The 57,671-nt window shown below is 64.5% G+C and carries 43 protein-coding genes and 2 pseudogenes (1 of these 45 running past the window's edge); 26 read left to right on the top strand and 19 right to left on the bottom strand.

Annotated features, from left to right (window positions below):
- From glgB to H7828_RS09655, 7 genes are all read left to right on the top strand, one after another.
- A protein-coding gene (glgB, locus tag H7828_RS09685; RefSeq protein ID WP_226781114.1) for a 1,4-alpha-glucan branching protein GlgB crosses the window boundary here: on the top strand, positions 1–1,578 show its 3' portion. Its footprint begins 582 nt before the window's first position; the window shows 1,578 of its 2,160 coding nt (coding positions 583–2,160); the start codon falls outside the window, past its left edge; the stop codon is at positions 1,576–1,578.
- A gap of 131 nt (positions 1,579–1,709) precedes the next feature.
- On the top strand, positions 1,710–2,975 hold the full coding sequence (gene glgC / locus H7828_RS09680; protein WP_226780829.1) for a glucose-1-phosphate adenylyltransferase: 1,266 nt from the start codon (positions 1,710–1,712) through the stop codon (positions 2,973–2,975).
- A complete protein-coding gene (gene glgA, locus H7828_RS09675; RefSeq protein WP_226780828.1) occupies positions 2,972–4,402 on the top strand; it encodes a glycogen synthase GlgA in 1,431 nt (476 codons plus the stop codon). Before glgC ends, glgA begins: the two co-directional genes overlap by 4 nt.
- A complete protein-coding gene (gene glgX / locus H7828_RS09670; RefSeq protein WP_226780827.1) occupies positions 4,399–6,486 on the top strand; it encodes a glycogen debranching protein GlgX in 2,088 nt (695 codons plus the stop codon). Before glgA ends, glgX begins: the two co-directional genes overlap by 4 nt.
- Complete coding sequence (gene malQ, locus H7828_RS09665; protein ID WP_226780826.1) at positions 6,483–8,351, top strand: 4-alpha-glucanotransferase; 1,869 nt, start codon at positions 6,483–6,485, stop codon at positions 8,349–8,351. The genes glgX and malQ overlap by 4 nt, the downstream gene beginning before the upstream one ends.
- An 8-nt stretch (positions 8,352–8,359) precedes the next feature.
- Positions 8,360–9,991, top strand: coding sequence for an alpha-D-glucose phosphate-specific phosphoglucomutase (locus H7828_RS09660; RefSeq protein ID WP_226780825.1), 1,632 nt, complete (start codon positions 8,360–8,362; stop codon positions 9,989–9,991).
- Between the two features lie 24 nt (positions 9,992–10,015).
- Positions 10,016–11,635: an FMN-binding glutamate synthase family protein gene (locus H7828_RS09655; protein WP_226780824.1), complete on the top strand. Its 1,620-nt coding sequence runs from the start codon at positions 10,016–10,018 to the stop codon at positions 11,633–11,635.
- 13 nt (positions 11,636–11,648) lie between these two features.
- On the opposite strand, the gene H7828_RS09650 is transcribed toward H7828_RS09655, so the two are convergent.
- From H7828_RS09650 to H7828_RS09640, 3 genes are read right to left on the bottom strand one after another with little or no spacing between them, the layout of a single operon-like run.
- Positions 11,649–12,623, bottom strand: coding sequence for a glucokinase (locus tag H7828_RS09650; protein ID WP_226780823.1), 975 nt, complete (start codon positions 12,621–12,623; stop codon positions 11,649–11,651).
- Between the two features lie 14 nt (positions 12,624–12,637).
- Positions 12,638–13,960, bottom strand: a complete 1,323-nt coding sequence (locus tag H7828_RS09645; protein ID WP_226780822.1) for a GH1 family beta-glucosidase — start codon at positions 13,958–13,960, stop codon at positions 12,638–12,640.
- 4 nt (positions 13,961–13,964) lie between these two features.
- The gene (locus H7828_RS09640; protein ID WP_226780821.1) at positions 13,965–15,014 is read right to left on the bottom strand and encodes a LacI family DNA-binding transcriptional regulator; all 1,050 of its coding nucleotides are present in this window, start codon (positions 15,012–15,014) and stop codon (positions 13,965–13,967) included.
- A gap of 256 nt (positions 15,015–15,270) precedes the next feature.
- Between H7828_RS09640 and H7828_RS09635 the strand changes: the two genes are divergently transcribed.
- The 6 genes from H7828_RS09635 to H7828_RS09610 all read left to right on the top strand — a co-directional run bounded on the left by H7828_RS09635 (position 15,271) and on the right by H7828_RS09610 (position 22,263).
- Positions 15,271–16,623 (top strand): ABC transporter substrate-binding protein, encoded by a 1,353-nt coding sequence (locus H7828_RS09635; protein WP_226780820.1) that lies wholly within the window; start codon positions 15,271–15,273, stop codon positions 16,621–16,623.
- 112 nt (positions 16,624–16,735) lie between these two features.
- Positions 16,736–17,737 (top strand): carbohydrate ABC transporter permease, encoded by a 1,002-nt coding sequence (locus H7828_RS09630; RefSeq protein ID WP_226780819.1) that lies wholly within the window; start codon positions 16,736–16,738, stop codon positions 17,735–17,737.
- Between the two features lies 1 nt (position 17,738).
- On the top strand, positions 17,739–18,899 hold the full coding sequence (locus H7828_RS09625) for a carbohydrate ABC transporter permease (protein WP_226780818.1): 1,161 nt from the start codon (positions 17,739–17,741) through the stop codon (positions 18,897–18,899).
- Positions 18,900–18,908: 9 nt separating this feature from the next.
- Positions 18,909–20,588: an alpha-glucosidase gene (locus H7828_RS09620; protein ID WP_226780817.1), complete on the top strand. Its 1,680-nt coding sequence runs from the start codon at positions 18,909–18,911 to the stop codon at positions 20,586–20,588.
- 12 nt (positions 20,589–20,600) lie between these two features.
- Positions 20,601–21,749, top strand: a complete 1,149-nt coding sequence (locus H7828_RS09615) for an ABC transporter ATP-binding protein (protein WP_226780816.1) — start codon at positions 20,601–20,603, stop codon at positions 21,747–21,749.
- Between the two features lie 151 nt (positions 21,750–21,900).
- Positions 21,901–22,263 (top strand): YajG family lipoprotein, encoded by a 363-nt coding sequence (locus H7828_RS09610; RefSeq protein ID WP_226780815.1) that lies wholly within the window; start codon positions 21,901–21,903, stop codon positions 22,261–22,263.
- Between the two features lie 20 nt (positions 22,264–22,283).
- Here the strand turns inward: H7828_RS09610 and H7828_RS09605 are convergent, their stop codons facing one another.
- The 5 genes from H7828_RS09605 to H7828_RS09585 form a co-directional block, all read right to left on the bottom strand.
- Positions 22,284–23,684, bottom strand: coding sequence for a TRAP transporter large permease (locus H7828_RS09605; RefSeq protein WP_226780814.1), 1,401 nt, complete (start codon positions 23,682–23,684; stop codon positions 22,284–22,286).
- Positions 23,684–24,325 carry a TRAP transporter small permease subunit gene (locus H7828_RS09600; RefSeq protein ID WP_226780813.1) on the bottom strand — a complete coding sequence of 214 codons (642 nt, stop codon included), beginning with the start codon at positions 24,323–24,325 and terminating at the stop codon, positions 23,684–23,686. Before H7828_RS09600 ends, H7828_RS09605 begins: the two co-directional genes overlap by 1 nt.
- A 75-nt stretch (positions 24,326–24,400) precedes the next feature.
- Positions 24,401–25,411, bottom strand: a complete 1,011-nt coding sequence (locus H7828_RS09595) for a C4-dicarboxylate TRAP transporter substrate-binding protein (protein WP_226780812.1) — start codon at positions 25,409–25,411, stop codon at positions 24,401–24,403.
- 122 nt (positions 25,412–25,533) lie between these two features.
- Positions 25,534–26,862: a sigma-54-dependent transcriptional regulator gene (locus H7828_RS09590; RefSeq protein WP_226780811.1), complete on the bottom strand. Its 1,329-nt coding sequence runs from the start codon at positions 26,860–26,862 to the stop codon at positions 25,534–25,536.
- Positions 26,859–28,607: a sensor histidine kinase gene (locus H7828_RS09585; RefSeq protein WP_226780810.1), complete on the bottom strand. Its 1,749-nt coding sequence runs from the start codon at positions 28,605–28,607 to the stop codon at positions 26,859–26,861. Before H7828_RS09585 ends, H7828_RS09590 begins: the two co-directional genes overlap by 4 nt.
- An 86-nt stretch (positions 28,608–28,693) precedes the next feature.
- Between H7828_RS09585 and H7828_RS09580 the strand changes: the two genes are divergently transcribed.
- The 6 genes and pseudogenes from H7828_RS09580 to H7828_RS09555 form a co-directional block, all read left to right on the top strand.
- The gene (locus tag H7828_RS09580; protein WP_226780809.1) at positions 28,694–29,470 is read left to right on the top strand and encodes an HpcH/HpaI aldolase family protein; all 777 of its coding nucleotides are present in this window, start codon (positions 28,694–28,696) and stop codon (positions 29,468–29,470) included.
- Between the two features lie 162 nt (positions 29,471–29,632).
- On the top strand, positions 29,633–31,081 hold the full coding sequence (gene guaB, locus H7828_RS09575) for an IMP dehydrogenase (RefSeq protein WP_226780808.1): 1,449 nt from the start codon (positions 29,633–29,635) through the stop codon (positions 31,079–31,081).
- A 45-nt stretch (positions 31,082–31,126) separates the two neighbouring features.
- Positions 31,127–32,293, top strand: a complete 1,167-nt coding sequence (locus tag H7828_RS09570) for an RsmB/NOP family class I SAM-dependent RNA methyltransferase (RefSeq protein ID WP_226780807.1) — start codon at positions 31,127–31,129, stop codon at positions 32,291–32,293.
- A gap of 117 nt (positions 32,294–32,410) precedes the next feature.
- Positions 32,411–34,507 carry a hybrid sensor histidine kinase/response regulator gene (locus H7828_RS09565; protein ID WP_226780806.1) on the top strand — a complete coding sequence of 699 codons (2,097 nt, stop codon included), beginning with the start codon at positions 32,411–32,413 and terminating at the stop codon, positions 34,505–34,507.
- A 172-nt stretch (positions 34,508–34,679) separates the two neighbouring features.
- On the top strand, positions 34,680–35,750 hold the full coding sequence (gene recA / locus H7828_RS09560; RefSeq protein ID WP_226780805.1) for a recombinase RecA: 1,071 nt from the start codon (positions 34,680–34,682) through the stop codon (positions 35,748–35,750).
- A 470-nt stretch (positions 35,751–36,220) separates the two neighbouring features.
- Positions 36,221–37,244 (top strand): annotated as a pseudogene (locus H7828_RS09555) (transposase); the annotation flags it as partial.
- 307 nt (positions 37,245–37,551) lie between these two features.
- Here the strand turns inward: H7828_RS09555 and H7828_RS09550 are convergent.
- The 9 genes and pseudogenes from H7828_RS09550 to H7828_RS09510 form a co-directional block, all read right to left on the bottom strand.
- Positions 37,552–38,047: pseudogene (locus H7828_RS09550) on the bottom strand (transposase).
- Positions 38,048–38,182: 135 nt separating this feature from the next.
- A complete protein-coding gene (locus H7828_RS09545) occupies positions 38,183–40,672 on the bottom strand; it encodes a calcium-binding protein (protein ID WP_226780804.1) in 2,490 nt (829 codons plus the stop codon).
- Between the two features lie 307 nt (positions 40,673–40,979).
- Complete coding sequence (locus H7828_RS22980) at positions 40,980–41,222, bottom strand: GFA family protein (protein ID WP_226781113.1); 243 nt, start codon at positions 41,220–41,222, stop codon at positions 40,980–40,982.
- 265 nt (positions 41,223–41,487) lie between these two features.
- On the bottom strand, positions 41,488–42,057 hold the full coding sequence (gene ilvN / locus H7828_RS09535) for an acetolactate synthase small subunit (RefSeq protein WP_226780803.1): 570 nt from the start codon (positions 42,055–42,057) through the stop codon (positions 41,488–41,490).
- A 136-nt stretch (positions 42,058–42,193) separates the two neighbouring features.
- The gene (locus H7828_RS09530; RefSeq protein WP_226780802.1) at positions 42,194–43,948 is read right to left on the bottom strand and encodes an acetolactate synthase 3 large subunit; all 1,755 of its coding nucleotides are present in this window, start codon (positions 43,946–43,948) and stop codon (positions 42,194–42,196) included.
- Positions 43,949–44,389: 441 nt separating this feature from the next.
- Positions 44,390–45,226 (bottom strand): arginyltransferase, encoded by an 837-nt coding sequence (locus tag H7828_RS09525; RefSeq protein ID WP_226780801.1) that lies wholly within the window; start codon positions 45,224–45,226, stop codon positions 44,390–44,392.
- A 60-nt stretch (positions 45,227–45,286) separates the two neighbouring features.
- Positions 45,287–45,757, bottom strand: a complete 471-nt coding sequence (locus H7828_RS09520; RefSeq protein WP_226780800.1) for an RDD family protein — start codon at positions 45,755–45,757, stop codon at positions 45,287–45,289.
- Positions 45,758–45,817: 60 nt separating this feature from the next.
- Positions 45,818–46,237, bottom strand: a complete 420-nt coding sequence (locus H7828_RS09515) for a DUF2852 domain-containing protein (RefSeq protein WP_226780799.1) — start codon at positions 46,235–46,237, stop codon at positions 45,818–45,820.
- 110 nt (positions 46,238–46,347) lie between these two features.
- Complete coding sequence (locus tag H7828_RS09510; protein WP_226780798.1) at positions 46,348–46,818, bottom strand: YbaK/EbsC family protein; 471 nt, start codon at positions 46,816–46,818, stop codon at positions 46,348–46,350.
- A gap of 80 nt (positions 46,819–46,898) precedes the next feature.
- On the opposite strand from H7828_RS09510, the gene H7828_RS09505 reads away from it, so the two are divergent.
- Positions 46,899–49,691, top strand: coding sequence for a bifunctional [glutamate--ammonia ligase]-adenylyl-L-tyrosine phosphorylase/[glutamate--ammonia-ligase] adenylyltransferase (locus H7828_RS09505; RefSeq protein WP_226780797.1), 2,793 nt, complete (start codon positions 46,899–46,901; stop codon positions 49,689–49,691).
- A gap of 33 nt (positions 49,692–49,724) precedes the next feature.
- The gene (locus H7828_RS09500; protein WP_226780796.1) at positions 49,725–49,997 is read left to right on the top strand and encodes a hypothetical protein; all 273 of its coding nucleotides are present in this window, start codon (positions 49,725–49,727) and stop codon (positions 49,995–49,997) included.
- A gap of 230 nt (positions 49,998–50,227) precedes the next feature.
- On the opposite strand, the gene eda is transcribed toward H7828_RS09500, so the two are convergent.
- The gene (gene eda / locus H7828_RS09495) at positions 50,228–50,872 is read right to left on the bottom strand and encodes a bifunctional 4-hydroxy-2-oxoglutarate aldolase/2-dehydro-3-deoxy-phosphogluconate aldolase (protein ID WP_226780795.1); all 645 of its coding nucleotides are present in this window, start codon (positions 50,870–50,872) and stop codon (positions 50,228–50,230) included.
- Positions 50,873–51,197: 325 nt separating this feature from the next.
- Between eda and H7828_RS09490 the strand changes: the two genes are divergently transcribed.
- Complete coding sequence (locus H7828_RS09490) at positions 51,198–51,872, top strand: hypothetical protein (RefSeq protein ID WP_226780794.1); 675 nt, start codon at positions 51,198–51,200, stop codon at positions 51,870–51,872.
- A gap of 67 nt (positions 51,873–51,939) precedes the next feature.
- The gene (locus H7828_RS09485; RefSeq protein WP_226780793.1) at positions 51,940–53,265 is read left to right on the top strand and encodes a surface lipoprotein assembly modifier; all 1,326 of its coding nucleotides are present in this window, start codon (positions 51,940–51,942) and stop codon (positions 53,263–53,265) included.
- A gap of 13 nt (positions 53,266–53,278) precedes the next feature.
- On the opposite strand, the gene edd is transcribed toward H7828_RS09485, so the two are convergent.
- Positions 53,279–55,084, bottom strand: coding sequence for a phosphogluconate dehydratase (edd, locus tag H7828_RS09480; protein WP_226780792.1), 1,806 nt, complete (start codon positions 55,082–55,084; stop codon positions 53,279–53,281).
- A gap of 236 nt (positions 55,085–55,320) precedes the next feature.
- On the opposite strand from edd, the gene H7828_RS09475 reads away from it, so the two are divergent.
- From H7828_RS09475 to H7828_RS09465, 3 genes are read left to right on the top strand one after another with little or no spacing between them, the layout of a single operon-like run.
- On the top strand, positions 55,321–55,467 hold the full coding sequence (locus H7828_RS09475; protein WP_226780791.1) for an RSP_7527 family protein: 147 nt from the start codon (positions 55,321–55,323) through the stop codon (positions 55,465–55,467).
- A 41-nt stretch (positions 55,468–55,508) separates the two neighbouring features.
- Entirely contained in the window at positions 55,509–56,714 is a 1,206-nt protein-coding gene (locus H7828_RS09470) for an RSP_2647 family RNA methyltransferase (RefSeq protein ID WP_226780790.1), read from the top strand.
- Positions 56,711–57,250 (top strand): RSP_2648 family PIN domain-containing protein, encoded by a 540-nt coding sequence (locus H7828_RS09465; protein ID WP_226780789.1) that lies wholly within the window; start codon positions 56,711–56,713, stop codon positions 57,248–57,250. Before H7828_RS09470 ends, H7828_RS09465 begins: the two co-directional genes overlap by 4 nt.
- Positions 57,251–57,671 lie beyond the last annotated feature (421 nt).

Raw genomic sequence — 57,671 nt, 5'->3', positions numbered from 1 at the left:
GTGGGCTTTGGCAGCCAGCATCCGCCGGAAAACGCATCCGTGGTGCGCGACATTCGTGGTTACGGCTGGCAGGATGCCCGGTGGATGAACAACCGCCAGGCCCACAATGCCCGCGACGCCGCGATCAGTGTCTACGAGGTGCACCTAAGCTCATGGCGCCGCCATGCCGACGACAACAACCGCCCGCTGTCCTACGTCGAGGCCGCGAAAGAGCTGATCGATTATGTGGCCGACATGGGGTTCACCCATATCGAGCTGATGCCGATCAGCGAATATCCCTTCGACGGGTCCTGGGGGTATCAGCCAGTGGGCCTTTTCGCACCCACGGTGCGCCACGGCCCGCCCCATGAATTCCGCAACCTGGTCGAGGCGGCGCATGAAAAGGGCATCGGCGTGATTCTTGACTGGGTGCCGGGGCATTTCCCGGCCGACCCGCACGGATTGGGCCGCTTCGACGGCACGCCACTTTACGAACACGCCGACCCGCGCGAGGGGTTTCATCAGGACTGGAACACCCTCATCTACAACTACGGTCGCACCGAGGTGGCCAATTTCCTTGTCTCCAACGCCTTGTACTGGCTTGAGGAATACCACGTCGACGGGCTGCGCGTGGATGCCGTGGCCTCGATGCTGTACCGCGATTACAGCCGCCAGCCGGGTGAATGGGTGCCCAACAAGGACGGCGGGCGCGAGAATTACGAAGCCATCGCCATGCTGCGCAACACCAACACCATCGCCTACGGCCAGCAGCCGGGCATCATGACGGTGGCCGAGGAAAGCACCTCGTTTCCCGGGGTGTCTCAGCCTGTCGATGCCGGGGGGCTTGGCTTTGGGTACAAGTGGAACATGGGCTGGATGAACGACACCCTGTCGTTCATGGAGAAAGACCCGCTTTACCGCAGGCACCACCACAACCAGATGACATTCGGCATCCACTATGCCTTTTCCGAGAATTTCATCCTGCCGATTTCCCATGACGAGGTGGTGCATGGCAAAGGGTCGATGCTGGCCAAGATGCCCGGCAACACCTGGGAAAAATTCGCCAACCTGCGCGCTTACTACGGTTTCATGTGGGGGCATCCGGGCAAGAAGCTGTTGTTCATGGGCCAGGAATTTGCCCAGCCGGGCGAATGGAACCACGACACCGAGCTGACCTGGGGCGTTCTGGACGATCCGGCGCACCGGGGCATTCAGGCGCTGGTGCGTGACCTGAACACCCTTTACCGCGCACAACCCGCGCTGCATGTGAAAGATTGCGATCCCGCCGGCTTTCAATGGATCGAGGTGAACGATGCCGAGAATTCGGTGCTTTCATGGATCAGGCGTGGCAAGGCGGGCGATCCCGAGGTCGTGGTGATCTGCAACTTCACCCCGGTCGAGCGTACCGATTACCATGTCGGCCTGCCGCAGGTCGGCACATGGCGCGAGGTTCTGAACACCGATGCCGCGCTTTATGGCGGGGACAACCGGGGCAACATGGGTGCCATCAAGGGCAAGGATGTGGCCCACCAGGGGCAACCGGCCTCGGCCAGGGTGGTTCTGCCGCCGCTTTCGACCCTGATCTTCGTCAAGGTTTAGGGCCGACGCGATCTGGCGCCGCCCCCGGGCAAGGGCGGTACGCAACCGATGCACGAGGGGTGCATCGCAAGAAACGGCGGACAATCCGCCGAAGGCAAACGGACCAACGAGTCCTGTTAGGGAGGGAAAAGATGCCGACACCAAACGCGAGACTGTCCAGCAGAAGCATGGCGTTCGTACTGGCGGGGGGGCGGGGCAGCCGCCTGAAGGAACTGACCGACAGCCGCGCGAAACCGGCGGTCTTCTTTGGTGGCAAGACGCGCATCATCGATTTCGCGCTGTCCAACGCCCTGAATTCCGGCATCAAGAAGATGGCCATCGCCACGCAATACAAGGCGCATTCGCTGATCCGCCATTGTCAGCGCGGCTGGTCGTTCTTTCGGGCCGAGCGGAACGAATACCTTGATATCCTGCCCGCCTCGCAACGGGTATCGGAAAACAAGTGGTATCTGGGCACCGCCGATGCCGTGACCCAGAACATCGACATCATCGACAGCTATGGCATCGAATATGTCCTGATCCTTGCGGGTGATCACATCTACAAGATGGATTACGAGATGATGCTGCAACAGCACGTCGATACCGGCGCGGACGTGACCATCGGCTGCCTGACCGTCCCGCGGGAAGAGGCCAGCGCATTCGGCGTCATGGATATCGACGCGCAGGACCGCATCACCAGCTTTCTGGAAAAACCCGCCGATCCGCCGGGCACGCCCGATGATCCCAAGGTCACGCTGGCCTCGATGGGGATCTATGTCTTCCGGTGGAGCTTTCTGCGCGAACTGCTGATCCGCGATGCCGAGGACAGCAATTCATCCCACGACTTCGGCGGCGACATCATTCCGGAGATCGTGAAGAACGGCAAGGCGATGGCGCACCGGTTTGAAAACAGCTGTGTCAAACACGATGCCTCGGCCCCGGCCTATTGGCGTGATGTGGGCACCATCGACGCCTTCTGGAAGGCCAATATCGATCTGACCGGTTTCACCCCCGACCTTGACCTGTGGGACAAGCAGTGGCCGATCTGGACCTATTCCGAGTCCGTGCCCCCGGCCAAGTTCGTTCACGACGCACCCGACCGGCGGGGCATGGCGATTTCATCTCTGGTTGCGGGGGGCTGCGTGATTTCCGGCACCGAGATCCGGGAAAGCCTGCTGTTCACCCAGGTGCACACGAATTCCTATTCCAGCCTCGAACAGGCGGTGGTGCTGCCCTATGTGACGATCGGGCGGAACGCCAAGCTGCGCAAGGTGGTGATCGACCGGGGCGTGCAGATTCCCGAGGGGCTGCACGTGGGGATCGACCCGGACGAGGACAACAAGTGGTTCCGCGTTTCCGAGGGCGGCGTGACGCTGATCACGCAGGACATGCTGAACGCGCGGGCCGCCTCGAAATGATGCAGGTGTTGTCGGTTGCGTCGGAATGCGCCCCGCTGGTGAAGACCGGCGGGTTGGCCGATGTGGTCGGCGCGCTGCCGGGCGCGATGGCCGGGCAGGGCGTGGCGATGCGCAGCCTGATCCCCGGCTATCCTTCCGTTCTGGCAAGGGCCGACCTCGGCAAGGTGGTTCTGGCCGAGGATGATCTGTTCGGTGGCCGGGGCGAGGTGGTGGAGGCCAGGGCCGGTACGCTTGACCTGCTGATCCTGCGCGCCCCCCACCTTTATGATCGCCCCGGTTCGATCTATCTGAACGCCGCCGGCCAGGATTGGAGCGACAACCCCGAACGTTTCGCCGCCCTGTCGTGGATGGCCGCCCGCATCGCCCGCGAGGGGGCGGAGGGCTGGCGTCCGCGGATCCTGCACTGTCACGATTGGCAGGCGGGTCTGGCGCCGGCCTATCTGCGCGGCCTTGGCATCCACGATGTGCAGTCGATCCTGACCATTCACAACGTCGCCTTCCATGGCCTGGCACCTGCCGCCAAGCTGGATGGATTGCGCCTGGCGCACTGGATGTTCACCCCCGAGGGGCTGGAGTTCTGGGGGCAGATTTCGGCGTTGAAGGCCGGGCTTGTCTATGCCGACAAGCTGACCACGGTCAGCCCGACCTATGCGCGCGAACTGCTGACCCCCGATTTCGGCATGGGGCTGGATGGCGTGTTGCGGGCGCGGGCGGGCGATCTTTCCGGCATCCTGAACGGCATCGACCTTGAGGTCTGGAACCCGGCCACCGATCCCGAAATCGCGCCCTACCGATCGCTTGAGGGCAAGGCGGAAAACAAGGCGCGCCTTCTGGACGAATTCGGCCTTCCCGAAGGCGACGGGCCGCTTGCCGTTCTGATTTCGCGCCTCAGCGAACAGAAGGGGCTGGACCTGCTGATCGACGCCTTGCCCGGTTTCCTGGCGCGGGGCGGGCGGCTGGCACTTCTGGGCAGTGGTGACAAGGGGCTGGAACGCGCCTTCAGCGATCTGGCCAATCACTACGACAACCTTGCCGTGCGCATCGGCTATGACGAGGCGCTAAGCCATCGGATGATGGCGGGCGGCGATGCGATCCTCGTGCCATCGCGGTTCGAACCCTGCGGGCTGACCCAGCTTTACGGGCTGCGCTATGGCACCGTGCCGCTGGTGGCGCTGACCGGCGGGCTGGCCGATACGGTGATCCCGGCCAATGACGCGGCCCTGCGCGCGGGTGTGGCAACGGGCATTCAGTTTGCCCCCGTGACCGCACAGGCGCTGTCGGCTGCGCTTGACCAGCTTTGCGCCCTTTACGCCCAGCCCGAAACATGGAACCGCATCCAACGCAATGCCATGGCCCATCCCGTGGGCTGGGAAACCTCGGCGGCGGATTACGCCGCGCTTTACCGGACAGTGACAGCCACCCCATGACAAGCCCCTTCGTGATGACAGCCGGACGCGCCGCGCCCCTTGGTGCGACCTTCGATGGCGATGGCGTGAATTTCGCCGTCTTTTCCGAACATGCGACACGCATGGTTCTGTGCCTCTTCTCCGAGGACGGCAAGCACGAGGTCGCCCGCCTGGACCTGCCCGAACGCGATGGCGACGTCTGGCACGGCTATGTCTCGGGGATGCGCCCCGGTCAGAAATACGGCCTGCGCGCCCATGGCCGCTATGCCCCCGAGGAAGGCCACCGGTTCAACGCCAACAAACTGTTGATCGACCCCTATGCCAAGCGCCTGACCGGCCACCCCGACTGGCACGATTCCCTCATGGGCTATACGCTGGGCGCGCCCAATGGCGACCTCAGCTTCGACAAACGGGACAGCGCGCCGCACATGCCCCGCTGCGTGGTCGAAGACCCGGCTTTTTCCTGGGGGCGGGACAAGGCGCCGCAAACGCCGATCCAGAATTCCGTGATCTACGAGGCGCATGTGAAGGGGCTGACGGCACTGCATCCCTCGGTCGATCTGCCCGGCACCTTCCTTGGCATGGCCAGCGATCCGATGCTGGATTACCTCACCGACCTTGGCATCACCGCGATCGAATTGCTGCCTGCCCAGGCCTTTCTGAACGACCGTTTCCTGGTGGAAAAGAACCTCACCAATTACTGGGGCTACCAGACCCTGGGCTTCTTCGCGCCCGAGCCGCGCTATCTGCATCGCGGCCAGATCGCCGAGTTTCAGCAGATGGTCGCGCGGTTCCATTCCGCCGGGATCGAGGTGATCATGGACGTGGTCTATAACCACACCGGCGAGGGGAGCGAGCTGGGCCCGACCCTGGCCTTTCGCGGTCTCGACAACGCCAGCTATTACCGCCTGGCCGATAGTCCGCGCCACTATATCAACGACACCGGCACCGGAAACACCCTGAACGTCGATCACCCCATGGTGCTGCGCATGGTGATGGATTCCCTGCGCTACTGGGTCGAGGTGATGCATGTCGACGGCTTCCGCTTCGATCTCTGTTCGACCTTGGGGCGCACCGATACCGGGTTCGACCGGGGGGCGGCCTTCTTCGATGCGATCCGGCAAGACCCGGTCCTGACCGGCACAAAACTGATCGCCGAGCCATGGGATATCGGGCCCGGCGGCTATCAACTGGGGGCCTTCCCGCCGCCTTTCATGGAGTGGAACGACAAGTACCGCGATTCCGTGCGCCGGTTCTGGCGGATGGACCAGGGCATGGCGCCCGCGCTGGCCGACCGCCTGACCGGTTCGGCCCTGCAGTTCGATCATTCCGGGCGCCCGGCCACCAGTTCGGTGAACCTCCTGACGGCCCATGACGGGTTCACCCTGAACGACGTGGTGTCCTACAACGAAAAGCACAACATGGCGAACGGCGAAGACGGGCAGGACGGCCACGGCGAGAATTTCTCGGACAACATGGGGGTCGAGGGCGAAACCCAGAAACCCGCCGTCCTGTCGGCCCGCGCGCAGCGTCGGCGCAACCTGATGGCGACGCTGCTGCTGTCGCAGGGCACCCCGATGATCCTGGCGGGCGACGAGGTGGGCCATTCCCAGGGCGGCAACAACAACGCCTATTGCCAGGACAACGCCATAAGCTGGATCGACTGGTCGAAGGCCGACAGCGATTTCCACGCCTTCACGCGGCGGATGATCGCCCTGCGCCGCGATCATCCGATCCTGCGCCAGAAGCTGTTCCTGCATGCCCACGAACGGGCCATCGACGGCAAGGCCGACGTGTTCTGGCGGATGCCCGATGGCGCGCCGATTTCCGATGAACAATGGCAGGACCCGGCGCTGAACTGCATCTGCACCGAATTGCGCACCGCCTCGGGGACGCCCTTCTATGGCGCCACGGAAACGGCGATCTTTGCCGTCTTCAACTCGGGCGATGCGGTTTCGGTCACGCTGCCCGAAGCGGCGCAGGGGCGCGCCTGGCGGTGCGAAATCGACACGGCCCGCCCCGCGTCGCCCGCCCGGCCCGAGGCGGGGCAGATCGACTGTGCCGCCCACAGCGTGCTGGTTCTGGTGCTGGAGCAGGCGGCATGACATCGGCGCTCGCGCAACTGGCGGCCCGCCTGGGCGTGATGCCGCGTTATCGCGACCAGACCGGCGAATGGCACGACACCGGCCCCGATACCCTGTCGGCCGTGGTCGGGGCCATGGGGTTCGACACGTCATCCGACAAGGCCATGTCCGACGCCCTTGCCGCCCTGACGGAAGAGGACGAGGCGCGCAAGCTGCCGCAATGGTTGGTGCTTGAGGCCGAATGTCCCGGCCCCATGGTGGATGATGCATGGCAACTGACCCTGGAAAGCGGCGAGTTGCGCGAAGGGCGCGGCCCGCTTCCGGCCCTGCCGCTGGGCATCCACCGCCTTTCGCTGACCGGGCATGACACCTGGCTTCTGGCCGCGCCCTGCCGTCTGCCGGCCCCGGCGGCGCATTGGGGCCTGACGCTGCCGCTTTACGGATTGCGCACCGCCGCGCAGGGCGGCGTGGGCAGCTATCGCGACCTGGCCGAAGTGGCACGGGGGCTGGCCGGGCAGGGCGCGGCCTTCGTGGGGGTCAACCCGATTCACGCGGGCTTTCCCGACGATCCCATGGCCTTCAGCCCCTATTCGCCCTCAAGCCGGCGGCGGTTTTCCACCCTGCATATCGACGCGGGCGCAAGGCCCGACGATCACGGCGACCTGATTGACTACGCCAGTGTGCTGGGCGCCCAGAAACAAGCGCTTGAGGACCAATGGGCCGCCTTCGGGGGCGATGCCGACTTCGATGCCTTCGTTTCGGGCGAGGGGCCGGCGCTGCACCGGTTTGCGCTGCACCAGGCGCTTTCGGCCCGCCACGGCCCCTATTGGACGGATTGGCCCGAGGCGCTGCGCGATCCGCTGTCGTCCGAGGTCTCGGAATTCGCCGAGGCCCATGGCGATGCGATCCGGTTTCACAGCTGGCTGCAATGGCGCGCCGAGATGCAGTTGGCCCAGGTGCGCCACGCCGCCGATGACATGGCGCTGGGGCTTTACCTTGATCTTGCGGTGGGCACCCACCCCCAGGGGGCCGAAACCTGGGGCGACCCCGATCTTTTCGCGCCCGGCTGTTCGCTGGGGGCGCCGCCCGATGCCTTTTCGCGCGATGGACAGCGCTGGAACCTGGCGCCCATGCGCCCGCTGCACCTGGCGCGCAGCGGCTTCAGGGCGCTGGCGGAAATCCTGCGCGCCCAGCTTCGCTTTGCGCGGGTGCTGCGGATCGACCATATCCTGGGGTTCGAACGCGCCTTCTGGGTGCCCGAGAATGCCCCCGGCGCATATGTGACCATGCCCAAGGCGGCGCTGCTGGCCGTCGCCCGGATCGAGGCGGCGCGCGTCGGGGCCGTCATCATCGGCGAGGATCTGGGCAACATCCCCGAGGGCCTGCATGCCGATCTGGCCGCCTCGGGAATTCTGGGCTGCCGGGTCGCCATGTTCGAACAGGATTGGAATGCCGCGCAGCCCACCTTCAAGCCCGCCGCGGCCTATGACGCCGATGTACTGACGTCCTTCGCCACCCACGACCTGGCCACCTATCGCGGCTGGCGGCGGGCGCGGGATATCGAATGGCGCGAAGCCCTGGGCAGCCTCGACGCCGAGGTCGCCGCGCGCGCCCGCACCCAGCGCGAGGGCGAGGTTTCCGCGCTGGCCCGGCGGATCGGCGGCACCAACATCGGGCGGCTGAACGGGTTTCTGGCCGGCACGCCATCGCGGCTGGTGGCGGTGCAGGCCGAGGATGCGCTGGCCCATATCGAACAGCCAAACCTGCCCGGAACCGTCTACGATCACCCCAACTGGCGGCGCCGCCTTGGCGTGGCGCCCCAGGACCTGGCCCGCCATCCGGGGGTGGCCGAGGCCGCAAAGATCATGAAAACATCAGGAAGATGAGGACCGAGATGAGCGTTATCACCGTCAAGACCGCCCCGATCGAGGGCCAGAAACCCGGCACCAGCGGGCTGCGCAAGAAAACCCGCGTGTTCATGCAGCCCCATTACCTTGAGAATTTCGTCGCCGCGATCTGGGACGCCATCGGCGGCGTTGCGGGCAAGACACTGGTTCTGGGTGGCGACGGGCGCTATTTCAACGACCGCGCGGCGCAGGTGATCCTGCGCATGGCGGCGGCGGGGGGCGCGGCGAAGGTGATCGTCGGGCAGGGGGCGCTGTTGTCCACTCCGGCGGCCAGCAATCTGATCCGCCAACGCGCCACGGATGGTGGCATCATCATGTCGGCCAGCCACAACCCCGGCGGCCCGGACGAGGATTTCGGCGTCAAGTTCAACATGCCAAACGGCGGCCCGGCCCCCGAAGAGGTGACAAACCGCATGGTGGCCGCGACGCAATCCATCAGCGAATACCGGATCTACGAGGCACAGGATGCCGATCTGTCGACCCTGGGCACCAGCGGGATGGGCGACATGAAGATCGAGGTTGTCGATCCTGTGGCCGATTATGCCGCGCTGATGGAAAAGCTGTTCGATTTCGACGCCATCCGCACCCTGTTCCAATCCGGCTTCCGGCTGCGTTTCGATGCCATGCACGCGATCACCGGCCCCTATGCGACGGCGATTCTGGAAGACACACTGGGCGCCCCGAAGGGCAGCGTGGTGAACGCCACCCCCAGCCCCGATTTCGGCGGCGGCCACCCCGACCCCAACCCGATCTGGGCCAAGGATCTGATGGATGTGATGATGGGCGACGGCGCCCCCGATTTTGGCGCCGCCAGCGACGGTGACGGCGATCGCAACATGATTGTCGGGCGTGGCTGCTATGTGGGGGCTTCGGACAGCTTGGCTGTGCTGGCGGCCAACGCCCGGATTGCACCGGCCTATGCGGCGGGTCTGAAGGGCGTGGCGCGTTCGATGCCCACCAGCCGGGCCCTGGACCGGGTGGCGGCAAGGCGCGGGCTGGATTGCTATGAAACGCCCACCGGGTGGAAATTCTTCGGCAACCTTCTGGATGACGGCCGCATCACGCTCTGCGGCGAGGAATCGGCCGGGACCGGCAGCGACCATGTGCGCGAAAAGGACGGGCTTTGGGCGGTTCTGCTGTGGCTGAACATCCTGGCGAAGACCGGCAAGTCGGTGCAGGAGATGATGAACGATCACTGGGCCGAATTCGGGCGCAACTTCTATTCCCGCCACGATTACGAGGCGGTGGATGCCGAAAAGGCCAATACCATGATGGACCGGCTGCGCACCCGACTGGGCGATCTGGTGGGCAGCGACGTGATGGGGGCCACCGTGGAATCCGCGGACGAGTTCGCCTATGACGATCCGGTGGACGGATCGCGCGCCACGGGGCAGGGGCTGCGCGTTGCCTTCGCCGGGGGCGGGCGCATCGTCTATCGCCTCTCGGGCACCGGCACCGTGGGCGCGACCCTGCGGGTATACATCGAAGAGGTTTCGGACGATCCGGCGACCTTTACCATGGATACACAGGATGCCCTTAAAGATATGATCGCACGGGCCGACCAGATCGCCGGAATCCGTGAATTCACTGGAAGAACCGCGCCGGATGTGCGCACCTGACACGAAACGGCCCATGGAGCAGACATGCATAGACTGAGCGAATTGATCCGATTCACCACTTTCGCGGCGGCGATTCTTCTCTTCCTGTTGTCCTTGCTCTGGCTTTACCACACGCCCTGGGGGTGGATCGGCGTCGTGATCTTCGGCGCCGGCACCCTTCTGGGCATTCACGACCTGTTCCAGACCCATCACTCGGTTCTGCGCAACTATCCTGTGCTGGGGCAGATCCGCTATTTCTTCGAGAAGATCCGCCCCGAGATCCGCCAGTACCTGATCGAGGGCGACAACGAGGAAGAGCCGTTTTCGCGCGAAGAGCGCAGCATCGTCTATCAGCGCGCCAAGGGCGAAGAGGCCGCGCGCCCCTTCGGCACCAAGCAGAAGGTCTATGAACCCGGCTACAAGTGGCTGACCCATTCGGTCAATCCCTGCCATATCGAAGACCCCGACATCCGCGTTACCATCGGCGGGCCGGAATGCCGCCAGCCCTACGAGGCGTCGCTTTACAACATCTCGGCCATGTCCTTTGGCGCGCTGTCGGCCAATGCGATCTCGGCGCTGAACAAGGGGGCCAAGGCCGGCGGTTTCGCCCATGACACCGGCGAGGGTGGGATTTCACGTTATCACCGCGAAGGCGGCGGTGACCTGATCTGGGAGATCGGATCGGGCTATTTCGGCTGTCGCCACGACGACGGCACCTTCAACCCCGAGAAATTCGCCGAGGGCGCGGCCAGCGACCAGGTGAAGATGATCGAGATCAAGCTGTCGCAGGGCGCGAAACCCGGCCATGGCGGGATGCTGCCCGGATCAAAGGTTTCGCCCGAGATTGCCGCAGCGCGCCATGTGCCGGTGGGCAAGGATTGCATTTCGCCTGCGGGGCATTCGGCCTTCACCACCCCGCTTGAGCTGTGCCACTTCATTCAGAAACTGCGCGACCTGTCCAAGGGCAAACCCGTGGGCTTCAAGCTGTGCGTCGGGCATCGGCGCGAATTCATGTGCATCGTCAAGGCGATGATCGAAACCGGCATCCGCCCCGATTTCATCGTCGTGGATGGCAAGGAGGGCGGCACGGGCGCCGCGCCGCTGGAATTCGCCAACCATATCGGCATGCCACTGACCGAGGGGCTGACCTTTGTTCACAACACCCTGCGCGGTGCTGGCCTGCGCGATGACATCAAGCTGGGCGCATCGGGCAAGCTGATTCACGCCTTCGACATCGCCCATGCCTTTGCACTGGGGGCCGACTGGGCCAATTCGGCGCGTGGCTTCATGTTCTCGATCGGCTGCATCCAGGCGCAGGCCTGCCACACCAACCATTGCCCGGTGGGCGTGGCCACCCAGGACCCGCTGCGCCAGCGCGCGCTGGTGGTGTCGGACAAATCCAATCGGGTCGCGCTGTTTCATCGCAACACCATGAAGGCACTGGCGGAAATGGCCGGTGCCGCCGGGCTGTCCGACCCGCGCGCCTTCCTGCCGCACCACTTCCTTCAGCGCGACGCGGCGGGCGAGATGGTGACCGGCGAAACCGTGTTTCCCTACAAGCCCTTGGGCTTTCTTCTGCGCGGCGAAGACTGCGGCGGCGGCTACCTTGAGCGTTGGAACCGCGCCCGCGCCGAAAGTTTCGCGCCGCAGGGAGCCTATGTCTGACCGGGTTGCCCGGTCAGCCGGGCAGTTCCTCAAGATGGCTGGCACAGCCGGTCAGCGCGGCATAATCGTCTTCGACGACTGACACCGCGAACTGATCGACGAAATCGGCAAAACGCCCCTTGTCGCGGAAGGCCGCGGCAAAGCCGTAATCGGCAAGGTAGGGGGTGATGGCGCGGGTGACACCGCCCACCAGGTAAATGCCGCCAAAGGGCAGGGTATTCAGCGCCAGGTTGCCCGTGACCGTGCCCAGCATCCGGGTGAAGACCCGCGCCGTTTCCTTTGCCAGCGGATCGGTGCCGGCGGCCAGCGCCTCCATGATGTCGGCCGGGGGCAGATCGCGCCGGGTGCCCGCCTCTTGTGACAGCCAGCTATAGACGCGTGCCAGGCCACGCCCCGACAGCACGTCCTCGATGGCGGGAAACCCGTGGTCGGCCTCGACAAAACGCGACAGGCGCAGATCCTCGTCGGTGCGGATCGGAAGGTTGGTATGCCCCGCCTCGGCCGGGGGGACATAGCGGCCGGTTTCGGTGTTGTAGACCGGTGCGGCGTTGAAACCGGTGCCGACCCCGATCACCAGCTTGGCCGCATGGGCGCCGCCGGGCGATCCGGGGATGACACAGCGCAGGTTCGCCGGTTCTAGGTTGTGCAGGGCATGGCCCTGGGCCTGCAGGTCGTTCAGGATCGAAACCTTCTCGGCCTTCGTGGCCCGCGCCAGGGTGTCGCGGTCGATGGTCCAGTCAAGGTTGGTCAGCGTGGCCTGGCCGTCATGCACCGGCCCCGCGACAGCCACGCAGGCCCCGGCACAATCGACATTGCCCTGTTCATCCAGGTATTGCCCCAGGACCGAACTCAGCCCTTCGTGGTCGGCGTTGCGGAACCGGCGCACGGTGTCCGGCAGAATGGCGGTTTTCCGGGCCAGCGCGACCCGGGTGTTCGTGCCACCGATATCGGCGACCAGGGTAAGGGTATCTTTCGGATATTCGGTCATGACCTGCCTAATGCTCAGCGCGCCAGGGCGGCGGCAAGCGCGTGATAGGACGCTTTCGGCGTCCGCTGCAAGCTGTCGAAATCCACATGCACCAGGCCGAAGCGCGGATCATAGCCCAGAGACCATTCGTAATTGTCCATCAGCGACCAGGTAAAATAGCCCTTTACCGGAATGCCCTCGTCGCAGGCCTGTTTCACCTTGGCCATATGCGCATCCAGATAATCGATGCGGGCCCGGTCATTGACGGCGCCATTCACCAGCTTGTCGTCGTTGGCCAGGCCGTTTTCGGTCACATAGATCGGCAGCCCGCGGGAATAGCCTTCGTGGGTGCGTTTGAGGAAGGAATAAAGCCCCTCGGGGAAGATCTCCCAGCCGACCTGGGTTTTCGGCAGCGGGCCGGGCACCTCGTTGTGGTGGGGCCAGGGGCCATCGTTGGGGGCGATGATCTTGCGGGTATAGTAATTGATGCCGACCCAATCGACGGGCGCGCCGATCACGTCGAAATCGTCCTGCCAGTTCTCGGGCATGTGGGGGCCAAGGCCCTCCATCACGTCGGCGGGATAGGATTTGTTGAAGATGCCCGACAGGAAGAAGCGGTTGTAATAGCCATCATAAAGGGTGGCCGCCTTGGCCGCCTCGGGGCTGGCATCGGCGGGGGTGGCATATTCGAAGTTGCAGACGGCGCCCAGGTTGTTCATCCCCAGCCCGCGCATGGTTTCGATGGCGCGGCCATGGGCCAACAGGACATGGTGCATCGCCCGCGCGGTGGAACGGATGTCGCGCATGCCGGGCGCGTGCTGGCCCAGGAAATGGCTCAGCCAGCCGACGCACCAGGGTTCGTTGATGGGGGCCGCGCTCCAGACGCGATCGCCGATGCGGCCCATGATGACTTCGGTGAAATCGGCGAACCAGTTGGCAATGTCGCGGTTGCGCCAGCCGCCCAGGTCGGCCAGCTGCACCGGCAATTCCCAATGATAGAGCGTGGCAGCGGGTTTCAGGCCGCGTTCCAGCAACCCGTCCACCAGACGGTCGTAGAAATCCAGCCCTTCCTGGTTGACGGTGCCGCGCCCTTCGGGAAGGACACGCGCCCAGCTTGTGGAAAAGCGGTAGACATCGAAGTTGCCGTTCTTCAGCAGATCAAGGTCTTCGTCCATGCGGTTGTAGTGGTCGCAGGCCCGGTCGCCGTTCTGCGCCCCCACGACATTGCCGGGGGTCGCGGCGAAGGTATCCCACTGGGTCTGGCCCGCGCCGCCCTGTGCATGGCCCTCGATCTGGTAGGACGAGGTGGCAGCGCCGAACAGGAAACCTTGGGGAAAATCGCGGCGGGTCAGCTTCATCGTGTCATCCTTGTCTTGCGGGGCGAAGCGGCGCGGGGGCCGGTCCGGTTGAAAGGCCGATCTGGAGTTCGGCCTCAAGCAGTTCGGTTATCGGGGTTGAGTCGGGATCGTCAATGACCCGCAGGAGCATTTCCGCCGCCCGCCGCCCGTGATCGCGCACGGGTGAGCGCAGCGAGGTGAAATCGGGCACCCGCCCGCCATTGCGGAAATACGACAGGTCGTCGTCGTGGCTGATCAGGGAAATGTCGCGCCCCATGACCAGCCCCCGTTCATGACAGGCCCGCCGGACACCCAGCGCCGAGATCATGGACGAGGTCAGAAGCGCCGTGGGCGGGCAGGGCAGGTCAAGCAGGGCAAGCGTGGCGTCATAGCCGTTGAATTCGGTCATCTCGTGGGACACCATCAGCGCCGGATCGGGCGAGAGGGCGTGATTGTTCAGCGCCTCAAGGTATCCGTCGCGGCGGCGGGCGGCGAAATCCATGGATTCCAAACCGTTGATCAATGCAATCCGCCGATGGCCCAGTTCGGCAAGAAACCCGGTTGCCCGGGCAAAGGCGCGGCGGTTGTTCATGTCCAGCCAGTTGTACCCGTCCGTGGGGCCGCCGAACCGGCCATGCACCACGAAGGGCAGGTTGATGTCCTGCAAGAGGTCAAGCCGGTCATCCTCGACCCGCGGGGCATGGACGATGATCCCGTCGACCGAGCGTTTCGCCCCGAGATCGCGGTAAAGGCGCGCCTCTTCCCGGTTGCCGGTCAGTGACAGCATCATGTCATAGCCATGCCTTGCATAGATCTCGCCGGCCCCGGCGATGAAATCGGCAAAGACGGGATTCACCACCTCGTGCTGCGACGACACCGGGATGACATGACCGATGGCCATGGCCCGCCCGGTGGCAAGACCCTTGGCGCGGGTGTTGGGGCGATAGTTGTGCTTGCGGGCGGCGGCGGCAACCTTCTGGCGGGTCGCCTCGCTGACCTCGGGATAACCGTTCAGCGCGCGGCTGACGGTGGTTTGGGACAGGCCCAGGACTTGGGAAAGTTCACGAAGGTTCATCGGGCCCGATTTTCAAAGCGCTTTCAATTTCCTGAAGACCTTATCCAACCGCAATGGGAAGGTCAAAGCCGGTTAATGCCGCGACGCAGCATGCCCTGTTTGCCTTTCGATTTGGTTTCGCTACATTAATCCGTATCGGGAATTGACAGAACGCTGTCGATCAGCGACGGTCATTTCATTCAAAGCGCTTTGGCTCGACTCTGGGGCGCTGTTGTCAACGACGCGCGAAGCCGCGTGAACCACGGGAGGATTTTTCATGAATCGATTGCTATTTGCCGGGGCCGCCGCAGTTGCGCTGTCCACGGGCATGGCGCAGGCCGAAGCCCACATGCCGTTCACGCCGGGCGAGGGCGATTTCAGCTGGGACAGCCTTGAGCCGCTGAAAGGTGTCGACCTCAGCGGTCAGCAACTGACCGTCTTCGGCCCCTGGCTTGGCCCTGACCAGGCCTTCGTTGAAAGCGTTCTGGCCTATTTCGCCGACGCCACCGGCGCCGATGTGCGTTATACCGGCTCGGACAGCTTCGAACAGCAGATCGTGGTCGACGCCGAGGCCGGTTCGGCCCCCAACGTCGCCGTCTTCCCGCAGCCGGGCCTGGCCAGCGACATGGCGTCGCGCGGGTTCCTGACACCGCTGGGTGATGACACCGGCGAGTGGGTGAAGGAAAACTATGCCGCCGGTCAGTCCTGGGTCGATCTGGGCACCTACAAGGACAAGGACGGCAACGACGACCTGTTCGGCTTCTTCTACAAGGTCGATGTGAAATCTCTGGTCTGGTATGTCCCCGAAAACTTCGAGGATGCCGGCTATGAAGTGCCGGAATCCATGGAGGAGCTGAAGGCCCTGACCAAGCAGATGGTCGAGGACGGCGAAACCCCCTGGTGCATCGGTCTGGGCAGCGGTGGCGCGACGGGTTGGCCCGCGACCGACTGGGTCGAGGACATGATGCTGCGCACCCAGCCGCCCGAAGTCTATGACCAGTGGGTCAGCAACGAGATTCCGTTTGACGATCCGCGTGTCGTCGAGGCGATCGAGGAATTCGGCTGGTTCGCCCGCAACGACGATTATGTTGCCGGAGGTGCGGGCGCCGTGGCCAGCACCGATTTCCGCGACAGCCCCAAGGGACTCTTCTCCAGTCCGCCGCAGTGCTACATGCACCGTCAGGCCAGCTTCATCCCCGCCTTCTTCCCCGAAGGCACCATGGTGGGTGCGGACGCCGACTTCTTCTATTTCCCCGCCTACGAAGAGAAGGACCTGGGCAAGCCGGTTCTGGGGGCAGGCACGCTTTGGGCGATCACCGACGAGAACGATGCCGCCCATGCGCTGATCGACTTCCTTCAGACGCCGCTGGCGCATGAGCTGTGGATGGCGCAGTCGGGCTTCCTGACGCCGCACAAGGGCGCGAACACCGACACCTTCGCAGATCCGACCCAGAAGGCGTTGAACGATGTTCTGCTGGGCGCGACCACCTTCCGCTTCGACGGGTCCGACCTGATGCCCGGCGGTGTCGGCGCAGGTTCGTTCTGGACCGGCATGGTCGATTACGCCGGTGGCAAGGACGCGGGCGAAGTGGCGACCGCGATCCAGAACAGCTGGGACGCACTGAAGTAGGAAACGTCTGAACCGGGGCGCCCGCGCGGCGCCCCGGAACCTGGCGCAGGGCGGCCACCGCCCGCGCCCTCGATCGGGCAACAGACCCGACATCACACGACAGGGGGGAAGGATGCATCCAGCGTTCCAGGGTCTTTTGACCGTTGTAATCGGCGTCGGCGGATGTCTGGCCTATTACTATTTTTCCAACGCATTTCTGGACAAGGTGCTTTTCCCGCCGCGCGGCAAGAACGCGGGGCGCAACATCAACCGCGCCAACATGATCCGCCCCTGGCTGTTTCTTGCGCCCGCGCTGATCGCGCTGGGGCTGTACCTGGCCTATCCCGTGGTGGAAACCCTGCGCCTGTCGCTGACCGACCGCAGCCAGGGCGGCGCCTTTGTCGGGCTGGCCAACTACAGCCAGATGGCAAGCGAGCCCAAGTTCTGGGAGGCGCTGACCAACAATTTCCTCTGGCTGCTGATCGTGCCCGCCTTTTCCACCATGTTCGGCCTTCTGGCCGCGCAACTGACCGACAGGATCGGCTGGGGTGCCATTGCCAAGTCGCTGATCTTCATGCCCATGGCCATTTCCTTTGTCGGCGCTGCGGTGATCTGGAAACTGGTCTATGATACCCGCCCCATCGACCAGGACCAGATCGGCGTGATGAACGCGATCTACCTGTCCCTTGGTGGCGACGAACCCCAGCAGTGGCTGACCATCCCCTTCTGGAACTCGATCCTGCTGATGCTGGTGCTGATCTGGATTCAGACCGGCTTTGCCATGGTGATCCTCAGCGCCGCCCTGCGCGGCATCCCCGAGGAAACCATCGAGGCGGCCATCGTCGACGGCGCCAACCCCTTCCAGGTGTTCTTCAAGATCAAGATCCCGCAGATCGCCAGCACCATCGTGGTGGTCTGGACGACGATCACGATTGTCGTGCTCAAGGTCTTCGACATCGTTTTCGCCATGACCAACGGCCAGTGGGAAACCCAGGTTCTGGCCAATTACATGTACGACAAACTGTTCCGCGCCAACGACTGGGGCGTGGGATCGGCAAGCGCCATGGTGATCATGCTCTTGGTGTCCCCGATCCTCGTCTGGAATGTCTACAACGCCCGCAAGGAGATGCGCTGAGATGGATAACATTGCCGGAACCAAATCCTCGCTGACCTGGGCGGTTCACCTGTCGGTCATCATCCTTGTCGGCCTCTGGCTGTTTCCCACGGTCGGCCTTCTGGTCAGTTCGTTCCGCACGGCCGACCAGATCGCGACCTCGGGGTGGTGGCGCGCCATGTTCCCGGCCGAGCAGAACCTTGTCCTGCGCACCGCGGCCCCCGCCGAACAGGTGCAGGAGGGCGGCCTTTACGTGATCGAGGGCAACCTTTTCGTCGAAGACGGCAACCCCCGCCCCGAGGCGACGATTTCGGTTTGGGGCACCTCGTCGCGCGATGTTGCGGCCTATGAGGTGGGCGATACCGCCGACATGGGCGAGGACGGGCGCATCACCGTGGCCGAAAACGGCGACTATCGGCTTGAAAACGATACGGAATTCGAAGGCCGGCGGGGGGAGAGGGTTTTCGTCACCGCCAAGACCCCGCCGGAATTCACCCTGCGCAACTATCAGAACGTGCTTTTCGATCCTTCCAACCGCGAGGGCATGGCAAAGGCCTTCTTCAACACGCTGACCGTCACCATTCCGGCCACGATCATCCCGATCCTGGTGGCGGCTTTCGCGGCCTATGCCCTGGCCTGGATGGATTTTCCGGGTCGCGCGCTTCTGATCGCGGCGGTTGTCGCGCTTCTGGTGGTCCCCTTGCAGCTTGCGCTGATCCCGCTTCTGAAATTCCACAATGAAATCGGCATCGGGAAGGGATACCTGGGCGCCTGGATGGCGCATACCGGGTTCGGGTTGCCATTGGCGATCTATTTGTTGCGAAACTACATGGTGGGATTGCCCCGTGACATCATCGAGAACGCCAAGGTGGATGGCGCGACGGATTTCCAGATCTTCATCAAGATCATCCTGCCGTTGTCGTTCCCCGCGCTGGCTAGCTTTGCGATCTTCCAGTTCCTCTGGACATGGAACGACCTTCTGGTTGCGCTGGTCTTCCTGATCGATTCAACCGGCGAAACCACGGTGATGACCAAGCAGATCGTCGAACTTCTGGGCACCCGTGGCGGCAACTGGGAGATCCTGGCGACATCGGCCTTCGTGTCGATCGCCGTTCCGTTGCTGGTGTTCTTCGTCATGCAGAAATACCTGGTGCGCGGCCTGCTGGCCGGCTCGGTGAAATAGAGGACCAAGATGAGTTTTGTTGAATCCAATACCGCTCCGGCCCGCGTGGCCGGTGCGGTGGACCGGGACTGGTGGCGCGGCGCGGTGATCTACCAGATCTACCCGCGCAGCTATCAGGACAGCAACGGTGACGGGGTGGGCGATCTTTCGGGCATCATTCACCGGCTGCCCCATGTCGCCTCGCTTGGGGTGGATGCGATCTGGATATCGCCCTTCTTCAAGTCGCCCATGCTGGATTTCGGCTACGACGTTTCCGATTACCGCGATGTCGATCCGATGTTCGGCACGCTGGGCGATTTCGACGCACTGATCGAAAGGGCGCATTCGCTGGGCCTGAAGGTGCTGATCGACCTCGTGCTGAGCCACACCAGCGAAGACCACCCCTGGTTCAAGGAAAGCCGCGCCAGCCGCGACAACGCCAAGCATGATTGGTATGTCTGGGCCGATCCGAAGCCCGACGGCACACCGCCCAACAACTGGCTGAGCATCTTCGGTGGCTCGGCCTGGGAGTGGGACGGCGAGCGGATGCAGTATTACCTGCACAACTTCCTGGCCGAACAGCCCGACCTGAACTTCCACACGCCTGCGGTGCAGGACGAACTGCTGGACGTGGCGCGCTATTGGCTGGACCGGGGTGTCGATGGCTTTCGCCTGGATACGGTGAACTTCTATGTCCACGATGCCCGGTTGCGCGACAACCCGGCCCTGGCGCCCGAGGCGCGCAATGCCAACACCGCCCCCGCGGTGAACCCCTACAATTTTCAGGATCACCTCTACGACAAGACCCAGCCCGAGAACCTGGAATTCCTGCGCCGCCTGCGCGCGGTGATGGAGGAATATCCGGCCATCACATCGGTCGGCGAAGTGGGCGAAAGCCAGCGTGGCATGGAAACCCAGCGCGATTATACGGCCGGCGACGACCTGTTGCACATGGCCTATGACTTCGACTTCCTGTCGAACGTCTATCCCTCGGGCAGCCGCATCCGCGAAGTGCTGGAGAGGTTCGACCGGATCGTCACCGAAGGCTGGGCCTGCTGGGCCTTTTCCAACCACGACGTAGAGCGCCACGCCAGCCGCTGGAACTTCTCGGAAGAGGCGCGTCGCCTTTACGCTGCCGTACTGGTCAGCATGAAGGGCACCATCTGCCTTTATCAGGGCGAGGAACTGGGCCTGACCGAGGCCTATGTCGCCTATGAAGACCTGCAAGATCCCTATGGCAAACGGTTCTGGCCCAAGTTCAAGGGCCGCGATGGTTGCCGCACGCCCATGCCCTGGGTGCGCGACAATGCAAACGGCGGCTTTTCCGATGCCAAGCCCTGGCTGCCGGTGGCGGTCGAACACCTGGAACGGGCCGTTTCGGTGCAGGATGGCGACGAAGGATCGACGCTGGCCTTCTACCGCGCGCTTCTGACCTTCCGAAAGGCGCACGCCCCCCTGATCAAGGGCGATCTGCGGGTGATCGAGGCCAGCGACGACATCCTTGTCCTGATCCGCAGCCACGAGGGCAACGAGGTGCTCTGTGCCTTCAATCTGACCAACAAGGCGCAGCCGCTGGCCCTGCCGCCGGGCAACTGGCAGCAGGACCGCGGCGCGCCGTTCAAACCCGTGGATGCCGAAAGCGACGCCGTGCTGTTGCCCTGGCAGGCCTATTTTGCCGTTGCGGCACCGACAGACCAAGAAACGATTTAAAGGGAGCGAGACATGGCCGATCTACTTCTCACGGATGTTGCCAAGACCTACGGCGGCACGGTTGATGTTCTCAAGAACATCAACCTCGACATCAAGAAGGGCGAATTGATCGTCTTCGTCGGCCCTTCGGGCTGCGGCAAGTCCACGCTTCTGCGGATGATCGCGGGGCTGGAAAAGATCACCGGCGGCGAATTGCAGATCGGCGGGCAGGTGGTGAACGACGTGCCCCCGGCACAGCGCGGCATCGCCATGGTGTTCCAGTCCTACGCGCTTTACCCGCATATGACAGTGCGCGACAACATGGCCTTTGCCCTGAAGATCGCCAAGAAAAGCAAGGCCGAGATCGACGAAGCCATCGCCAAGGCCAGCAAGATCCTGCAGCTTGAGCCGTACCTCGACCGCCTGCCCAAGGCGCTTTCGGGCGGTCAGCGGCAGAGGGTGGCGATCGGCCGCTCGATCGTGCGCGACCCCAAGGTCTACCTGTTCGATGAACCGCTCTCCAACCTCGACGCGGCCCTGCGGGTGGCCACAAGGATCGAGATTGCCCAGCTGAAAGAGGCGATGCCCGACAGCACGATGATCTACGTCACCCACGACCAGGTCGAGGCGATGACGCTTGCCTCGCGCATCGTGGTGCTGGCGGGGGGCGGGATTGCCCAGGTGGGCACACCGCTGGAGCTTTACCAGAAGCCCGAGAACGAATTCGTGGCGCAGTTCATCGGATCGCCCGCCATGAACCTGCTGCCGGGCAAGATTACCGGCACGGGCAAGCAGACCACCATCGCCATGGACGCGGGCGGCGAGGCGGTGTCGGATTACCCGTCAACCGAGGCCGACATGGGCGCCCAGGTGAACGTGGGCGTCCGCCCCGAAGACCTGGTCGAGACCGATGGAACGGGCAACCACGTCTTCGAGGGCAAGGTCGCCATCACCGAGGCCCTGGGTGAGGTGACGCTGCTTTACTTCGAACGGGTGGGCGGGGCCGATCCGGTGCTGGGCAAGCTGCCGGGCATCCATTCCGACCTGCGCGGCAATACCGTCAAGCTGGGGGCGACCCCCGACAAGGTCCATGTGTTCCGCGACGGTCAGTCGCTCTTGTACCGCGAGGGCGGGTTGAAGAGGACGGCAACGACCGACAACCTGGACGTTGCGGTGCACTAACGACATTGGCGATGGATGCTTGATGATTGCCTTTGGCGAATAAAGGGTAAATGCCTCTGCCCATTTAAAATCACGGGATTGCCCCAATAGCTTCGGTATTGCGCCCAAATGGATGCGTAACCCTTTTTTGGTGAGGAAAAAGAGGGATCACATGAAAAAGCCATTGCTCGCGTCGCTTGTTGCGTCGACGCTGTTCGTTTCCGCCTGCGCCGAACAGCCGGACCAGGTTACGCGCACCTATGTTTCGCCCACTTCGTATCAGCATCTCAATTGCGGGCAACTCATGAGCGAGCGCACGCAGCTTGTGGCGCAGGTCAATACGCTGACCGGTGCGCAGAAGAAGAAGGCCGACAATGACGCCGCGATGATGGCTGTCGGGATGGTTCTGTTCTGGCCAGCGCTTTTCGGCCTTGCGGCGGGCACCGACCATGCGGTCGCGCTTTCCGTCGCCAAAGGTCAGTTCGAGGCGATCCAGGAGGCAGGGCTGAGCAAGGGGTGTTTCCGCGCGGCCTGATGCGTGACAGGTGCCATCGCTCAGGCGAGCGATGGCAACCACAGCACGATGGCCGGGAAGGCCACCAGCGTGGCGATGGTCAGCGCATCGGCCACGAAGAAGGGCGCTACGCCCTTGAACACGTCCTGCACGCTGATATCGTCGCGCACGCCCGCCACCACGAAACAATTCAGCCCGATGGGCGGGGTGATCAGGCAGAATTCCGCCATCTTCACCACCAGTATCCCGAACCAGATGGCGCACATGGGCCCCGACATGCCGAAGGCGCTGTCCGCCGCCGCCACGTCGATACCGCCGTTCAGCGCCATCACCGCCGGATAGACCACGGGCAGCGTCAAGAGCAGCATCCCGATGGCATCCATGAACATCCCCAGCACCGCATAGGCCAGCAGGATCAGCACCAGCGTCAGCATGGGCGACTGCTCCAGCCCCGAAATCCAGTCGGCAAAGGCGTGGGGCAGGTCGGCAAAACCCAGGAAGCGGACATAGATCAGCACGCCCCAGATGATCGAGAAGATCATCACCGCCAGTTTTGCCGTCTCCAGCAGGGCATCGCGGAACTGTTTCCACCGCATCCCGTTCCAAAGCGCGATGAGGAACACAACGAAGGCACCCAGCGCGCCGCCCTCGGTCGGGGTGCCCCAGGCATCGCCGCCAAAGGGGTTGTAGATGAAGAAGATGATGATCACGACCACGAAGAGGATCGGCAGCGCCGGGGGCAGGGCGGCGAACCTCTGGCCCCAGGTGAACCCCTTCACCGGCGGCCCGAAGCGGGGCAGCACCAGTGCCATGCCGACGATCAGCGAGCCATAGATCAACGCCGAAACCACGCCCGGCACGAACCCGGCCAGCAGCAGCTTGCCCACGTCCTGTTCGACGATGATCGCATAGATTACCAGGATCGCCGAGGGCGGGATCAGCGAGGCCAGCGTTCCCGCCGCGGCCACCACGCCGGCGGCGAATTTCTTGTCATAGCCCACGGCCAGCATTTCCGGGATGGCGATGCGGGCAAAGACGGCCGAGGTGGCGACCGAGGCACCCGACACGGCGGCAAATCCGGCGGTGGCAAAGACGGTCGACACGGCCAGCCCGCCGGGCAACCAGCCGACCCAGCGCTTGGCCGCCTCGAACAGGGCCTGGGTCAGTCCGGCATAATAGGCGAGGTATCCGATCAGGATGAAGGTGGGGATCAGGCTCAGCGCTTGTGAGCTGATTTTCGAATGGGGCACCTGACCGGCGGTCTTCACGGCCACCGACAGCGCCCAGATGAATTCGTCGCCCGCATAGCCCTTCTTGGCCCAGAAGATCCAGATCAGCCCGACAACCCCGGCCAGCGCGGCGGCGAAGGCCACGCGCATGCCCAGGATGACCAGCACCAGCATCCCGGCGGAAACGACGATTCCGATGTCGATGGGTTCCATCAAAGCGATCCTTTCGGCGCGCCGCTGACCGTTTCGGCCTCCGCGGCGGCAATTTCAGCGGCGCTTTGCACCAGCGGCACGGCGACGGGTTCGGACAGGTTCAGAACGAAGGCCCGCCCATAGCCCCAGAGTTGCAGCACCAGACGCAGGCACAGCACCGAAAAGGCCAGTGGCGCCAAAAGCTTGGCCGGCCAAAGCGGCAGCGCGATATCCATGGAACTGTCGCGTGACCACAGGGGCGATCCGAAATCGAAGCTGCGCGAGAAATGCGCCCAACTGCCCCAGACCAGCAGCACCATCAGGATCAGCACGGCGAATGTGGTGACGAATTCCGCGCCCCACAGAACCCGGCCTTTCAGCACCCCCACCACCATGTCCATGCGGATATGCCCGCCCACCCGCTGGGTGAACGAGATGCCCATGAAGGCGATCAGCGGCATGGCCTGTTCGATCCAGTCGACATAGCCGCGCAGGGGGGCGCCGAAGAAATTGCGCCCGCCCACCGTCCAGACGGCCATGAGCATCAGAGAAAACACCGCCAGCCCCGAAACCAGGGCCAGCCAGCCTTCAAGCCGGAACAGCCCGCGATCGAGCCGCGAGAGGGTTGAATCGTCTTCAAGAACGGCGGCTCCACCGGCCATCTGTCCTGCTCCTGCAAAGGGAAAATCGCCCCGGACCCATTGATCCGGGGCATGGGGCCTTGCCCCTTGTCGGGGTTACGACCCGTCGGCGACCATTCCGGTCACCAGATCGTAAAGCTCCTGCGCGGGCAGGCCCTTGGCGCTGTTTTCCTCGATCCAGGCCTTGGCGGCGGGGGCGGCGGCCTTTTCCTTGAAGGCGGCAAGCTGTTCGTCGCTGAAGGCAATCGTCTCGATCCCCTTTTCCTCAAGCAGCGGGCCCCACTTTGCCATCGTCTCGTTCTCGTAGAAGTCGATGTAATACTGCATGGCTTCATCCACCGACCCCATGAGCGCCTCGCGCTCGCTGTCGCTGAGCGCGTCCAGCGCATCGGTGTTCACCACCACCGGGCAGTTCACCGTGCCGGGGTTCAGGTTCGAGGTCCACCACTTGGCGTTCTCGGTGGTGCCGAAGGACATATGGGCATGGGGCGCGAAGGACACCGCCTTCACCACGCCCGAATCCATCGCCTGGCGCACCTCGGTGGCCGACATCGAGGTGGGAACGGCGCCCACTGCCTCCATCGCGGCACCGATGCCGCCCGTGGCACGCACCGACATGCCTTCGAAATCGGCAAGCGTCGAGGGCGCGTCGCCCACGCCGATCAGGTTGTACTGGGGCAGGGGCGTGGGCATCAGAAGCGTGGCGTTCCAGCGGGCCAGGTCCTCTTTCACGGCGGGGTGTTCATAGACCGCCATCGAGATCCGGTTTTCCTGCGCCAGGTCCGAAATGCCGAGGAAGGGCAGTTCCATGACCGTGATCGAAGGGTTCTTGTCGGCGTGATACCCGGCACAGAACTGGGCCATCTCGAAGGCGCCGATGGAAATGCCGTCGAGGTTCTCGCGTTCGTTGCTGAGGCCGCCGTAGGAAATGTTGAGCGTGAATTCCCCACCGGTCTTTTCGCTGATCAGTTCGGCCAGCTTTTCGACGTGCTCGGTAAAGGCGCGCCGCTTGCCCCAAAGCGATACGTTCCACTCGGTCGCCATCGCCTCGGTGGCAAAGGCGGTTGCAAGGGCGGCAACCGCCACCCGACCCAGAAATTTGTTCATGGTGTCCTCCCAGACATGCAGTTTCGTTGGTCTGCCGTCGGAAAGCCTACAGCGGCCCCGTGAGCCCTCCAATGAAGAAAACCGCGCGCCTTGGCGGGGTCGCCCTGCGGAAATCCGCAGGCTCAGACCAGCGCATCCTTGTCCAGGCCCAACTTGACGATCTTCTCGTTCAGGGTGCGCCGTCCGATGCCCAGGGCCTCGGCCACGTCGTCCATGCGGCCCTGGTGGGCGGTGAGGGCGCGGGCGATCAACTGGCGTTCCAGGCTGGCCACGGCATCGCGCAGGGGCAGGTCTGCTGTCGGCTCGCCTGTGGCCTGCAGCGCCTCGGCCACCGACCCCGCACCGTGGCGCGCCGCAAGGATACGCCGTTCGGCCACGTTGCGCAGTTCACGCACGTTGCCGGGCCAGCCATGGGCCAGAAGCGCGGCCAGATCGCCGGCGCTGGGTTCGGGGGCGGTGGTTTCGTAAAGGGCGGCCATCTGTTCGGTGAAATGACGAAACAGCAGGGCGATGTCGTCGGGCCGGTCGCGCAGCGCAGGCAGGTGCAAGGGCACCGCATTTAGCCGGTGATAGAAATCCTGCCGCATCCGCCCGGCGCTGACGGCGGCGCCAAGGTCTTCGTGGCTGGCCGAGATCAGCCGCAGATCGGCCTGTCGCGGCGCGCTGGCGCCATGGGGCAGGTATTCGCGCGCCTCCAGCAGGCGCAGCAGCTTGGCCTGCATGTCGGGGGGGATGGCCGCGACCTCGTCAAGGAAGAGCGTGCCGCCTTCGGCCCCCGCCAGCACCCCGGCGCCCGCATCGCCGCCGAACAGGGTTTCCTCGAACCGCGCCGGGGCGATGGCGGCGCAGGACAGGGCGACAAAGGGGCGGGCCGCACGGCGCGAAAGATCGTGCAGCGCCCGCGCCACCAGTTCCTTTCCGGTGCCGGTTTCGCCCTGCACCAACACGGTGGCGGGCGTGTCGGCCAGGTTGACGATGGCATCGCGCAGCGTACGGATCGCCGCGCTGTCGCCGATCAGGACACGCCCCAGCCCCGACAGATCCAGCAGCCGCGCCTTCAGCCGCGCCGTTTCGCCCCGCAAGCGGTGCTGTTCGGCGGCATTGTTCACTGCGGCCAGCAAGCGGCGGGGATCAAAGGGTTTTTCCAGAAAGGTATAGGCCCCGTCGCGCATGGCCTGCACGGCCATGGGAATATCGCCATGGGCGGAAATGAGGATCACCGGAGGCCCGCCCTGGCGCTGCACCTGGTCCAGCAGTTCAAGCCCCGTCATGCCCGGCATGCGCACATCGCTGACCATGACATCGGCGGCAAAGCCCGCAAGGGCGCGCAGGGCCTCGCGTCCGCCGCCATGGGCCTGCACCACATGCCCGGCACTTTCCAGAAGATCGGCCAGAGAGGCGCGCATTTCGCGGTCATCGTCGATGACCATGATGCGGATGGGCGGTGTCATGCGGCCTTCTCCCGCGCTTGGGCCAGGGGCAGTTCCATCACGAAGCGCGCGCCGCCCCCCGTATCCTCGGCCAGAAGGCGGCCGCCGTGTTCGCGCAGGATCGCGGCCGAGATCGCAAGGCCCAGCCCCATCCCTTCGCCCGAGGGGCGGGTGGTGTGGAACGGCTCTTCCAGCTCGGCCATGGTGCGCCCGTTCAGCCCCGGCCCGTTGTCGCGCAGCGCCAGCGCGCCCCCGGGGGTCAGCGTGACGCGGATTTCCGGCGCCTCGGTCCGGTCCAGCGCAAGGATGGCATTGCGCAGCAGGTTGACCACCACCTGTTCCAGCCGCCCGGCATTGCCCTGCACGATGACCGGCTGTTCGGGCAGATCGGTCAGCAGGTCAATGCCGGCAGCGGCAATGTCATGTTGCACAAGGTCGCGGGCCTGGCCCCAGACGCGCAACAGATCGACCGGGCCCAGCGGTTCGGGTGCCGGACGGGCGAAGAACCGCAGGGTGCGGGTGATGGTTTCCATCCGCACCACCAGCCGCGTGATCCGCGCCACCAGCGCCGCGTCGGCGGGGCTGGCGGCGATTTCGGCGGCGGTCAGGTGGTTGCGCATGGCTGACAGGGGCTGGCCCAGTTCGTGCGTGACCGAGGCCGAAAGCTGCCCCAGCGCGGCCAGCTTTCCGGCGCGGCGCAGATCCTCCTCGGTCTGGGCCAGGCGGGCCTCGGCGCTGCGGCGTTCGGCGATCTCGTGTTCCAGCGCGGCATTTGCGGCGCGCAGCTTGCGCCGCTCGGCCTGACTCTGGCTGAGGGCGGCGCGCATCCTTTCGCCGCGCAGGAACAGCACTGTGGCCGACAGGATCAGAAGGGCGACGATGGCCGCCCCGACGCTGGCCCAGGCCGCACGCAGCGCCGGGGCGACCGGGGCCAGGATGTGCAGCGTCCAGTCCAGCGTCTGCATCGGGGCGGCCAGGTGCAGGGCATGATGGCCCGTGATGTTCCACCGTCCGCTGTCGGGCATCGACCAGTCCAGCGGCGACAGGGGCTTGGCGCCGAACTGGCGGCCCGACGCCACGCGGGCGCGCCCCTCGGCCGACAGGGGCGACAGCGTGCGATAGAGCCAGGCCGGATCGGTGGCCAGCACCACCACGCCGTCGCCGTTCGAGACGAACAACCGCTCGCCCCCCTCGCGCCAGACCGCCGTCAGGTCTGACAGGTCAACCTTGATGGCGATGACGCCCGCCACCTTTCCATCGCCATCGCGCACCGGCGCCGAAAGGAAATAACCGGGGCGCTGGGTGGTCACGCCGATGGCGAAGAATTCGCCTTCTTGCCCGGCCAGGGCATCGCGGACATAGGGGCGAAAGCCATAGTTCTGACCCAGGAAGCCCTGCGCACTGTCGTGGTTCGAGGCGGCGATGGTCAGGCCCGACGGCTCCATCAGGTAGATCGCCTCAAGATCGGTGCGTGCGGCAAAGGCCGCCAACCGGCGGTTCAGCGCGCCCAGGTTCTCGCGGCTTGCCCCGGCGATGACCCGGGGGTCGGCGGCCAGAACGAAGGGCAGGTGGCGATACCGCTCCAGTGCGGCCTGCAAGGTGCCGCGATAGAACGAAAGCCGGGCCTGGGCGCGCTCGCGCTCGCCCTGTTCGAACCACAGGTAGGCCGCGGCAAAGACCACTGCCAACACCGCCAGCACACCGGCAGCGGCAAGAAAAAGGGCAGGGCGATGGCGCGGCTTGGTCATGGCGGCCAGAATAGCCATGGCGCGGGCCTGCCGTCCATCCCGGTTGGGGCTTGGCAAATCCCCGCGTCCATGCTGGTGTGGCGCGGCACAGATCGGAGAGCCCCATGCCCGCACCCCGCAACCGCCTGAAAGCCGCCCTTGCCGAGGGCCGTCTGCAAACCGGGCTCTGGCTGGCCTTCGCCAATCCGACCGCTGCCGAGATCGCCGCGCGCGCCGGGTTCGACTGGTGTCTGATCGATTGCGAACACGCCCCCAACGACATTCCGCTGGTGCAGGCGCAATGCCAGGCGATGTCGGGCGGTTCCTCTTCGGTCGTGGTGCGGGTGGCCGAGGGCAATGCGCGGCTGCTCAAGCAAGTGCTGGACATCGGGGTGCAGACGGTGCTGATCCCCATGGTCGATACGGTCGCGCAGGCCAAGGATATCCTGCGGTTCACCCGTTATCCGCCCGAAGGCGTGCGCGGTGTCGGCGCTGCACAATCGCGCGCCACCTTCTTTGGCGAGGTGGGCGATTACGTCACCACCGCCACCGATGAAATCTGCGTTCTGGTCCAGGCCGAAACCCGGTTGGCCCTGTCCAACATCGAAGACATCGCCGCGCTGCCGGGGATCGACGGCATCTTCATCGGCCCGGCCGACCTGGCCGCCGACATGGGGCATCTGGGCAACCCCGGCCACCCCGATGTCGTCGCCGCAATCGAGGACGGCGTGCGCCGTATCCGCGCGGCGGGCAAGGCCGCCGGCATCGTCACCTTCGATCCCACCCAGGCCCGGCGCCTGGCCGCGCTGGGGTTCAATTTCCTCGCCGTCGGGGGCGATGTGTCCTGCTATGCGCGCGCGCTGCGCAGCCTCGCGGCCGAAGCGAAAACGCTGTCGGACTGACCGCAGGGCGCCGGGAAACGGCGCTTCGTTTCTGCCGCAGATACGCTTTGCGCAGTCACCCGTCACTTAGGGTGCCGCCAAAAGCGGCTTTCGCTCTTTCCTTTCCGTGCTGCACATGCGAAAGGGACGCGTCAAACGAAAACTCCACCGAAAGGCTTTCCCATGGAGATTCGCGAGGCGCTCACCTTCGATGATGTCCTTCTGGTTCCCGCTGCGTCCAGCGTGCTTCCCAGCACCGCGGACACCCGCACCCGCGCGACCCGGACGATCCGCATGAACATTCCGCTGCTCAGTTCGGCCATGGACACGGTGACCGAGGCGCGCATGGCCATCGCCATGGCCCAGGCGGGCGGCATCGGGGTGATCCACCGCAATCTCGACATCGAACAGCAGGCGCAGGAGGTGCGGCGGGTCAAGCGATTTGAATCCGGCATCGTCTACAGCCCCATCACCCTGACCCCCGATCAGACCCTGGCCGATGCCAAGGCCCTTCAGGAACGCTATCGCGTCACCGGATTTCCCGTGGTGGATGACACGGGGCGGGTTCTGGGCATCGTCACCAACCGCGACATGCGTTTCGCCAGCGATGACGCCACCCCGGTCAGCGTGATGATGACGAACAAGGACCTGGCGATCCTGACCGAACCGGCCGATCTGGAACAGGCCCGCAGCCTGATGAAGGCGCGGCGGATCGAAAAGCTGCTGGTCACCGACGGCGAGGGCAAGCTGACCGGTCTTCTGACCCTGAAGGACAGCGAACAGGCCGTGCTGAACCCCAACGCATGCAAGGATTCCCTGGGCCGGCTGCGTGTCGCGGCGGCCACCACCGTGGGCGATGCGGGTTTCGAACGGTCTCAGGCCCTGGTCGAGGCGGGCGTCGACATCATCGTGATCGACACCGCCCACGGCCATTCCGAAGGCGTGGCCAAGGCGGTCGAGCGGGCCAAGACCCTGAGCAACGAAGTGCAGATCATCGCCGGCAACGTCGCCACCGGCGAGGCGACCCGCGCCCTGATCGGCGCGGGCGCGGATGCGGTCAAGGTGGGCATCGGCCCCGGCAGCATCTGCACCACCCGCATGGTGGCGGGTGTTGGCGTTCCGCAGCTGACGGCGATCATGGATTGCGCGGCGGGTGCGGGCGACGTGCCGATCATCGCCGACGGCGGGATCAAGTTCTCGGGCGATTTTGCCAAGGCCATCGCGGCAGGCGCCTCTTGCGCCATGGTGGGCAGCATGATCGCGGGCACCGATGAATCCCCGGGCGAGGTGATTCTGTATCAGGGCCGGTCGTTCAAATCCTATCGCGGCATGGGCAGCCTTGGCGCCATGGCCCGTGGCAGCGCCGACCGTTATTTCCAGAAGGACGCCGCCAGCGACAAGCTGGTGCCCGAGGGGATCGAGGGGCAGGTGGCCTACAAGGGGTCGGCCGGGGCAGTGGTTCACCAGCTGGTGGGCGGTTTGCGGGCGGCCATGGGCTATACCGGCTGCGCCACGGTCGAGGAGATGCGCACCAACTGCCAGTTCGTGAAGATCACCGGTTCGGGCCTGCGCGAAAGCCATGTGCATGATGTGCAGATCACCCGGGAATCTCCGAACTACCGGATTGGTTGATTTTACAATGGATTGCAGCGTTTTCCTCATCCGTAACATGAACCCATGACCCCGGGCGCGCGCGTCGCTGCGGCGATCGAGATCATGGACATGGTTCTTGCCGGTGACGCGGCTGAGCGGGTTCTTACGACCTGGGCCCGCCAGAACCGCTTTGCCGGGTCCGGTGACCGCGCCGCGATCCGCGATCATGTCTTCGATGCCCTGCGCTGTCTCGCCTCCGCGACGGCGCTGGGGGGGGCAGAAACGGGGCGCGGCGTGATGCTGGGCCTGTTGCGCCTTCAGGGGCAGGACCCCGATGCCTTTTTCACCGGCCTCGGCCATGCCCCCGCGCCCCTGACGGAAGCCGAGCGCATCCTTCCACCCGCACCCGAGGGCGAGGTGGCGCTGGATTGCCCGGCCTGGCTGTCGCCGCAATTGCGCGCCTCGCTTGGCGATGATTTCGCGCCGGCGATGACCCTGCTGCAAAGTCGCGCGCCGCTGTTCCTGCGGGTCAATCAGGCCAAGGGCGACCTTGAAACCGCCCGCGCCACGCTTGCCGCCGAAGGGGTCGAAACGCGGCCCGTCGATCTCGCGCCCTTCGCGCTCGAGGTGGTGACGAACCCACGCCGGGTGCAGAACGGCACGGCCTTCAAGACCGGCCTTGTCGAGATTCAGGATGCCGCCAGTCAGGCCATCGCCCAGGCGGTGCCTCTTGCGCCTGGTCAACGGGTGCTGGATTTTTGCGCCGGGGGCGGGGGCAAATCGCTGGCCCTGGTCGCGCGCTGCCCCGGGGCGCTCTGTTTCGCCCATGATGTCGATGCGGGCCGCATGTCCGATCTTCCGGCCCGCGCGGCGCGTGCGGGGGCCGTGATCACGCCGCTGGCCACCGGCGATCTGGCGCAGGAGGCGCGGTTCGACGTGGTGGTGGTGGACGCGCCCTGTTCGGGCAGCGGCGCCTGGCGTCGCTCTCCCCAGCACAAGTGGGCGCTGACGGCCGGGCGGCTGTCCGAGCTTTGCACGTTGCAGGCCGGCATTCTGGAGCAGGCAGCGGCCCTCGTCGCGCCGGGGGGCACCTTGGCCTACATGACCTGTTCGTTGCTTGACGCGGAGAATGGCGATCAGATTTCCCGGTTCACCGCGCAGTCGCGGGATTTCCGGGTGACGCGGCAACACAGGTTGACCCCGCTCGACGGCGGCGACGGGTTTTTTCTTGCAATTTTGACGCGAACCTAAACCATTCCGCCAACCGTTTCTGTCGGTTCAGGCGCACGCAGGCCCATGGCATTAATGGAGATTTAACCATTGGCGGGCATGGCTGTTGTCATCTCCGACCACAAGCCAGGGTTCACATTGACAGATATCTTCGCTCCGGCACCTGGAATTCAACAGACCGCCATCGGCCTGTCGCCCCGCGCGCCGGTGCTTTTCGGGCTGGCGGCCGGGTTGGGCGTTGTGGGGCTGTTTCTGGTCGATGACCGATGGCGGCTGACGCTGTGGTTCGTTGCCCTGTCGCTGGCGGTTCTGGGGGCGGTGATCATCGGATTTTCGCTGTGGGGGGCCGCCCGCCGCCGCGCCAACCATGCCGCCTTTGACGCGATGTTCCGGTTCGATACCGATGCCGTCGTTCTTTCCGACAGCGGCGGCAGGATCGAGGTGCAGAATGACGCGGCAAGGGCACGGTTCGGCCTGACGGGGGGCGATCAGGCAATGCGCCTGCTTGAGTTTTCTGCAGCCGCCCCGGCAGAACTCTACGCTGATCTGCGGCGCGCGGCTCTGTCCCGCGGGCGCAGCGATGCCACCGGGGAGCTGCACGTCGGAACGGACAGGCTCGTGGTGATGCGGGCGGGGCGCGACGGGTTGCTGTGGCGCTTTGCTGCGCCTGAGCCGCAAGTCGCGACCGAGGAGCCCGACGAGGCGCCGGTTCCGGTCGACCCGGCTGCGCTGGTCCCCGATGATCCGGGCCAGGACAGGTATTTTGAAAATCTGCCGGTGCCGATCCTCCAGATTGCGGCCGACGGAAAGGTTGACCGCGCCAACCGCCGCGCCCGCCAGTTGCTGGATGACATGGACATCGTCGGGCAGGGGCTGGCCTCGGTTGTCGAGGGGCTGGGGCGGCCGGTCCGCGACTGGTTGGCCGATGCCTTCGACGGGCGCGGGTTGCACCGCCCCGAGGTGGTGCGCCTGACGCCCGGCAAGGTCGATCGCTATCTGCAAATCACCCTGGGCCAGATCGGGCAGGAAGATGGGGTCAAGCTGGTGGCGGTCCTGCATGACGCGACCGAGCTGAAGACCCTCGAGGCGCAGTTCGTCCAGAGCCAGAAGATGCAGGCCATCGGGCAACTGGCCGGGGGGGTGGCCCATGATTTCAACAACCTGCTGACGGCCATCAGCGGCCACTGCGACCTTCTTCTGCTGCGGCGCGACGAGATGGACCCTGATTTCGCCGATCTGGAGCAGATCAACCAGAACGCCAACCGCGCCGCCAGCCTCGTGGGGCAGCTTCTGGCCTTCTCGCGCAAGCAGAACCTGCGCCCCGAATACCTTGACCTGCGTCTTACCCTCGCCGAACTGACCCACCTGCTGAACCGCCTGGTGGGCGAGAAGGTGCATCTGTCGTTCTCGCACGATCCGGCGCTGCTTCCGATCCGCGCCGACAAACGGCAGCTTGAGCAGGTGATCATGAACCTGGTGGTGAACGCCCGCGATGCGATGCGCGCGGGGGGCAAGATCACGATCGAGACGCAGGCGGAAACCCTGGCCGAACCGATGGCCCGCGACCGGGTGATCGTTCCGGCAGGCGTCTATGTGACGGTGCGGGTGCGGGACCAGGGCGTCGGGATAACGCCCGACAAGCTGCCCAAGATCTTCGAACCGTTCTTCACGACGAAGAAGGCGGGCGAGGGGACAGGCCTGGGCCTGTCCACTGCTTATGGCATCGTCAAGCAGACCGGCGGTTTCATCTTCGCCGACAGTACACCGGGCGAAGGGTCGTGCTTCACACTCTATTTCCCCGCCCACCGGGCCGAGGAAGGGGCGGCCGTCAAGGTTGCCGATGCTCGACCGGCAAAGTCCATTCAGGTGGGAGACGGTGTCGTGCTGTTGGTCGAGGACGAGGCGCCCGTTCGCGCCTTCGCATCGCGCGCCCTGCGCCTTCGGGGCTATACCGTGATCGAGGCCGAGAACGGCGAAGAGGCGATGACGATTCTCGAGGACAGCACCCTGAGGGTGGATATCTTCGTGACCGACGTCATCATGCCGGGCATGGACGGCCCCTCGTGGGTGAAAGAAGCGCTGATGACGCGTCCTGAGACCAAGGTCGTCTTCGTGTCGGGATATTCCGAGGAAAACCTGTCGGAGACACAGGCCAACATCCCCAACTCGGTCTTCCTGCCCAAGCCCTTCTCGCTCACGCAACTGACGTCGACCGTGCAGGATCAATTGCGTTGAGATCTGCGACCTACCTCCGAAAAACGTAACGGTTGGTTAACCAATCTGACGCATCGTGAAGAAGATAACAGTTGAAATGTTCTCCCTTTGGTCCCATAAGGTGAGGGGAACAAGAGGCGAACAAAAGCAGCGATTGCCGCCCGGCAACGGGTGTGGAATAAGGATGCATGACATGGCAACAGCAAATCTTCTCGAAATGACCGACAAGCGCAACGCAGACAGACAAAAGGCGCTGGATTCGGCGCTGGCCCAGATCGAACGCCAGTTCGGCAAGGGCTCCATCATGAAGCTGGGCGCCGACAATCCGGTGGCCGAGATTGAAGCGATTTCAACGGGTTCCCTAGGGCTCGACATTGCGCTCGGGATCGGCGGCTTGCCGCGGGGGCGCGTGATCGAGATCTATGGGCCGGAAAGTTCCGGCAAGACCACGCTGACCCTGCATGTGGTTGCGGAAGAGCAGAAGAACGGCGGTGTTTGCGCATTCGTCGATGCCGAACACGCGCTTGATCCGCAATATGCCAAGAAGCTGGGCGTCAACCTTGACGAGCTTTTGATCAGCCAGCCCGACACCGGTGAACAGGCCTTGGAAATCGTCGATACGCTGGTGCGTTCGGGGGCTGTCAGCCTCGTGGTGGTCGATTCGGTCGCGGCGCTTATTCCCAAGTCGGAACTGGAAGGCGACATGGGCGATTCCAGTGTCGGCGTTCAGGCCCGCCTGATGAGCCAGGCCATGCGCAAGTTGACCGGTTCGATCAGCCGCAGCAAATGCATGGTGGTCTTCATCAACCAGCTGCGCATGAAGATCGGCGTGATGTTCGGCAGCCCGGAAACGACGACCGGGGGCAACGCGCTCAAGTTCTACTCTTCGGTGCGCCTGGATATCCGCCGCATCGGATCGGTCAAGGATCGCGATGAGGTTGTTGGCAACCAGACCAAGGTCAAGGTCGTCAAGAACAAGGTGGCGCCGCCTTTCAAGGTTGTCGAATTCGATATCATGTATGGCGAGGGCATCTCGAAGCGCGGAGAACTGTTGGACCTTGGCGTGATGGCCGGCGTGGTCAACAAGTCGGGCTCCTGGTTTTCCTATGGCGACGAACGGATCGGCCAGGGGCGTGAGAACGCCAAGCAGTTCCTGAAGGACAACCCCGCCATGGCGCTTGAGATCGAAGACAAGATCCGCGCCTCTCACGGGCTTGATTTTGACGGCAGCGGATCCGACGAAGAGCCTCTGTTGGACGACTGAGACCTCGCGGCGCGATTTTGGCGCAGCCTGATGGATGCGTCGGATTCCCGCCCAAGCGCCTCCCCCTTGCAAAATTCGAAGCCGCGACAGGGTTAGTTGCGGCTTCGTCTCCCTCTGGGAGACGCGAAGGCCATGCCGTCTGGACTGAGCCAGGGCCGGCTAGATCGGCTCACTTTCACACACCTCGGTCCGTGGTTTCCTAGTGAGGCGGCTGTTTTTCCCGCAGTACTTGCGCTTCCGCTGAGAGAGACAGGGGTGGGTTTGACGTGCTTTGGGGATACGTTCGAACTGGCGTCTCTTATGGTGCCAGCTGGTAGATCCAGGCAATTTCATGTGGCGATACGTTGCAAGGCAACGACGGTACAGACATCTTGAAATGCAGCGCGGAACACGATCTGTACCATGTCGATGGTTTCGGCGACATGGCTTGGCGTTGATGATGTGTCTGCTCCGCTACGGCACCTGTGCGCCTGGGTTGGTCTGCTACGACCCACAGTGGAGAGCGATCATTTCGGAGGGCCGGGTTCGACGTGGTGAACAATGTGCTCCAGGCGCATGGTTCTGACGGTTCCGGGTTTGGGGCGATCCGCAAGAAGTTGCGAGGGGGGCAGGTGTTGGATTTTTTCGGTCGGCTTCCCTCCTGTGCTGTCGCGACGGAAGCCAACGGCGGTGCGCATTTCTGGGGCCGCGAGGTCGGATAGCTTGGCCATGAGTTGAGGCACGCTCATGTGTGAAGCCCTTGGCGAAGCGCAAAGGAATGACACAGCCGATGGCGGCGCGACTTGCAAAGCGGCCATGCGCCCGACGACGCGCTTTTTGGCGGGAAAGAGCTAAGATACTCAAGGGGCCGTGGTGGTCATCCGCATCCGCGAACTCCGAGCTGGCTGGGGAGGCAGTTGATCCACGCGCTCTTTGATTACCTGGGCGAGTTCAGGCAGATCGTGCTGCAGGGTGGCGCGAAGGCAGCACGACTGATCGGCATCGTTGAGGATCCGGAAAGCGGCCTGACTTTCGATGCCATTGCCACTCCGAAGACACCGCTCGGAGCGCTCACCCATCTGGAGGCTGAGATCGGCAAGCTTGATGCCGAAATCGCCCGACGCGCCAATGAGAACGCTGTCGTGCGACGGTAAATGACGGTCGCCGGCATCGGCCCACTGTTCGCGATGGCCGTCGCAGTCCTTGGCCCCAACACGGCACATTCTGCATGGCACGCGACGTTGCTGCGTGGCTCGGCCTCTCGCCAGGTCAGCTTACGGAGCGCCTCGGAACTCCGACCAAGATGGGCGCCCGCTTCCTTGGGCGGCTGCTGATCATCTGGGCCGAAAGTGTCATCGTCATATCCATGCGAGCGCGCGACCGGGTATCTGGCAAGGCGGTAAGCTGGCGCGCATGCCGCCAATGCTCCTGCGGATAGCGCTGGGGAACAAAATGGTGCGGATCGTTGGGGCTCTGATGGCTTTGGGCAGCGTCTATCAGTTTCCGGCCGTGAGTGTATCAGCGGTCACAATCCCGAAGACGTCGAAGTGGAACAGGGCAAGGAGAAGTTTGGCGCAACGATCGAGCGACGGGATCAGATGACCCAGCCTGCAACAGAGTGCCTTCGAGCACGCGGCGTTGATTTGAAACCTGGTCTGCGAACCATAGGGGCCGGCGGCATGTTTGTGGGCGCAATTGAGGCCGGATACATGTCAGCGCCTGAGGCTGCGCGAAACTGATCTCGCCCCCCCTTGCGCAAGGGGCGGTGATACATGTTGCGCAACTCGTGGCTGAAGCATGACTTTCCCTTTCCCTAATGGCGTTATTCCACGGGGCCACTCTCGGCAGAGCCGGGTGCTTTGAAGCAGTTCAAGATTGCGGGGCGGAACCGGATTTCGGCGGTTTGGGACTCGTGTCTTCATCGTTTCCCCGAAGCGCTTCGGTCATGTCATCTTGGCCTCGACCTGACTTCGGGCATGGCAACGTCCCGGTGTCTTCCAGTCGCGCCCGTCGCGACGGATGGCTAAGATCCCGGTTGCGGTTTGCTCGATGACCGCATCATGCCTGCGGGCCAGTCACTCACCGTCGCTGGGGAACTTGATTCCGATACTATCGATCAAAGGGTTCAGCAGCTTTCCGGAGGCGCGATCCAAGCCAACTCCGAGAACGTTTGGGGCCGTCCTCGCTTGCCGCTCTTCTCCGCCTTCGGAAATCATGTCGGCGTCGAACCAGACCGAGAACGAGCCAAGCTGCCTGAGCCATGCGTTGTAGATTGACCAGTTCGTCGTACGGTGGAGGGCGGGTCTAGGCTTTGGCATGTGTCTGATCTGACCGTCAGGGTTCTCTCAGTGAATCTCTCCCTCCGGTTTGCGTTGTCGAGAATATCCATCACCAACAATGGCAGGTCAGGCCGAGCGAGCAGCCTGACCTGCGAAGGCGAGGGGACCCCTGGCTCAGAAAATTTCGATATTTTCGGGTGTCAGGATGGCGTCTTGATCAAAGGTGGCAAATAGAATCTGAGCTGACGGACCAGTGCCGTCCGCATCATACCACAACCGGCCCGAGGCTTGTTCGAAGATCAGGCGATCGGCCGCATCCTGTGCATGGGCGCCCAAGGCGAAAACCGATGCATCCAGTGCGCCATCTGCAAGCCCCGTGAATACGGCCGACTTCAGCTTGAGGGTATCGCCCTCGTTCGCCGAATTCGTATTGAAGTCAATGATCCGATCCACGTTGTCAGGGCCAAGTTCACGGTCAAAGACAAATGTATCCGCGCCTGCTTGCCCTTTGAGCGTGTCGCGCCCGCCCCGTCCGGCGATTGTATTGGCGAAGGGAGTGCCAACGATGGTGTTGTTCTCCTCGTTGCCGATTGCGTTGAAGATCGCCGGATTGCCATCTTTGGTATAGACCGTCTGCATGAAAAGCCGTTCGACATTCGCTGTCAATTCATAGGATCGGAAGGCGCGTACTGTATCGGTCTGACCGCGCCCGGCCGCTTCGATCACGGTGTCGCCGGGCGCACGGACGAAGTAGGTGTCATTGCCCGCTCCGCCCATCAGCGTGTCGTTATTGCGCCCCCCGTCGAGGATGTTGGCCTCACGGTTTCCTCGGATTTCATTCGCAAGACCGTTGCCGGCGCCCAGAATGGCCGCACCCGTCAGATACAGGTTTTCGATATGCGACTGCTCCATGCGAAAGTCGACCGAGGCATAGACGGTGTCATTTCTGCTGCCGGTCGGAGTTTCGACCACGACGTCACCGAGATCGTCAACATAATAGACGTCTTGGTCCAGGCCACCGTGCATACGGTCCGCACCGGACCCGCCGTCAAGCGTATCCGCCCCCTGTTCGCCGTACAGCGTGTCGTTGCCCGCACCGCCGGACATGGCGTCTGCCTTGTTTCGTCCATAGATGACGTCGTCATCGGCGCCGCCATCCAGGATGTCTGCCTCTCGACTTCCAACAATCTCATCATTGCCGTCACCCCCGAGGATGGTCACAGATCTTTCCTGGTTCAATGTACCGGCACGATCAGAACCGAACAGGAGGTCGTTGCCCGCACCACCATCAATGAAGTCCGCACCAGTTCCGCCTTCGATGGTGTCGTCCCCGTCTCCACCTTCCAGACTGTCGGCGCCCGAACCGCCAGCGATCAAATCCGCGCCACCAAGCCCCTGGATCGTGTCGTTCGCTTCGAGCCCAAGGAAGCTTTCGGGTGCGTCTGTCCCCCGGAGCAGGTCCTTGCCGATCGTCCCTTCATGAAGATCGACTGTGTGGTTGAAAAATATGTCCCCCCCGCGATTTTCACCCAAAAAGAAGGTGGCAAAACCGCCACCGCTTTTGAGAACGACAAGGTCTTGATACCAGTTCGACGCGGCCGATGTGCTGAGTGGCAGGCGGTCGGTCCCGTCGGAACGCAGGGCGAGCGTGTCGCCCTGAAGATCGAGAGTGGTGATGCTGTTGGTCCCGCGCAGGCGGGAGCCTTCGCTGAGAGAATAGGTGACGTGCAGTCGGTCGTCTTCCCCGGCCACAAGATCCAACCCCAAAAGATACCCGGAACGGCCAACGGAACTGTCAAAGACCGGGCTGCCGTCAGCGTCTAGCCGGTGAACCACTAGGCCCGGGGGGCTGCCGGCCCAAGCCGCATAGCCGAACGCCCAGCCGCCATCGGGCAGGGCAACAGAATCGATGATGCCATTCCAGAAGTCATGCGTGCGCGAACCGACGGCATAGGCCTGATAAGGAACAACCGTTTGGAGGGTGTCTGATACCCGCGCGAAAGACGCTTGGGCGGAACCATCTGTCACATAATAGTTGTCAGCACTGGTGGTGTGAAGGACCGAGGCCACCATCTCGCCCGAGGTGAGTGTCAAAAGGTCGGCCCGCAGCCCCGAGCTGACAATGCCCGAGTCCCAGACTTCAACGTCGAACGACAAGGGTTCAAGATCGGTGGCTCCGATCAGATCGCCGCTGTCTGGGGCGAACTTGCGCAGCACGGTCACGACTTGTTGGCGTGCCGTATCGCCACTGGTATCGACAGGCCCTTTGCTGACCTCAAGGATGTTGATGGCTCCGTCCCCGGAAACGGTCACATCTACAATGTTCGTGGCGACATCGATTGCAACCGTCGCCTCCTCTGGCACCCCTTGATCGCTGAAATGCTGCACGATGATCTGGTCGCCGGACAAATACGTCAGCGTCCGGCGCCCGTCCGGTCCAATGAAAATATCGTTGACGAAATCGGATGACACCACTGCCTCGCTCAGGACATCCGTCCGCAGGACCGTCCCGGCCGCGTCTATCACACGGCTTGTCAGATAACCGTCATCGTGATTCACGAAGGCCAGCAGGAAGTTTCCATGGGCAAGGTTCTGGACGGTCAGGAAGTTGCCATCGCGCGATGCTCCGATGATCTTGTTCGAGGCACTGGCGGAAAAGCTCATTGTAAAAGTCCACTTTAGATGAAGCGGATATCCCCCCGGGTGGATTGCCGCTTGATGCCAAGGGTAGCCGCTTTCCTCCATCGATCAAACCATTTGAGCATTGGGAGGACCTTGGCTGGGCCAGAACGCCGGAATATGGGCGCGTCGGGCCGCAATTTCGCGCAACCCCGGCGCTGAGATGGCATGCGTCAGCGGAGCGAAAAAACCCTACCGGTCGCTGCTGTTCAGTTCATGCCGGAATCGCGGTTGCGCACATGACAGAGGCGCCCGGGCCCGTTGGGTCGCAATGTCCTAGCAACTGTAACCCTCAGACCATGGCCGCGTAGCTCAAATCATCCAGCCTCCCGCAAACCCGGCGCGGTTCATCATCCCAATCCGCACAACTGGAAATGCAGATATGGGCATCGGGCCGCATGCCAGCCCGGCTATCCAGCGAACCGGCGGGCACGACAAGCTCACCGTCGTTCCCGACAGCGAAAGACAACGCCGACCCGCAGGTCGTGCAAAAGCTCTTTACATGGCGCGACCCTGGGAGGCGGAACGTCCTGATATCCGCCTCACCTGATTACCACATGATGTTCGCCCTGGACGAGAAGAGGTCTGCCGAATGGGCCGAACCGCTGTCCTTGCGACAACGCGAGCAGTGGCAAAGAAGAAATGCTCGAACTATGCTTTGATCCTGAACGACACGGCGCCGCTCAGGCAATGCCCGTTGGCCAGATTCTCCATTCCCCTCCTTCGGTCATGCGCGCAATCAGACCCTTGAAACGGCCTTGCGGCACATCCGACAGATGGTCGTCTGCGAAGCCCGGACTTCAGCCCTCGACGATGCCCCGGCCCAGGGCGGCGACGCCGGTGCGGGCCACCTCGGCCAGGCCCAGCGGGCGCATGAGTTCGGCGAAGGCGTCGATCTTCTCGGGGGTGCCGGTGATTTCAAAGACGAAGCTGCCCAGGGTGGAATCCACCACGTTGGCGCGGAAAATATCGGCCAGGCGCAGCGCCTCGACCCGCTTGTCGCCGGTGCCCGCCACCTTGAACAGCGCCAGTTCGCGTTCGACACTGGGGCCTTCGACGGTCAGGTCGTGCACCTCGTGCACCGGAACGATGCGCCCCAGCTGCGCCTTGATCTGCTCGATCACGGCGGGCGTGCCACGGGTGACGATGGTGATGCGCGAGCGGTGGCCGGTGTGGTCGATCTCGGCCACGGTCAGGCTGTCGATGTTGTAGCCGCGCCCGGAAAACAGGCCGATGACCCGCGCCAGAACGCCGGCTTCGTTGTCGACGACGACGGCCAGCGTGTGGCTTTCGATCACGTCGGAATGGGGATCGCGCAGATCATAAGCCGAGTGGCGCGAGGTGCCTTTTTTGATCTTGAGAGGCGACATTCGTGGGACTTCCTTGTGCGGGGCCGGCGCGGGCTGGTCACATTGCGAACCGGCCGGGTATATTCAGATCGGGGATGATGGCGAAGGGGCGGCGCGTGAATGGCCCGCGATGGACCCGCCACGCGCCGCCCGGCAATCAGACCATCACCGCGCCCTTCTTGCCGATGGCATCCTTGGTGCTGGCCTGACCCAGCAGCATCTTGTTGTGCGGTTCTCCCGAGGGGATCATCGGGAAGCAGTTCTCGTGCTTTTCCACCAGGCAATCGAAGACCACCGGACCGTCATGGTTGATCATCTCCATGATCGCATCGTCCAGATCCGCCGGATCGGAACACTGGATGCCCTTGGCGCCGAAGGCCTCGGCCAGCTTCACGAAATCGGGCAGGGATTCCGACCAGGAATGGGAATACCGCTCACCGTGCAGCAGTTCCTGCCACTGGCGCACCATGCCCAGCCGTTCGTTGTTCAGGATGAACTGCTTGACCGGCAGGCGGAACTGCATGGCGGTGCCCAGCTCCTGCATGTTCATCAGCCACGACGCCTCACCGGCGACGTTGATGACCAGGGCGTCGGGGTGGGCCATCTGCACGCCCACCGATGCCGGGAAACCATATCCCATGGTCCCCAGGCCGCCCGATGTCATCCAGCGGTTGGGGTCTTCGAAGTTCAGGTACTGCGCCGCCCACATCTGGTGCTGGCCCACCTCGGTGGTGATATAGCGGTCGTGACCCTTGGTCAGCTCCTCCAGCCGCTTCAGCGCATATTGCGGCTTGATCACGCTGCCCTTCTGATCGAACTTCAGGCAATCGACCTTGCGCCATTCGTCGATCTTCTTCCACCACTTGGCCAGGCCTTCGTGGTTGGGCTTCAGCCCGCGGTCCTTCCAGACCGCGATCAGCTGCTCCAGCACATGGGTGACATCGCCGATGATGGGCATGTCCACGCGCACCACCTTGTTGATCGAACTGGGGTCGATGTCGATATGGGCCTTCACCGAATTGGGGCTGAAGCTCTGGATGCGGCCGGTGATCCGGTCGTCGAAACGCGCGCCGATGTTGATCATCAGATCGCAGCCGTGCATCGCCAGGTTCGCCTCGTAAAGGCCGTGCATCCCCAGCATGCCCAGCCACTGCTTGCCCGAGGCGGGGTAGGCGCCCAGACCCATCAGCGTCGAGGTGACGGGAAAGCCGGTCAGCTCGGCCAGTTCGCGCAGCAATGCCGAGGCCCGCGGCCCCGAGTTGATCACCCCGCCGCCGGTATAGAAGACAGGGCGTTCGGCGCGGGCCATGGCCTCGGCCAGATCGGCGATGGTGTCGGGGTCGCCGTTCTGGCGCGGCTGATAATGCGAGGTGTTGACCTTCTGCTTCGGCGTGTACTTGCCGTCGGCGAACTGCACATCCTTGGGAATGTCCACCAGAACCGGGCCGGGGCGGCCCGACAGGGCCACGTGAAAGGCCTGGTGCAGGGTCGCGGACAGCTCGTCGGTGTCCTTCACCAGCCAGTTGTGCTTGGTGCAGGGGCGGGTGATGCCCACGGTGTCGGCCTCCTGGAAGGCATCGGTGCCGATGGCGAAGGTGGGCACCTGGCCGGTCAGCACGACGATCGGGATCGAATCCATCAGCGCGTCGGTCAGGCCGGTCACCGCGTTGGTGGCGCCGGGGCCGGATGTCACCAGGCAGACACCCACCTTGCCGGTCGACCGGGCATAGCCCTCGGCGGCATGGACGGCGGCCTGTTCGTGGCGCACCAGGACATGGCGGATCTCGTTCTGTTGGAAGATCTCGTCATAGATCGGAAGAACCGCGCCGCCCGGATATCCGAACACCACCTCGACCCCCTGATCCTTGAGCGCCTGAACCACCATCGCCGCCCCGGTCATCGCCTTTTTCATCGTCTCTCTCCGCTGTGCCTGCTGCTGCCTGTCGTTCCGACCATCGGCCATAAAAAAACCCCCGGTGTGATCGGGGGCGCATGGGTACCTGTCTGGGTGTCCGCTACCGGCCCATGCGCGTGTTTCCTACAAGTACGATGTTCGGCTCGGTGGGCATGCACCCGGCTCCTGTTCCAGTGGGCGCGAGATTAGGACCGCAGCGCCGGGGCGTCAACCGCCAGATATGAGAAAAGATGTCGTGGGGGTGTGGTGTTTTGTATTTTTATTGCGGTCACCCGCGGTTGATCGGAACAAGCGCAAACCAAAGCTACCATCCGACCGTCAGCACCAACAAGGCACCAATCGACCGGCCCCCTTCCAGGAAGGCGCGCCATCTCCTCTTTCTTGCTGAAAATACTCAAATCCCGCCCTTGCCCCCGACGCACCGCTGGCGGGGGCGCCTCAGCGCGTGCGGGTGGGGCGGGTGTCGGGCAGGTGGATCTGTGCCACCTGTTCGGCAATGGGATCGGTGGAAAGCGGGTGCAGCTCCGAGGAATAATCCTTCGGGTCACGCATCTTCTGCCATTGCCCGCCGACATAGACCTCAAGCCCCGAGAATTTGGCCTTGTAGCCCATCTTGGGGCTGCCGGGCACCCAATAGCCCAGATAGACATAGGGCAGCCCGGCATTGCGGGCGATTTCGATATGATCGAGGATCACGTGGGTGCCCAGGCTTTCGGCCGGCGTGTCGGGGTCGTAGAAGGAATAGACCATCGAAAGACCGTCGGCCAGAACGTCGGTCAGGCAGACGGCGGCCAGTTCGCGGTTGCGCGGGCTGTGGCCGGGGCGGGAATATTCGATCACCCGGCTGCGGATCGGCGTTTCCTCGATCATCGCGGCGAACTCGAAGATATCCATGTCGGCCATGCCGCCGGTGGCGTGGCGGCTGTCCAGGTATTTTCGGAACAGGGCGAACTGGTCTTCGGTCGCCCAAGGCGAATTGGCCGAGCGTGTGAGGTCGGCGTTGCGGCGCAGTACCCGGCGCTGGGTTCGGGTGGGGGTGAAATCCGCCACCCTGACCCGGGCCGACAGACAGGCCGAACATTCGGCGCAGGAGGGCCGGTAAAGCACGTTCTGCGACCGGCGGAACCCCTGCTGTGACAGCGCGTCGTTCAGCGTTTCGGCATATTCGCCCTGAAGAGCCGTGAACAATTTCCGCTCCATCCGCCCCTCGAGATAGGGGCAGGGCTGGGGGGCGGTCACATAGAATTGCGGCGCAAGGGGCAGGGTGTGGCGCATGGGGCTCCGGTGGTCGGTTCGCGGCAGGTTAGCAACGGATTTCGCTTCCGCCAAGCCCCTTCAAAACCGCCGTTCCTCGGCCGCGCGGTTGATGGCCGCGGTGCCCATGAGATGGTCGGTCAGGCCCTGGGCGCGCGCCGTGGTCAGCATCAGCACGATCGAGATCAGTTGCAGCGGAAAGACCGCCATGGAAACGAAATAGCACAGCGTGTGCATGAAGGCGCTGCCCAGGTCCATGCGTTCGCCCCGCGCGGTGCGAAATTCGATCGCCATCAGGCGCATGCCGGGGGTGGCCGACCGGTTGGTCAGCGCGATGACCCGGTACATGAAGCTGAGCGTGGCAAAGAGAAGCGGCAGGAAGAACAGCCCGATGAACAGTGTCAGCGGCAGGGTCAGCAGGGTGAGAAGCGTGATCAGGATGATGTCGATCAGCCAGGCGAAGAAGCGCTTCGACGGCACATCGGCATAGAAGGCCTGTTGGCTGTCGGGGTCGGGAAGGCCCCAGTTGGCTTGGGTGTCGGCGTGGCTCATCTTGGGTCGGTCCTTTGTCGGTGTGATATGGCCCGCCCGGTCGGGGGCGGGCCATCGTGGTCAGGCGTCGATCGGCTCGGCGTCGCGCTTGGCGGTCTTGCCGGCGCGGTCGTCCATGAACTGGTCGAACTCGGCCTTGTCCTTGGCTTCGCGCAGGCGCTCCAGAAATTCCTGGAAGGCGGCCTGTTCGTCTTCCAGGCGGCGCAGGGTTTCGGTCTTGTAGGCATCAAAGGCGGTATTGCCCGAGCTGCGATAGGCATTGGTGCGCCCGGCAAAGCGGGCCCGGCTGCGACAGGATTTGCTGAACATGCGTTTGCTCCAGATCATGTAGGCAAGAAGGGCCAGGCCGACCGGCCAGAAGAAGATGAACCCGAGGACCATGACGGCGATCCAGGCGCCTTTGCCCTTGTCGTCCAGCCAGCCTTCGGTGCGCGCAAACCACGACATGGCGGTTTGGGGGGTATCTGCAAGGGTACTCATGTGGTCTCCGTTTCGTTCGGGGTTGATGTAAACTGCTTTCACATTACCAAGATCGGCATTCGGTGCCCGCTCTTCAAGGGGTAATGTGAATATTGTTTACATTGACGATATCACCCTGTGAAATCAGCCACTTGCGCCTGCGTCAGTCGCAAAAGATCCTGTGGCGAAATCGAAAAGATATGGCGCGGTGTCCCCGCTGCGGCCCAGATGACCGGAAAATCCGACAGCCGCGGGTCAAGGAAGGCGCGGATCGCCGTCAGGTGCCCGACGGGTGAGACGCCGCCGATGGCAAACCCCGTCTGCGCGCGTATCAGCGCGGCATCTGCCTTGCCCAGGGGCGCGCCGACAAGGGCGCTGGCCTTGGCGTCATCCACGCGGTTGCCCCCGGCGGTCAGGAACAGCACCGCGCGCCCCGACGCTTCGTCGCGAAAGACGATGGATTTGGCGATCTGGTCAATCTCGCAGCCCGCCGCCTCGGCCGCCTGCTGGGCGGTGCGGGTTTCGGCCGCCATTTCGACAATCTCGCTGGCAACCCCTGCCGCTTCAAGTGCCGCGCGTACCCGTTTCATGCTTTTGCTCATGTGGTTTCCCTGTCTGCCTCCCTGCATCCGGCGCGGCATGCACCCTTGACCGCACCCGCGCCATGACCGACCGTTGCCAGATGACATTTGCCAACGCAATCACCCGCACGCCACGCCCCCATGACCGCGACCGCGCCGACGAGGTGCGCGGCCTGTTTTCCGACCAGCCGCCCGAGCTGCGCGCCCTGCTGCGTGGAACGGCGGGATGCAGCCCCTATCTCAAGCAGCTGATGGAGCGCAACGCCGACTGGCTGCGCGAAGCGCTGAGCGTTTCGCCCGACACGGCTTTCGACACCCTGATGCGCGATACCGCCGCTCTGACCAACGGCGACCTGCCCAGGGGGTTGCGCGAGGCCAAGCAACGGGTGGCGCAGCTGATCGCGCTGGCCGATCTTGGCGGCGCATGGTCGCTGGACCATGTCACCGGGGCGCTGACCCGCTTTGCCGACCTGGCAACCGACCGCGCCCTGCGGGCCTGCGTGGCGCAGCAATTCGCCCGTGGCAAGCTGCCCGGCGTGGCGGAAGCCGATCTTGAGGTGGCGGGCGGGCTGTGCGCCCTGGCCATGGGCAAGATGGGCGCCGGAGAGCTGAACTATTCCTCGGATATCGACCTGATCTGCCTGATCGACGAAACCCGGTTCGACCCCGACACCTTTCTTGAGGCGCGCCCCGGTTTCGTGCGGGCCACCCGTTCCATGGCGGCGCTGCTGTCGGATGTCACCGGCGATGGCTATGTCTTCCGGACCGATCTGCGCCTGCGCCCCGACCCCTCGGTCACCCCCGTCGCGCTGAGCATGGAGGCCGCCGAGCGGTATTACGAAAGCCTGGGCCGCACCTGGGAAAGGGCCGCCCATGTCAAGGCCCGGCCCTGCGCGGGCGATATCGCGGCGGGCGACAGGTATCTTGACCACCTGCGCCCTTTCGTATGGCGCCGCCATCTTGATTTCGCCGCGATCCAGGATGCCCACGACATGCGCCTGCGCATCCGCGATCACAAGGGGCTGGGTGGCCCGATCACCCTTGAAGGGCACAACATGAAACTGGGGCGCGGCGGCATCCGCGAGATCGAGTTCTTCACCCAGACCCGCCAGATCATCGCGGGCGGGCGCGACCCGTCGCTTCGGGTGCGGGGCACGCTGGACGGGTTGGCGCGGCTTGTCGCGGCCCATTGGGTGGACCGGCGCACCGCCGAATCCCTGTCCGACGATTACCGCTTCCACCGCGAGGTCGAACACCGCCTGCAGATGATCGCCGACGCCCAGACCCACGAACTGCCCACCACCCCCGAGGGCTTCGACAGGCTGGCCGCCTTCATGGACCGTGACACAGCCGACCTGCGCGACGAACTGGTCGAACGCCTGTCGCGCGTTTCGGGCCTTTCCGAGGACTTCTTCGCGCCGAATGCCACCCAGCGCAGCGGCCCCAGCCTGAGCGAGGATCAGGCCGCCATCGTCAAACGCTGGCGCACATATCCGGCCCTGCGCTCGGCCCGCGCGCAGGAGATTTTCGACCGGCTGCGCCCCGACCTGCTGCGCCGGTTGGGCGAAAGCGGCGATCCCGATCAGGCGCTTCTGCATCTTGACGGCTTCCTCAAGGGCCTGCCAGCCGGCGTTCAGCTTTTCTCGCTGTTCGAGGCCAACCCCCAACTTGTCGACCTGGTGGTGGATATTGCCGACACGGCGCCCGATCTTGCCGCTTACCTGGCCCGCAACGCCGGGGTGCTGGATGCCGTTCTGGGCGGTGCCTTCTTCGCGCCATGGCCGGGGCAGGCCGGGCTTGACGATGATCTGGCCGCCCGCCTGGCCGAGGCCGAGGATTACGAGGCGCAGCTGGATACCCTGCGCGCCTGGGCGAAAGAGTGGAAATTCCGCGTCGGCGTGCATCTGCTGCGCGGCTTGATCGACGCCGCCGAAGCGGGCCGCCAATACGCCGATATCGCGGGCGCGGTCCTGAAGGGCGTCTGGCCCCTTGTGGTGGACGAATTCGCCGAAAAACACGGCGCCCCCCCAGGGCGCGGGGCGATGGTCATGGGGATGGGCTCGCTCGGGGCGCAGCGGCTGAACGCGGCGTCCGACCTGGACCTTATCGTGATCTATGACGCCGATGGGCAGGAGTCGTCGCAGGATGCCCGCCGCCCGCTGGTGACGCGCACCTATTTCGCCCGCCTGACACAGGCGCTTGTCACCGCCCTGTCGGCGCCCATGGCCGAGGGGCGGCTCTATGAGGTCGACATGCGGCTGCGCCCCTCGGGGCGGCAGGGGCCGGTGGCCACGTCGTTGGCGGCCTTCCGCGAATATCAGCAGAACGAGGCCTGGACATGGGAACACCTGGCCCTGACCCGCGCCCGCCCCATTGTCGGCGATACGGGGCTTTGCTCCGATGTCGAATCCTTCCGCCGCGAGATCGTCGCGCAGCCGCGCGACCGCGCGGCGATGCTGCGCGATGTGGCCAACATGCGCGCGCGCCTTGCCGCCGCCCGTTCGCCCGGCGGCCCGCTGGATGCGCGTGCCGGGGCAGGGCGGTTGCAGGATATCGAACTTGCGGCCTCGGCCTGTGCGCTGCTGGCCGGGTCTGACAGTGCCGACGTGGGCGAACAGTTGCAGGCGGGCAAGGCCGCCGGGGTCATCGACGCGGCGGCCTGCGAAACCCTGTCGAATGCGTCGCGCGATCTATGGGCGCTGCATGCGGCGGCGCGGCTTCTGTCGACCGGCACGCTGCCACTGGACAAGCTGGGCACCGGGGGCGTCGCGCTTCTTCTGCGGGGCACCGGCGCCAGCGATCTTGACGCCTTCATCAAACAGGTCGCCCTGCTGGCCGAGGCGGCGGCGGAATGTGTCACGGATCTGGTTGGCAAGCCCGACGAACCGTCCTAAGCCCGCCGGGACATATCAGGATAGGCTCCGCAAATGGAAAGCAATGCCGCCGACCCCAAGGGTCTGATCCGCGAAAGTTACCGGATCGACGGAATCCGCCCGGAAGAATGCCGGTCGATCTTCCTGGACTGGGCGCTTTCCCTGGCCGAGGGCGTGGAAACGAAAACCGCGATCGCCGGGCTGTTGCAGCAATATGAAGCGGCCAATCCCGACCACCCCATGAACCAGGTCCTGCGCGATGGACTGGCGGCCGCAAAGGCAACGGGGCGCCGGGGCGGACGCGCAGGCCGCGTGGCGCAGGGATAATCAATTCCGGCTATTTCGCGAATAGGTTGATATTCTATTAACTAAAATCAACCCATGGTTGAATTGCGCGATTGCCCCTGTCCGCTTGGCGATTGGGGAAATCGCGGGCGAAACGTCGCGGTTTTCACTGAAGCTCATTCGCCGTATTTCCCGCAGCCAATCCGGCCGGCTGCAATTCGCGTTTCAACGCGCCGGGCCGGGCGCGTTGAAACGGGTGGCGTTTTTCAACGTCAGTCGCGGCTCAGCGCGGCGGCCTCGCGGGCCAGTGCCTCGATCCCGGCCCAGTCCTTTGAATCGACAAGGTTTTTCGCCACGACCCAGCTTCCCCCGACGCAGAGCGTGTTGGAAAGGGCAAGGTAGTCGCGCACCGTCTTGGGGGTGATGCCGCCCGTCGGGCAGAACTTGACCTGCGGGATCGGCCCGCCGATGGCCTTCAGCGCGGGTGCGCCGCCGTTCGCTTCGGCCGGGAAGAACTTCTGGGTCGTATAGCCACGCTCAAGCAGGGCCATCGCCTCGGACGAGGTGGCCGCGCCGGGCAGCAGCGGCAGGCCGGCCTCTTCGCAGGCGTCCAGCAGGCGGTCGGTCGCGCCGGGGGACACGCCGAAGGTGGCGCCCGCATCCACGGCGGCCTGCACATCGGCCGGGGTCAGCAGGGTGCCGGCCCCCACGACGCCGCCGTCTACCTTGGCCATCTCGCGGATGGCCTCCAGCGCGGCGGGGGTGCGCAGCGTGACTTCAAGTGCGGGCAATCCGCCCCGCACCAGCGCGCGCGCCAGATCCTGCGCGATGGCCGCATCGTCGATCACCATCACCGGGATGACAGGGGCAAGACGGCAGATTTCGGCGGCCCGTGCCGAGGCGGTTTCAGGTGTCATGGACGTGGTTCCTTGCATGGGGATTTCTGTTGGCGCCGTCATAGCGCAGGGGCCGCGCCCTGTCGACACTGCCGGGCGGTGCGGATGACAGCCATTGTCACCAAGCCCTTGTATTTGTCACTTGCCAAGTCGCAGGACATTGAACAAATTCGGATTCGGACGGGTCGGCAATTCAATTCGGATTGCCGTGTCCCGTTCCACGAAGAACGAAAGACCTTTCTGTGATGGGTTTGTAATTTCTGATTGTACGAAGCCCCGCCATTTCGCGGGATGAACGGTCTTTCTTTATTCCCCCTTTCGGGGAAGCAACAAGGGAAGTGAGTAGATGACGAGAAATAGAGTTTCCACCGTACTGCGCCTTGGTGCCGGCCTGATGGCCGCAACATCGCTGAGCGCCTGTCTTGGCAGCGGCTCGGGTGGCGGCGGTGGCGGTGGGGGTGGCCCCGTGGACGTGACCCAGTATGACACCAACCTGGAACGCGTGCGCGACATGATCCCGACCTCGGACATGCAGACCACCGGGACGGCCTCCTTCAGCGGCAACACCTACCTCGAGCCGGTCGATGGCACCACCGGCCACATCATCGGCGACGTGAACATCGATGTCGATTTCGCCGCCGCCAACGATGCCGCGATCTCGGGCACCGCGAACAACTTCCGGGGCGTTCTGGATGGCGAGGACGTGGCCATGGAAGGTGAACTGTCGACCGGCCCGCGCTTCCCCTCGGCCTTCGTGAACGACGATATCGCCGTTCCGGTCCCGCCAGGGGGCCCGATTCCGGGTGCGCCCGCCACGGTTCGCCCGGGTTCGGCCTCGATCGCGATGTATGGCGATATCGTGGACGAAGGCGACACCTCGACCGTGCTGCTTACCCTTGGCGGCAACTTTGTCGGCCCCGGCGGCCAGGCCCTGCACGGTCCGGCCCTGCTTCAGGAGATCACCGGCACCAGCGTGGCCGAACGCGCGGCTTCGGGCACCTTCTACGTCGAGCGGGATTGAAACCTGAACTGATGAACACGGGGCGGGGCCAGTGCGGGCCCGCCCTTCGCCGGGAATTCCGCAAGACATGACATTCAATTCCTTCAGGCGATTTGCGCCATCGGCCCGGTTCGCCCCGGTGTTGCGCGGGCTGGTCCTGTCGCTGGCCCTGCTGGGCGGGGCGGCGCAGGCCGGGCCGCTGGAAACCGCCGAAACGCTGGTGGCCAACCGCCACCCCGCCGAGGCGCTGGAAATCCTGTCGCGGATCGAACCGACACCGCAGACCGCCATCCGCCTCGCCTGGGCCAGGGCGAACGCGCATATCCAGCGCAATGAACCCCGCGCAGCGCTGCCCTATCTTGAAACCCTGGTGCGCGCCCGCCCCGCCGAGGCGCGGTTCCGGCTGGAACTGGGCCGGGTGCTGTTCCTGTTGCAACAGGATGACCGGGCGAAGTTCCATTTCGAACGCGCCAGCGCCGCGCCGCTGACCGCCTATCAACGCAAGGCGGTGGACGGGTACTTCGATGCCATCTCGCGCCGCAGCGCCACGACGACATTCCTCAGCTTCGGCATCCGTCCCTCGAACAACCCGGGCAAGCGCACCTCGGCCACCACGGTTGAAATCGTCGGCGGGCTGCCTGTCACGCTGAACCCGGATGCACGGGCCATGTCGGGCACGGCGCTGACCTTCGGGGGTGGCGTGGTGATGCGCCCAAGCCTGGGGCAGGATCTGCGCGCCCGCTTCAGCCTGAGCGGCGAGGCCGAGCTTTACGACAGAGGGGCCGAGGATGCGCTGACGCTGTCGGGCGAAGGCGGGCTTGAGTGGTTGGGCGACCGGGGGCGCGTCTTCGGGTTTGGCCTGCGCCATCTGCACCGCTTTGATGACGGCACCGGCAGCTACGGCGAGGATGGCGTCTACCTGTCGTTCTCGGGCAATGTCGGGCGGGCAGGGCAGTTGAGCCTGCGGCTGGATCACGGCTATCGCGATTACGACGACCGCTCCGGCTCCGACGGAAAGCGCACGCGCGCCTTAGCCCGCTACAGTTTCGCGGTGTCGCCAAGGTTGGCCCTGCGCACCTCGCTTGAATGGGAAATGATCGGCGCGGTTGACACCCACCTTCGCAACGAACGCGCCGAGGTTTCGGTCGGGGCCAGTTACGGGTTCGAAGGCGGGCTGGTTCTGGGCCTTGATCTTGGCCGCTCGCGCACCCGGTATGACGGGATTTCGCCGCTGTTCGGCGCCGCCCGGGCCGATGATCTTACGACCCTTGGCGCGCGGCTGCACCATCGTTCGTTCGTGGTACAGGGCTTTGCACCGGTTCTCGACCTGCGGTTCGAACGGAACGACAGCACCCTGCCGTTCCATTCCTATCGCAACACCGGCGTTTCCGTGGGGCTAACGCGCGAATTCTGACGGGGGCGCGTGGTCAGACCACCACACCGGCCCCGTCGCTCGCCAGGCCCACGTTCTGGCGGAACACCTCGAACAATTCGCGCCCCACGCCGTGGCTGTTGGCGCTGAGATCCGCCGTCACCGGTTCGCGGCTGTCCAGATCGACGCCGACCACCTCAAGCGTGCCGGCCACGGCATCCACCCGCACCACATCGCCGTCGCGCAACCGGGCCAGCGGCCCACCCAGCGCCGCCTCGGGCGAAACGTGGATCGCCGAGGGCACCTTGCCCGAGGCCCCCGACATGCGCCCGTCGGTGACAAGCGCCACCTTAAGCCCCCGGTCCTGCAAGACGGCAAGGGTGGGGGTCAGCGAGTGGAGCTCGGGCATGCCATTGGCGCGCGGCCCCTGAAAGCGCAGAACCACCACGGTATCCTCGGTGAATTCGCCCCGCTGGAAGGCGGGCTTCACGTCGCGCTGATCGTGGAAGATGCGGCAGGGCGCCTCGACGATGTGACGCTCGGGGGCGACGGCGGAAACCTTCATCACACCCCGGCCAAGATTGCCCTTCAGGTCCTTCAGCCCGCCGGTCTTCTGGAAGGGGTCGGCGGCCGGGCGAAGGATCTTGTCGTTGTGGCTTTCGCGCGGTCCTTCGCGGTAGCGCAGCGCGCCATCGGTGATCTGGGGCTCTTGCGTGTATTGGGCCAGGCCCTCACCGGCGACGGTTTTCACGTCGGCGTGCATCAGCCCCGCGTCCAGCAATTGCCCGATCATGAACCCCAGGCCCCCGGCGGCATGGAAATGGTTTACGTCGGCCAGGCCATTGGGATAGACCTTGGCCATCAGCGGCACCACCTCTGAGAGGTCGGCGAAATCGGCCTGGTCCAGGATCACCCCCGCCGCCCGGGCCATGGCGGGCAGGTGGATCAGAAGGTTCGTCGACCCGCCCGTGGCCATCAGCCCGACCATGCCGTTGACAAAGGCCTTCTCGTCCAGAATTTCCGACACGGGCCGGTAATCGTTGCCAATGGCGGTGATGCGCAGCGCCGTCTTCACACCTTCGTCGGTCAGCGCGTCGCGTAGCGGCGTGCCCGGATTGACGAAAGAGGCGCCCGGCAGGTGCAGGCCCATGAACTCCATCAGCATCTGGTTGCTGTTGGCCGTGCCGTAAAAGGTGCAGGTGCCGGGGCCATGATAGCTGGCCATCTCGGCCTGCATCAGGGCATCGCGCCCGACCTCGCCGGCGGCGAACTGCTGGCGCACCTTCGCCTTCTCGTCGTTGGGCAGGCCGCTGACCATGGGCCCGGCGGGCAGGAAGACCCCGGGAATATAGCCGAAGGTGGCCGCGGCAATCACCAGCCCCGGCACGATCTTGTCGCAGACGCCAAGATAGACCGCCGCATCGAATGTATTGTGCGACAGCGACACACCGGTGGCCAGCGCGATCACGTCACGCGAAAACAGCGAAAGCTCCATTCCCGCCTGGCCCTGCGTCACGCCATCGCACATGGCGGGCACACCACCGGCAACCTGGGCAGTGCCGCCGGCGGCACGGGCGGCGGCGCGGATACGTTCGGGGTAGGTTTCGAAGGGCTGATGGGCGCTCAGCATGTCGTTGTAGGCGGTAACGATGCCCAGGTTGGGGGCGCGGGCGGCGGCCAGAGCGTCCTTGTCGGCCCCCATGGCGGCATAGGCATGGGCCTGGTTGCCGCAGGTCAGGTGGGCGCGGCGCGGCCCGTCCTCGGCGGCGCGCGCCATCCGGTCAAGATAGGTCGTGCGGGCGGCGCGGCTGCGTTCGATGATGCGGTCGGTAACCTTGGCGACGATTGGGTTCAGAGACATGTCCTGGCACCTTTCACGTTGTGGCTTGAAAGAAACGCGGCTGAGAGCGGCCGGGTTCGTTGCTGCCCTGCCTCTACAGCATGGTTAGCGCTAACAAAAGGGGGAATCGCCCGATGCCCCCCCCGATCCCTTGCGCGCCCTGCATGGCGGCCCTGCGACTTTGTACGTGGTGGCCTGCTGCGGTGCGGCATAACTAGACGACAGAGAATGCTGCACATGCACAACGAGGAAAGCAGATGACCTATAACACGTCCGAAATCGAAGCCCGCGCCCGCGCCCTGCGCGCCGAAGCCACCCGCGCCGGCCTGCGCGCCATGCGCCTCTGGATCGCCGCCCGGTTCAGCGCGCTGACCCATCCGCGCCGCCGCGCACAACACGGCTGACACCTCTTTTCGGCGCCGCAAATACGGGGTAGGGCAGAGCGATGGAACAGACCGAACCCACCCGACCCGTCGTGCGCCTTCTGCCCAAGACCGATCCCCGGCCCCTGCGCCGGGGCAGTCCCTGGGTGTTCGCCAATGAACTTGTCGTCGACCGGCGCACCGGCAAGCTTGCGCCGGGCACCATAGCCCAGCTTCAGGATGGCGAACGCCGCCCCCTTGGCACAGTCGCGGTGAACCCCGGCTCGAAGATCATCTGCCGGATGCTTGACCGCGACCCCGAGGCCGAGATCGACACCGCCTGGTTCGTCACCCGCCTGACCCGAGCGCTGGCCCTGCGTGACCGGCTGTTCGACACCCCCCATTACCGCCTGATCCACGCCGAGGCCGACGGTCTGCCCGGCATCGTGATCGACCGTTTCGGCGATGCCGCGGTGATTCAGCCCAACGCCGCCTGGGCCGAGGTGCATCTCGAACAGCTTACCCAGGCGCTCGTGGATGTTACCGGAGTCAGCGCGGTGGTGAAAAACGCCACCGGCCGCGCCCGCACCCTTGAAGGACTGGACGAGGAAACCGGCCTGCTGCGCGGTGCCATCGATGCGCCGATCCCGGTGCCGATGAACGGCGCCACCTACATGGCCGATCTGCTGGGTGGCCAGAAAACCGGGCTGTTCTTCGATCAGCGCCCCAACCACGCCTTCGCGGCCCGCCTTGCCCATGGCGCGCGGGTGCTGGATGTCTTCAGCCATGTGGGCGGCTTTGCACTGGCGGCCCTGGCCGCAGGCGCGCAGTCGGCGCTGGCCGTCGATGGTTCGGCCCCGGCGCTTGACCTGGCCGAACAGGGGGCCGCCTCCTCGGGCATGGCCGACCGGCTTACCACCCGCAAGGGCGATGCCTTCGAGGTGCTGACGGCCCTGGCTGAAGAGGGCGCCCAGTTCGACGTGGTGATCTGCGACCCGCCCGCCTTCGCACCCAACAAGCAGGCGCTCGAGGCCGGGTTGCGCGCCTATGAAAGGGTCGCTCGTCTGGCGACGCCGCTGGTGGCGCCCGGGGGTTTCCTTGGCCTCTGCTCCTGCTCCCATGCGGCGGATCTGGCGCGCTTTCGCGGCGCCTGCAATTCGGGCATCGGGCGGGCTGGGCGCGCGGCACAGCTGGTTCACACCGGCAGCGCGGGGGCCGATCATCCGCAACTGCCGCAACTGGCCGAGTCGGGCTATCTCAAGGCGCTGTTCTACCGGCTTGACGGGTGAAGATCCTGCTGGATGCCTGCGTGCTGTTTCCCACGGTGCTGCGGGAAATCCTGCTGGGCGTGGCGGCGCGGGGGGTTTACGAACCGCTCTGGTCGCCCCGCATCCTCGAGGAATGGGCCCGCGCCACCCGCAAGCTGGGCGAGGGGGCCGAGGTGATCGCGCGCGGTGAAATCGCGCTGTTGTCGGCGCGCTGGCCCAAGGCCGCCGTCACCCCGCGCGAGGGCGATCTGCGCCGCCTCTGGCTGCCCGATCCCGATGACGTCCACGTCCTTGCTGCCGCCATCGCCGGATCGGCCGACCGGCTGGTCACCTTCAACGCCCGCGATTTCCCTCGCCACACCCTGGCGGAAGAGGGCCTTTTGCGCCAGGACCCCGACCAGTTCCTCACCGCGCTGCACGCCGATCACCCCGATGCCGTCCGCGACACCGTGAAGGCAGTCCACACGACGGCTCAGGTGCTGGCCGGCGAAGACCTGCCCCTGCGCCCACTCCTCAAACGCGCCCGCCTCCCGCGCCTGGCCCGCACGCTCGCCTGACTCTTTCTTGCGAAAAAACTCCGGGGGAGTCGCCCGCCAGGGCGACGGGGGCAGCGCCCCCAGCCCGGTTGTCCCCGGTGAAATCCCGCCGAAATCTGAAGACCAGATATCGTCTGAGCGACACGCAAGGCTAGTGCACTCGCGTTTCGAGAAATCGGTGCAGCAACTGCTTTACCCGTTTTCGAACCGGCCTTCTGGGGCGCCACCGAGATGTACGCGGCGCCTCAACCCCAGGGCGGAGGTTCGTCTGCAAGCGCTCGCCCAAAGACATTCTCGCGATGCCAGCGCAGGTTCGTATCCCTGCGGCGGAGGCCGTCTGACGGGATTTCGGCGTCGGTGCTAAGTCCGACCTTATGGCCGACCATAAGTTCAGACCCGAGATCGAAGTCCTCTCTGCTGCGGATGTGCCGCGTCGGCGATA

This window comes from Oceaniglobus trochenteri (assembly GCF_020529025.1).
Classification (GTDB): domain Bacteria; phylum Pseudomonadota; class Alphaproteobacteria; order Rhodobacterales; family Rhodobacteraceae; genus Oceaniglobus; species Oceaniglobus trochenteri.
This window is presented reverse-complemented; position numbering and strand designations above follow the sequence as displayed.

What these genes read in the sequence shown, in the direction of transcription:
- H7828_RS09500 (WP_226780796.1), top strand. Translation starts at nt 49,725, where the DNA reads ATGGAAAGCAATGCCGCCGACCCCAAGGGTCTGATCCGCGAAAGTTAC.
- H7828_RS09635 (WP_226780820.1), top strand. Translation starts at nt 15,271, where the DNA reads ATGAATCGATTGCTATTTGCCGGGGCCGCCGCAGTTGCGCTGTCCACG.
- H7828_RS09515 (WP_226780799.1), bottom strand. Translation starts at nt 46,237, where the DNA reads ATGAGTACCCTTGCAGATACCCCCCAAACCGCCATGTCGTGGTTTGCG.
- edd (WP_226780792.1), bottom strand. Translation starts at nt 55,084, where the DNA reads ATGTCTCTGAACCCAATCGTCGCCAAGGTTACCGACCGCATCATCGAA.
- H7828_RS09630 (WP_226780819.1), top strand. Translation starts at nt 16,736, where the DNA reads ATGCATCCAGCGTTCCAGGGTCTTTTGACCGTTGTAATCGGCGTCGGC.
- H7828_RS09520 (WP_226780800.1), bottom strand. Translation starts at nt 45,757, where the DNA reads ATGAGCCACGCCGACACCCAAGCCAACTGGGGCCTTCCCGACCCCGAC.
- H7828_RS09660 (WP_226780825.1), top strand. Translation starts at nt 8,360, where the DNA reads ATGAGCGTTATCACCGTCAAGACCGCCCCGATCGAGGGCCAGAAACCC.
- H7828_RS09625 (WP_226780818.1), top strand. Translation starts at nt 17,739, where the DNA reads ATGGATAACATTGCCGGAACCAAATCCTCGCTGACCTGGGCGGTTCAC.
- H7828_RS09585 (WP_226780810.1), bottom strand. Translation starts at nt 28,607, where the DNA reads ATGGCTATTCTGGCCGCCATGACCAAGCCGCGCCATCGCCCTGCCCTT.
- H7828_RS09485 (WP_226780793.1), top strand. Translation starts at nt 51,940, where the DNA reads ATGACATTCAATTCCTTCAGGCGATTTGCGCCATCGGCCCGGTTCGCC.
- H7828_RS09600 (WP_226780813.1), bottom strand. Translation starts at nt 24,325, where the DNA reads ATGGCCGGTGGAGCCGCCGTTCTTGAAGACGATTCAACCCTCTCGCGG.
- H7828_RS09590 (WP_226780811.1), bottom strand. Translation starts at nt 26,862, where the DNA reads ATGACACCGCCCATCCGCATCATGGTCATCGACGATGACCGCGAAATG.
- H7828_RS09510 (WP_226780798.1), bottom strand. Translation starts at nt 46,818, where the DNA reads ATGAGCAAAAGCATGAAACGGGTACGCGCGGCACTTGAAGCGGCAGGG.
- H7828_RS09525 (WP_226780801.1), bottom strand. Translation starts at nt 45,226, where the DNA reads ATGCGCCACACCCTGCCCCTTGCGCCGCAATTCTATGTGACCGCCCCC.
- H7828_RS09470 (WP_226780790.1), top strand. Translation starts at nt 55,509, where the DNA reads ATGGAACAGACCGAACCCACCCGACCCGTCGTGCGCCTTCTGCCCAAG.
- H7828_RS09655 (WP_226780824.1), top strand. Translation starts at nt 10,016, where the DNA reads ATGCATAGACTGAGCGAATTGATCCGATTCACCACTTTCGCGGCGGCG.
- eda (WP_226780795.1), bottom strand. Translation starts at nt 50,872, where the DNA reads ATGACACCTGAAACCGCCTCGGCACGGGCCGCCGAAATCTGCCGTCTT.
- guaB (WP_226780808.1), top strand. Translation starts at nt 29,633, where the DNA reads ATGGAGATTCGCGAGGCGCTCACCTTCGATGATGTCCTTCTGGTTCCC.
- H7828_RS09650 (WP_226780823.1), bottom strand. Translation starts at nt 12,623, where the DNA reads ATGACCGAATATCCGAAAGATACCCTTACCCTGGTCGCCGATATCGGT.
- recA (WP_226780805.1), top strand. Translation starts at nt 34,680, where the DNA reads ATGGCAACAGCAAATCTTCTCGAAATGACCGACAAGCGCAACGCAGAC.
- H7828_RS09615 (WP_226780816.1), top strand. Translation starts at nt 20,601, where the DNA reads ATGGCCGATCTACTTCTCACGGATGTTGCCAAGACCTACGGCGGCACG.
- ilvN (WP_226780803.1), bottom strand. Translation starts at nt 42,057, where the DNA reads ATGTCGCCTCTCAAGATCAAAAAAGGCACCTCGCGCCACTCGGCTTAT.
- H7828_RS09610 (WP_226780815.1), top strand. Translation starts at nt 21,901, where the DNA reads ATGAAAAAGCCATTGCTCGCGTCGCTTGTTGCGTCGACGCTGTTCGTT.
- H7828_RS09505 (WP_226780797.1), top strand. Translation starts at nt 46,899, where the DNA reads ATGACATTTGCCAACGCAATCACCCGCACGCCACGCCCCCATGACCGC.
- H7828_RS09530 (WP_226780802.1), bottom strand. Translation starts at nt 43,948, where the DNA reads ATGAAAAAGGCGATGACCGGGGCGGCGATGGTGGTTCAGGCGCTCAAG.
- H7828_RS09605 (WP_226780814.1), bottom strand. Translation starts at nt 23,684, where the DNA reads ATGGAACCCATCGACATCGGAATCGTCGTTTCCGCCGGGATGCTGGTG.
- glgA (WP_226780828.1), top strand. Translation starts at nt 2,972, where the DNA reads ATGATGCAGGTGTTGTCGGTTGCGTCGGAATGCGCCCCGCTGGTGAAG.
- H7828_RS09570 (WP_226780807.1), top strand. Translation starts at nt 31,127, where the DNA reads ATGACCCCGGGCGCGCGCGTCGCTGCGGCGATCGAGATCATGGACATG.
- H7828_RS09640 (WP_226780821.1), bottom strand. Translation starts at nt 15,014, where the DNA reads ATGAACCTTCGTGAACTTTCCCAAGTCCTGGGCCTGTCCCAAACCACC.
- H7828_RS09645 (WP_226780822.1), bottom strand. Translation starts at nt 13,960, where the DNA reads ATGAAGCTGACCCGCCGCGATTTTCCCCAAGGTTTCCTGTTCGGCGCT.
- H7828_RS09475 (WP_226780791.1), top strand. Translation starts at nt 55,321, where the DNA reads ATGACCTATAACACGTCCGAAATCGAAGCCCGCGCCCGCGCCCTGCGC.
- H7828_RS09490 (WP_226780794.1), top strand. Translation starts at nt 51,198, where the DNA reads ATGACGAGAAATAGAGTTTCCACCGTACTGCGCCTTGGTGCCGGCCTG.
- H7828_RS09580 (WP_226780809.1), top strand. Translation starts at nt 28,694, where the DNA reads ATGCCCGCACCCCGCAACCGCCTGAAAGCCGCCCTTGCCGAGGGCCGT.
- glgX (WP_226780827.1), top strand. Translation starts at nt 4,399, where the DNA reads ATGACAAGCCCCTTCGTGATGACAGCCGGACGCGCCGCGCCCCTTGGT.
- H7828_RS09595 (WP_226780812.1), bottom strand. Translation starts at nt 25,411, where the DNA reads ATGAACAAATTTCTGGGTCGGGTGGCGGTTGCCGCCCTTGCAACCGCC.
- H7828_RS09545 (WP_226780804.1), bottom strand. Translation starts at nt 40,672, where the DNA reads ATGAGCTTTTCCGCCAGTGCCTCGAACAAGATCATCGGAGCATCGCGC.
- malQ (WP_226780826.1), top strand. Translation starts at nt 6,483, where the DNA reads ATGACATCGGCGCTCGCGCAACTGGCGGCCCGCCTGGGCGTGATGCCG.
- H7828_RS09620 (WP_226780817.1), top strand. Translation starts at nt 18,909, where the DNA reads ATGAGTTTTGTTGAATCCAATACCGCTCCGGCCCGCGTGGCCGGTGCG.
- glgC (WP_226780829.1), top strand. Translation starts at nt 1,710, where the DNA reads ATGCCGACACCAAACGCGAGACTGTCCAGCAGAAGCATGGCGTTCGTA.